Raw genomic sequence first — 40,408 nt, 5'->3', positions numbered from 1 at the left:
CGCAGCCGACAGCGCGACCGCGGCCCGCTGACCCTGCCGGAGGCGGCGGACATCCTCGCACAGCTCGCCGACGCACTCGCCGCGGCACGGACGCGGAACCCGGCACCGACCGGGCGCACCCGCCGGCCCCGGACGACCGCGCACCGGGGCAGGGCCGCGGACCGCTGAAGGCGTGGCCCGGGCGCCGGGCGCTCCTGATCGCTGCCGCCGTGGCGGTGGGGCTGGGCGGCCTGCTCGTGTTCGGCCTGCGGCCCTCGCCCTCGCCTGCGCCGCCGACGGTTTCCGGGGCGCCCTCGGCCGGCACGACGCCGGGTCCGGGGGCGGTGACGTTCTCGGCGCTGTTCACCACGTCTCTTCCGGCGCCGGACGACACCTACGAGAGACTCACCCCGGCCGAGCAGTCGTTGGTGCCGTCCTCGCACTTCGACCACTGCCGCGCGATGCAGAGCGTGGAGAGGGACGCGGTCCCCGCCGCCGTGCACTGCTGGACGGACCACAGCGGACCGGGCGGCAGGCCGACCGTGGCCAACATCTACCGGTTCGCCCGCTCCGACACCCTGGACCACGTCATCGGTGCGCAGTCCGGCCGGGCCCGGAAGGGCCCCTGCACCGGCGCCGGGCCCGTGGCGCAGAACTGGCCGGCCGGCAGCACGGCCGCCTCCGGGACGCTGTACTGCTTCACCGGCCGGGACGGCCCCGTGGTGGCCTGGTCCGACGACCGTCCGGGGAAGGTCACCCTCAGCGTCGTCGGCGGATCCGGGATGCGGACGCTGTATCAGTGGTGGTCGGTCAACCACTGAGGGCCGGGCGCCACGGGCGCCGGGCGGCGGTCAGCTCGTCGTGATCGACAGCAGCGGTCCGCTGTCCGTGTCGACCTCGAAGCGGGCGACCGCGTCCATGCTCTTAGAGATCGCGCCGGGGATCGGGACGGTGTCGTCGCCGTTGCCCGCGAGCCAGGTGGCGGCGGTCTCGTGGCCGCCCTCCAGTCCGACGGCGACCAGGGTGCAGTGCGTTCCGGAGGGGATCCCGGACACGTCGAGCCGCACTTCACTGCCCCAGGGAGTGGGGGCGGTGGTCACCGTGGCGCTCATGCCCGAGGCCTGGTCGGACGCCTTGAAGGTCCGGGTGCCCGGCCCGCCGATCCGGGAGGTGGTGCCGGGGGACGACACCCGTGACGCCACCACCCAGGTGAGTGCGGCGACGACCACCACCACGGCGAGCACGGCGGCACGCCGGGCCCACTCGCGGCGCCGCTGGTCACCGGAGCGGTGATGCGTCTCGTCGCGCGTGGTCACGCCGGTTCGGGCCGGGGCGGCCTCCCCGGGCCCGGGCTCCCCGGCGCCGCCGCTCCCGACCCGCACGGTCTCGGCCGGTGCAGTTTCGGCCGGCGGGGTTTCGGGCGGTGCGGTTTCGGCCGGCACGGTCGCGGCCGGCACGGTCTCGACCGGTACGGTGCCCTCAGGCCCGGCCGCGGCAGGCACGGCGCGCCCCGGGATCACATCGGCCTCGCCGAGGGTCTCGAGCAGCGGGACCAGGGTGGCCAGCGCGTCCCGCTCCGCCCGGCAGTCGGCGCAGGTGGCGAGGTGGGCGGCCATCACCTGTGCCTCGTCCGGCGCGAGCCCCCCGAGCACGTAGGCACCCAGCGAGAGCCGGGCGGGGTCGAAGCCCGAGGTACGGGTGCGCCGCTCGTCGGCCCGGTCGCTGTCGGCCGGGGCGACGGAGCCCGGAGCCGCTCCCGCGCGCCCCGCCGCCACGGCGTCCCCGGCCCCGGGGCCGGTACCCCGGCCCCGCTCGGACAGCTCGGCGCGGAGCTGCGTCAGCGCGTGATAGAGACGGGACTTCACCGTGCCGACGGGAACGCCGAGCGCCTCGGCGGTCTCCTCCATGCTCCTGCCGCGGTAGAAGGCCTCCACCAGCGCGGTGCGATGGGCGGGGACGAGGGCACGCACGGCCTCGGCCACCCGCAGGGTCCGCGCGGACCGGTGACGCCCACGCTCCACGGCGTCCTCTTCGGCGACCTCTTCGGTGGCCTCTTCGGCGGCCGGCGGGGCGGGCCCCACCGGCCCGGCCGCCGAGCCGGCCTCCGCGGCCAGGCCACGCAGGACCGAGCGCAGCCACTCCCGGGTCGATCCCCGTCCCGGGTCGAACGCGTCGGGCCGGCGCCACGCCCGCAGGAGCGCCTCCCGCACCAGTGCCTGCGCCCGCCGCCGATCCCCCGAGGTGAGATCCAGGGCGTCGTCGAGCAGCGGCTCGCCGTGCTCGGCGTACAGGGCCAGCAGCACCTCCTCGTCGGGGCCGGAACCACTGCGCTCACCGTTCACGATGGCCGATCACTCCCCAATGCGGTGACTTACGACAGTATGTGCGTATCACATATGACTCTACGCAATAGATAAGTCACTGTCCGTAACTCGGGAGGCAGTGTGAAGAAACCGCTCCACGCCGTCCTGGCGTTCGCGGCCGTGGCCTCGACCGCTGCGCCCGGCGCCGCCGTCGCCCAACCCGGTGACGTCCGGCGCTACCAGGCCGTCCTCGGCCCCGTCCCCACCAACCGGGTCAACGGATCGGGTCTGGCCAACCTGCAGCTCAACGGCACCCAGGCGCAGGTCACGATCGAGACCGCCGGCCTGGTCAACAGCTGGCACGCCCTGCACATCCACATCCACGGCCAAGGCAGATGTCCCGATGCCTCGATGGCGAAACAGCACAACCACCACACGGCGATCAGCGCCACCGACGGCGCCCCCGCCTACGGCGAGATCATGACATCGCTGACGGTGAGCGGTGACACCGGCCCGAGCCGGGCGTTCGCCGCGGACCGCTTCCCTACGGGAGGCAGTCTCGTCTACGGGCGAACGGTGACACTCGACCACGACACCGCCGAGCAACTGGAGTACGGCAAGGCGGTCCTCGTCGTCCACGGCATCGACTACGACGGCGGCGGCCGCTACGACGACACCCTCGGCACCAGCGAGGACGACACCACGCTGACGCAGGACGCCACCGCCCCGGCGCTGTGCGGAACCTTCAGAGCGCTCGGCGCCTCCGCACCCGGTTCGGCCGCACCCAGCACCGGACCCACCGGCTCCGCGCCCGGCCAGTACGCACAGACGCAGACGCGGACGGGTACCGGCACGGGCACGGTCGACATCGTCGCGCTCATCGTGGCGTCGGCGGCCTTCGTCTGGGCCCTCATCGCGGCGTTCTACAGCCGAGCCGTCCTCAAACGCCTCGAACGCTGAATCCCCGGTCCCCGGCGGCTACTGCCTGCCCCGGCCCGGCAGGAACTCCTGCATCTTCGCCTTCAGCCCCTGCCTGACCATCGAACCGCGGTCCGCATCACCCTTCAGGATCGACGCGGCCGTCGCCTCCATCTGCTCCCAGGTGGCATGCGGCGGGATCGGCGGCACCGCGGGGTCCGTGAGGAACTCGACCACCGCGGGCCCGTCGGCCTCCAGAGCCGCCCGCCAGGCCGCCTCCACCTCCTCCGGCTTCTCCACCCGGATGCCGGTCAGACCCAGCGAACGGGCGAACGCCGCGTACTGCACGTCCGGGATCGACTGCGACGGCAGGAACGACGGGGCGCCCTCCATCGCGCGCATCTCCCAGGTGACCTGGTTCAGGTCCTGGTTGTTCCACACCCCCACCACCAGCCGCGGATCCGACCAGCGGTCCCGGTACTTCGCCGCCGTGATCATCTCCGCCAGGCCGTTCATCTGCATCGCACCATCACCGACCAGCGCGAACACCGGCCGGTCCGGATGCGCGAACTTCGCACCGATCGCGTACGGCACCCCCGGCCCCATCGTCGCCAGCGTCCCCGACAGCGAACCCCGCATCCCCGGCCGCATCGTGATGTGCCGCGCGTACCAGTTGGCGACCGAACCGGAGTCCGAGGTCAGGATCGCGTTGTCCGGCAGCAGCGGATCCAGCGCCCGCGCCACGTACTCCGGGTTGATCGGGTCGGCCGACAGGTGGGCCCGCCGGTCCATCGTCTCGTGCCAGCGCTTCACGTTCGCGCACACCGTGTCGTACCACTCGCGCCCGCCCCGGTCGCTGTTCAGCAACGGGATCAGCCGCCGCAGCGTCGCCTTCGCGTCACCGACGAGATTCACCTCGTACGGGAAACGCATACCGATCATGTGCGGATCGATGTCGATCTGCACGCCGCGGGCCTTGCCGAAGTCCGGCATGAACTGCGTGTACGGGAACGACGACCCGATCGTCAGCAGCGTGTCGCAGTCCCGCATCAGCTCGTACGACGGCCGGCTGCCCAGCAAACCGATCGGCCCGGTCACGTACGGCAGCTCGTCACTGAGCACGTCCTTGCCGAGCAACGCCTTCGCGACCCCCGCGCCGAGCAGCTCGGCGACCTCCTGCACCTCCGCGACCGCCCCCGCGGCCCCCTGCCCGACCAGGACGGCGACCTTGTCGCCCTCGTTCAGCACGTCGGCCGCGCGGCGCAGCGCCTCGTCCGTGGGGGTCGCCGTGTAGTCGCTCATGCCCAGGCTGGAGGGCACCATCTTGAACTCGTGCGTCGGCGGCGCGTAGTCCAGCTCCTGCACGTCCCCCGGGATGATCAGAGCCGTCGGGCAGCGCCGCGCGTACGCGGTGCGGATCGCCCGGTCCAGCACGTTCGGCAGCTGCTCGGGCACCGTCACCGTCTCCACGAAGTCCGAGGCGACGTCCTTGTACAGCGTGTGCAGGTCGACTTCCTGCTGGTAGGAACCGCCCATCGCGGTCCGGTTGGTCTGGCCGACGATCGCCAGCACCGGCACGTGGTCCAGCTTGGCGTCGTACAGCCCGTTGAGCAGATGGATCGCGCCCGGCCCCGACGTCGCCGCGCACACACCGACACGGCCGCTGAACTTCGCGAACCCGACCGCCTCGAACGCGGACATCTCCTCGTGCCGGGACTGGATGAACCGCGGCCGGTCCTCGGCCCGGCCCCACGCGGCGAGCAGCCCGTTGATGCCGTCGCCCGGATAGCCGAAGACCTGTTCCACGCCCCAAGCGCGCAGGCGCTCGAGGATGTGGTCGGAGACCTTGGTGCTCATGGAGGAACCTCCCGGTGAGGTGCGAAGCGGACGATCCGGTCAGCAGATACCGAGTCACCTGCGCAGGGAACGGAAAACCTCGCAAACGCCGCCGCGGCACCGGCGGGAAACCGGCGGCCGGTGTGTGTCACCCGGCCGGCCGCCCTTGTCCCGCGAATGGGGGCCGGCCGCGCGCGCCGCGGCGCCGCGGGGGCTGTGATGGCAGCGGGGGCACGCCCCGTGCCCCGTACCCGCGACACCGCCGGGCAGTGCTCCCGGCACTGCCGGTACCCGTGCCCGGGACGTCGTCCCACCGGCGTCCGGCACCGGCACCGGCCCGGCACTGGCACCGGCCCGGCACTGGCACCGGCCCGGCACTGGCACCGGCCCGGGACCGGCGCCGGGCGTACCGCCGTACCGGCGCCGGAAGCACTGCCGTACCGGTGTCCGGCGTACCACGACCACCGCCGACCGCCCGCCGTGCCCGCCGAGGAGTCCGCCCCATGCGCCGCACCGCCCGTGCCCTGTCCATCGCCTGCATAGCCGGTGCCGCGTTCGCCCTGGCCGGGCCCGCCGCGCCCGCCGCCGAGACCGGACCCGGCAGCGTGTCCCCGACCCACGCCACCGGCCCCCTGTCCCCACCGCCCCCCTCCACCGGCCCCGTGGCCCCGGCCCCCTCCACCGGCCCCGTGGCTCCGCCCGGCACCACCGGCCCCGCGTCCCCGCCCCGCACCGCCGTCGGCGGCACCGACACCGGCTCCTGTGCCGCGCCGCAGCAGTGCGGCGCGTCCCACGCCTGCGCGGAGGACACCGCACCCTGCGACGACGGCGCCACGCAGTGCCGGGACGGCGAGCCCTGCGAGCAGGACGACAACGGCTGCCGCAGCCCGCAGTCCTGCCCCGGTTCGAAGGGCACGGGTTCGAACGGCACGGAGTGCAGGGCAGGGCAGGACTGCCAGGGCGGCGGTGCGGGATGCAAGGCGGGGGAGGACTGCCGGCACGGCGGGGGCGGTACGGAGTGCAGGGCGGGGGAGGACTGCCAGGGTGGAGGTGCCGGGTGCAAGGCGGGGCAGGACTGCCAAGGCGGAGGTGCCGGGTGCCGGGCGGGGGACGATTGCCAGGGCGGTGCGGGCTGCGAGTCCGGGGACGCGTGCTCCGGCGGCGACGCGTGCCGTGAGGGCGGCCAGTGTCACGACGACGGTGACGAGTGCACCGGCGCCGGAGACTGCCCCGACGACGGCCACAGCTGCGGCAGCCCCGGCGACCGGCAGGGCCACGACACCGACGGATGCGACCCGGCCACCGTGCAGCACGGAGCCGACGCCGGCCAGGGAGGCGCCCTCACCGACTCGGTCCCGGCCCTCGCCGGCGGCGCCGCCTTCATCGCCGCGGCCTGCGGCGGAGCCGGCTACCGGCTGTACGGCCGCCGGCGCGCCCCCGGAGACCGGCCCACGGACGTGTGACCTGGACAACGCCGGCCACTCCCATGGACGGCCGCCCGGCGGGTACACACCCTCACAAGAACACCCGCGAACGGCCCCCACCCCAACCGACACCCCAAGCCACGAAAACCCGGCCACGGACACACACCACCCCACGGGCCCACACCACACAGCAGACCACGACGACACAGCCCGCCCCGGCCACACGGCACCCGCCCGGGCGGCACACGGCACCCGGACTGCGCGGAGGCGGACATGCGGCGGACGGACCCCGAAGGGCACGGCCCCGTCCGCTACGGCCCGCCCCTGCCCGGCGACGGACTGCCCGTCCTGCCCGAACTCACCGCCGTACTCGCCGCCGCGGCGAGCCGCACCGACGCCCAGCCCGTCGGCGGCGCCCCCGCCCTCCTCGAAGCGGCCTGCGGCTACTGGACCCGGCGCGGCCTGCCCACCGTCCCCGACCAGGCGGCCGCCGGCCCCGGAGCCCCCGCGCTGCTCCTCGCCCTCACCGCCGCACTCGCCGGAGACGGCGCCGACGTCCTCGTCCCCCGCCCCTGCGCCGCCTGGTGGGCCCCCTACGCCCGCGTCCTCGGCCGGCCCGCCTACCACGTGCCCACCCCCGCCGAGAGCGGCGGCGTCCCCGACCCCTACGCCCTGCTGGAGACCGTCCGCCGGGTGCGCGCCGAGGGCGGCGATCCCCGGCTGCTCGTGCTGTCCGTCGCCGACGACCCCACCGCCACCGTCGCCCCGCCCGAACTCCTCCACGAGACCGTCGAGGCCGCCACCGCCGAAGGACTCCACCTGGTCAGCGACGAGACCTGGCGCGACACCCTCCACCACCCCCACGACACCGTCCTGCTCAGCCCCGCCGAGATGCGGCCCGACCTGGTCACCGTTGTCACCGACCTCGCCGGATCGCTGCTGCCGCCCGGCTGGCCCGCCGCCGTCGCCCGTTTCCCGGCCACCGAACGCGGACGGCACCTCCACGCGCGCGTGCTCGACATCCTCACCGCCCTCGGCGCCCGCATCGCCGCACCGGTCGCCGCGGCCGCCGGCTACGCCCTCGACGAACCCCCACCCGTCACCGAACGCCGCGAGGCCGTCGTGCGCCTGCACGCGCGCGTGGCCGCCGCCGCGCACGCCGCCGTCGTCGCCTCCGGCGCGCTCGCCCGCCCCCCGCAGGCCGGCCGACACCTGTACGCCGACCTCGGCCCGCTGCGCGAACCCCTCGCCGCACAAGGCGTCGGCGACGCACAGGAACTGGAGGACCTCCTCACCACCCGCCTCGGCATGCCCGCCCCCGGCGGCCACCGCTTCGGCGACGACCTCGGGGCGCTGCGCGTACGACTCGCCACAGGCCCCCTGCTGGGCGGCACGGACGAGGAACGCACGGAATGCCTCACCGCACCCGCGCCGTTGGAACTGCCACAGGTGCAACGCGCGTTGGCCTCCTTGACGTCGGTCCTCGACGATCTCCGCGAAGACGCTCAGCGAGGGGAGTCTCGATGACGCAGCAGACGCACGAGACCGGGACGCACGAGACCGAGACGCCCGAGCCCAGGGCGACTGAGTGCGGGACGACCGAGCCCGCGACGTACGAACCGGAGACGCACGAGCCCGGATCCGCCGCGACGACCACGACGGCGGCGAACGCGACGACGGCCACGACGGTGACGCCGGTGGCGAACGCGACGACGGCGGCGAATCCGAGGACGGTGACGCATCCGACGACCGCACGGACCCACGAAGCCACCGAAACCCTGACACCGGCCCCCCTGGCGCCCCCCTTCCCCCCGCTGGCCGAGCCCCGCCCCCTCGCCGAACACCGCGTGTGGCCCCGCACCTTCCACGACCGGCTCACCGCCCCCCTGCCCGGCCTCAAGGCCCTCGCCCGCTTCGCCCGCGAAGGCGCCGTACGCCCCGGCCCCGAAGGCCTCGCCGACATCGCCCGGCTGCCCCGCGAACCCGCCCCCCTGCCCCGCGTCGACGCCCGCACCCTCGCCGTCACCTGGGCCGGACACGCCAGCTGGATCGTCCGGATCGGCGGCCTGACCGTCCTCACCGACCCCGTCTGGTCCCGCCGCATCCTCGGCACCCCCGCCCGCATCACCCCCGTCGGCGTCCCCTGGGAGACCCTGCCGCGCATCGACGCCGTCGTCATCAGCCACAACCACTACGACCACCTCGACGCCCCCACCCTGCGGCAACTGCCGCGAACCACCCCGGTGTTCGTACCAGCCGGCCTCGGCCGCTGGTTCCGCCGCCGCCGCTTCACCCACGTCACCGAACTCGACTGGTGGGAAGGCGCCGAACTGGCCGGCGTCCGCTTCGACTTCGTCCCCGCCCACCACTGGTCCAAGCGCACCCTCACCGACACCTGCCGCAGCCTGTGGGGAGGCTGGGTCCTCACCGACACCGACGGACAGCGCCTCTACTTCGCCGGCGACACCGGCTACGGCCACTGGTTCTCCCGCATCGGCCGCCGCTACCCCGGCATCGACCTCGCCCTCATGCCCATCGGCGCCTACGACCCCCGCTGGTGGCTCAGAGACGTCCACTGCGACCCCGAGGAAGCCGTCCAGGCCACCCTCGACACCGGCGCCCGCCGCATGGCCCCCATGCACTGGGGCACCTTCGTCCTCTCGGCCGAGCCGGTCCTGGAACCGCTCACCAGGGTGAGGGCGGCGTGGCACAAGGCGGGACTGGAAAGGGAGAACCTGTGGGACCTCCCGGTCGGCGCCTCACGAGTGCTGGAGCGGACCTCGCCGGGGACGCGGGGAACCACGCGAACCACCACGACGCACCCGCAACCCCGGGCGAACCGAAACCCCCACGGCCCTACCGAAACCGCCGCACCGCACTCGGCGCCGCACCGACCAGCACCGTCAGCGCAACCGCCACCACAACCCCCTGCCACGGCTCCCTGAACAACGAACCCCCCAGGACACCGATCACCTGATACGTGACCGCCCACGCAAGACAAGCCGGCACGTTCCCCCGCGCGAACCTCCGCAACGGCCAGTCCGCCATCAGACAGGCCAACATCACCGGTATCCGCCCCGCGGGGACCAGCCGGGAGAGCACCAGCACCGCAACCCGGTGCTCCGCCAGCTTCCCCCGCGCCCGTACCAGCCGTTCCTCCGGCGCACGCGACCGGATCGCCTCCAGCCACCGTGACCCGTTCCTCGACCCCATCCCGCGCCGCCCCAGCCCGTACAGGACCATGTCCCCGAGGAACGCGGCGAACGAGGCCGTCACGAACACCAACACCCAAGCCAGCGGCGCCGTCTGATGGAACGCCACCACCGCCGCCGAACTCACCAGCGCCCCCGTCGGCACCACCGGCACCAACGCCCCGACGAACACCAGCAGAAACAGCGTCGGATACCCGATCGCCTGCTGCGCGGACCCGGCCGTCACAGGTGCCGACGCACCCGCGAGCCACGTCACCGCGCGACCTCCAGCCGCACACTCTCCCCGTGCCCCAGCTTGTGCACCGCCACCCCCGGCGCCGCCACGGCCGCCAGCCGCACGAACTCGTCACCCGGCGCATGGAACTCGTGTGGCCGCACCCCGTCCAACCCGATCGGCCAGTACGTCCCGTAGTGCACCGGCACCGCGGCCCGCGGCGCCAGCCGCGCCAGCGCCCGCGCCGCCCGCCCCGCGTCCAGATGCCCCGCACCGAGATACGGCCCCCACCCACCCACCGGCAGCAACGCCACGTCCACCGGACCCACCCACTCCGCCATCGCGTCGAACAGCCCGGTGTCCCCGGCGAAATACGTCCGCGCCTCACCCTCCACCACATAACCCAGCGCCGGCGAACGCCGCGGACCCACCGGCAGCCGCCGCCCGTCGTGCAACGCCGGCACCACCCGCACCGACACCTCACCGACCCGCACCACGTCCCCCGGCACCACCTCCGTCACCCGCAGCCCCCGCAGCCGGCGCAAACCGGGCACCGCCCGTGGTGCGCCCCGGGGCACGACCAGGCGCGTGCCCGCGCCGAGCTCCGCAAGCGAGGCCAGATGGAGATGATCGGCGTGCAGATGCGAGACGAGCACCACGTCCGCGTCCCGGGCCCCGGCCGGCGGCAGCGCACCCCGGCGCCGCCGCAGATGCGCCAGCCGCCCGGCGAACACAGGATCGGTGAGCACCCGTATGTCCGCGTCCCGGACCGTGCAGGTGGCGTGACCCCACCAGGTGATCTCCACCGGCACCCCCTTCGCCTCCTTCACGCGACTCCCCGAAGCCTACGGGCAGGAGTAGGGTCGGCGGCGAAACCGGAGGTGAGGGGGACGCCATGGGACAACTGCGGGGTACCCCCGACACGCCCGCACCGGTGCGGGTCATCGCCATCGCCAGCCTGACCCCCCTGGAAGAACTGGAAGCGGACCCCTTCCTCGTCGACTCCCGCAGCCAGCACGCCATGTGCGCCCGCTGGGCCGCCGAACGCGGATACGTCATCGCCCGGGAACTCCTCGTCGGCGGACTGCGCTTCGACCACTGCGCCCTGTGGGACGGCATCCGGCCCGGCGTGGACGTCTTCGTCACACCCAGCCTGCGCGTCCTGCGGCGCGCCGTGTCCTCGGTCGAGGCGTTCACCGCCGAGTGCGCCCGACGCGGCGTGCGCGTGGAGACCGTCGGCCGGGCCGAACCGTCGTACGACGCGCAGATGAAAGCCCGCGTGCACCGCCGCCTGTCCATGCCGACGGCCGGCTACGACGGCCGCTAGCGTTACGGGACAGGAGATCGCTGACACCTGGAAGTCCGCGGAACGCCCGGACGTTGCCACCAGGTATGAAGATCAGCGAAGCGTCCAGGGCCAGCGGGGCGAGTGCGAGGTCGTTGCGGTACTACGAGGACGAGGGCTTGATAGTCCCGGGTCGTTTCAGCAACGGGTACCGCGACTACTGTGGGTCGACCATCGACCGAGTCCTCGTCATCCGCTCGCTGCTGGCGTCCGGACTGCCCGTGCGGTTGATCAAGGAGGTCCTGCCTCGCCTCACGGACGGCCCCGGTGACGTCGGCACGGACGCGGTGTGCGCCCGGTTCCTTCACGAGGTGCAGAGCTATCGCGACCGGCTCGCTGCCCGCATCGCCGATCTCAGTGCCCAGCAGACGGCACTCGACACCTACCTGCGACAGGCCCGTCCCACGCACACGTGATCGCCGCTTGACCTTGACGCCCGTGTCAAGCTTCTACGTTCCCGGGCATGGAGATCAACGAGCAGCACCACAGCGCCAAGCACACGATGCGGGCCCTGATCCAGCACTCGCACCGCGGGCCGAAGGACCAGAGCCTCACGACGGACCATCGCCGCCCCACCCCGGACCCGGGCGGATATCTGATCCGAGTCGGTGCCGCCGGGGTCAACTTCGCGGACGTCATGCAGACCCGTGGAACCTACGCAGGAGGACCACAGGCGCCCTACGTGGCGGGCTTCGAAGCGGCCGGCGAGATCATCGCCGTCGGTCCGGAGGTCACCAACCCACTGGAGGTCGGCACCCACGTCGTCGGAGCCGGACCAGGCGCCTTCGCCCAGTACATGACGATGCCGGCCGCGGAGGTACTCGCCGTCCCCTCCGGCTGGACGGACGCCGAAGCCCTCGGCCTGGTGTTGAACTGGGCGACCGCGCTGGCGGCACTGAAGCCCCTGGGCCAGGTCGAGAAAGGTGACGCGGTGCTCATTCACGCAGCGGCCGGCGGTGTGGGCCAGGCCGCCGTCCGCCTCGCCCACCACTACGGCGCACGCGTCATCGCCACGGCGTCACCCGCCAAACACGGCACCGTCGAAGCGCTCGGCGCCGACACGGTCCTGGACAGCGCCCGCCCCGACCTGGCCGCGGAGATCACCCGCCTGACCGGCGGCGTGGACCTGGTCCTGGAGTCCGTAGGACAAGCCACGTTCCAGGTCAGCCTGGCCGTCACCACACCCTTCACCGGACGCATCGTCGTGTTCGGTGCCGCCTCCGGCAACGCCGGCCTGACCACACACGACCTGGTCTTCACCCATCCCGTACAAGTCAAGGGCCTGCACATCGGCGCGCTGGCGACCGCGGCCCCCTCCCTCTACGGCGAACTGCTCGCCGAGCTCAACACACTCATCGCCGCCGGTGTGTACATGCCCGGCACCCCCCACGTCCACCCCCTGGCGGAGGGACCGGCCGTGCTGCAGGAACTCGAAGCGGGCCGGACCCAGGGCAAACACGCTCTCGATCCGTGGCGCTAGTGCCGCATCAGGCAACGTTCGCCCTGCCGACGACGGCGCGTAGGCGCCGGTCGTCGGCAGGGCGGTTGCGCCAGATGATGTAGCGGCGGATCATGCCGCCCTGTTCCCTGTGGTCGGCACGGCCGGTGCCGTCGAGGGTGAAGTAGCGCAGGGCGGTGAACTGGACCTCGATCCGGTTGAGCCAGGAGCTGTTGGTCGGGGCGCAGGCGATTTCGACGTTGTTCGCCGGCCCACATGCCGCAAGGTGCGTCATCAAGCGTGACTCCAGACCGGTGGGCCCCCGTGCCGGTATCGCCGCAGCATCCTGGACTCATCCATGGCATACACATCAGCATCCCGGCCCTGCGCGATCAACTCCATGCGGTGCAGTCTGCATTGATGGCCCAGCCCTCGCCAACAGGGCGAACCTCGCCTGATTCGGCACTAGTGCTGCTCCGCAGAAATTCGTGGAGGGCTGTTGATCAGGTGGTGACAGCGGCCAGTTGAGGTTCCCACCGGTAGCCAGTCGGCGGAACGATTGCTGGCCGCCATCGGTCGCCGGGTGTTTAGCGGATGCGGGTAAGGTCCATCGTCCAGTTCGTCCGCCAGGTGGAGCCATCGTCGTAGGAGAACGCCTGCTCCCAGCGGGCGGTCTCCGGGCTCGGAGTCGTCCATTCGAATCGGACCCTCACCGCGTGGCCGCCCAGGACGTCGTCGCAGAAGAACTGACCGCGGCCATCGCTGAAGAATCCTTCGACGGGCGGGTCCAGGTGCCCTGGCCTGGCGCTGGAGGCCCACCAGATTCGCCAGACTCCGGCTTCAGGGTCGAACTGGCGGAGGGTAAAGCCTTCGAAGGTGTCGGTCCAGATCCGGTCGACGTGTCCCAGGCCGCCGAGGATCGGTTCGGCCTCGGCCGTCGCGTCGAACTCGATCCACTCCTGGCACGCCGGGTCGGTGACGTCAACCAGCTTGCGGTTGTGCACGCGCCAGCGGCCGAAGATGAAGTCGAAGTCAGAGCGCCCGTCGGTAGGCATGGAAGTACTCATGTCCCGTCCTCGGTAAGCAGTCGCCCGCGATCACTCGCCGGCAAACGGACAATGGGTGGGCGCACACCGTACGGCCTGGGACTGACAGCTAGAAGATCTTCGGGGATTCGAGCCGGCCGCTCCGCCCTCACCCGCCGGGTCCTGCGGCACGGCGACTTCGCCAGTCGCAATGACCTGATCGAGAAGCTGGAGGCCTACGTCATCGGGCACAACGAGACCATCAAGCCCTACCGATGGACCCATGAGGGCACTCCACTCAAGGCCGCCTGATCAACACCCCTCCACGAATGTCTGCGGAGCAGCACTAGGCCGCGGAGACGGGGATCTCCCGCTCGGGCGACCCGCACCAACCGGAATCCACGGAAGATCACAGCCCACCGCCCAGGCCCCATGGTCCACATCGAGGTGAAGAAGGCCGGCCGGATCCCACAGGGCGGTGGACGGCGAGCCCACGGACGGGGAAGCAGCCGGCCAAGGCCGTCGAGCGCCGCAAGAAGAAGGGGGAACGCGGCGGCTGCCTCCGCCTTCACTCCGCCGCCGAAGGATTCAGCGCCTCGCCTGCACCCAGGCGCTGCCCGGATCCCGCCGCCGGCGCATCACGCCGCCCTGCACCCTCGCCACAACGGCAAGGCCGAGCGCTGCAACCGGATCATCGCCGAAGACATCCTCTACAGCCCTACCTGGACACCCGAAGACGAACGGCGGGAAGCCCCAGCGCCGGGAACGTCCACTACAACCACCACCGTCCCCACGGCGGAGCAGGACGCCAACCGCCGGCACGGCGACCACGCGACGACGCGACGAACGTCCTGCCCTCATGCAGCCAGGGCACAGGACGCCGGTCCGCACCCGGTTGCCGCGTGCACCCCACCCCGTATGACAAGGTGGAGCGAGGCCCGGGCGTCCAGCGGGCCGGGACGCGGGGGGTACGGGGCGTGCGAGACGCGGGGTGGCGACGAGTCGCCAGTCAGATCGGACGGAGCGTCGTCGTCTGGGCGGCCTCCACCCTCACCATGCTGGCCCTCGCCGCGCTCCTGCCCGACTTCCAACTCCAGTCCCCCGACGGCGACAGCGCCACCCGGATCGCCGTCACCGCCGCCTGCGGCGCCGGCGCCTTCGGTGTGCTGTCGGCCGTGGTCTGGCCGCTCCTGGTCCGCCTCCTGCTACTCGTCCCCGCCCTCGTCCTCGGCCTGCTGGTCTTCTTCCTCAACGGCTCCCTGCTGCTGCTCGCCCTGCGCATCAACCCCTCCGGCCGCGGCGAGGCCGCCCCCGATACCGCCGTCATCGTGGCGGCGGTGATGTCCGCCGTCGCCTCGGCCACCGGCGCCGCCCTCGCCGTCCGCGACGACGAGACCTACCGGCGCCGCCTGCACCGCCTCGCCGCACGCCGCCGCAGATCCGACCCGCCCTGCCCCACCACACCCGGCCTGGTCTTCGTCCAGCTCGACGGCGTCGGCCACGACGTCCTCACGGACGCGGTCGGCAAGGGACTGATGCCCACGGTCGCGCGCTGGCTGGCGACGGTCGACGGCATACAGCCGACGGATGCCGCACAGCGGGCAGTCGACCGCATAGAGCCGACCGGTACCGTGCAGACGGTCGACCGCATACAGCCGACCACGGATGGCATACGGCCGGACGCATACGGCAAGCTGTCGACCGCGGACGGTATACAGCCGACCGGCGACAGTCGACGGCCGACCCACCGCCTCACCCCCTGGCGCACCGACTGGTCCAGCCAGACCGGAGCCAGCCAGCTCGGCATCCTCCACGGCAGCACCTTCGATGTGCCGGCCTTCCGCTGGTACGAGAAGGACCGCGGGGAAGTGATGGTGTGCAACCGGCCGACGAGCGCTGCCGAACTGCAGCGCCGCGCCATGCTGTACACCGGCGACGGCGGACTGCTCACCGTCGACGGTGCCAGCCGCGGCAACCTCTTCAGCGGAGGGGCCGGCGAACAGGCCCTCGTCCTGTCCATCGCGGCCCGCCGCCGCAGCCGGGAGAACCGTTCCCGCGCCGGGTACTTCGCCTACTTCTCCGACCCCGCCAACGCCGTCCGCACCGCCCTGTCCTTCGTCGCCGAGGTGGGCCGCGAGATCGGCCAGTCCACCCGGGCCCGGATGCGCAGGCAGCGCCCCCGGGTGAGCCGCGGCGGTCTGTATCCGCTCGTCCGGGCCTTCGCCACCGTCGTCGAACGGGACGTCGTCGTCGCCGCGGTGATGGGGGACATGCTCGCCGGCCGCACCGCCGTCTACGCCGACCTCGTCGCCTACGACGAGGTCGCCCACCACTCCGGCCCGTGCGGCGGGGACGCCGAGAAGGTCCTGCAGCGCCTCGACCGGTCCCTCGCCCTGCTGCAGCGGGTCGCCGAGCACGCCCCCCGCCCCTACCACCTCGTCGTCCTCTCCGACCACGGCCAGAGCCCCGGTGAGACCTTCCGCTCCCGCTACGGCCTCACCCTCGGCGATCTCGTCCGGGCCGGCTGCGGACTGCACGTGCCGCGCCGCGCCGAACGCACCCACAGCGGTGCCGAGGCCCGCGCCGCCGTCCGTGCCGCACTGCGCCGGCCCGTGGAGGCAAGGAGCGAGCAGCACCGCCCGGCCCCCCGCTCCGAGCCGATGGTGCTGGCATCCGGCAACCTCGGCCTCGTCTCCTTCCCGGACGTGCACCACCGCATGACCAAGCAGGAGATCGACGCCCGTCACCCCGCCCTGCTGACCACCCTCGCCAACCATCCCGGCATCGGCTTCCTGCTGGTGCGCAGCGAGGAACACGACGGTGTGGTGCTGGGTGCCCACGGCGCCGAGATCCCGCTCGACAGGCTCGACGACGAGCCCGGACCGCTGGCCCGCTTCGGTCCGGGCGCGGCCGACGCGGTCCGCCGGACCCACCGCTTCCCGCACACCGCCGACATCATGGTGAACTCCGCCCTCGACCCGGCCGACGGCGAGGTCCTCGCCTTCGAGGAGCAGATCGGCTCCCACGGCGGCCTCGGCGGCGCCCAGTCCCACCCGTTCCTGCTCTCCCCGCTCCAGCTGTCCGCCCCGGTCGGCGACGAGGAGGAACTGACCGGCGCCGAGCACGTCCACCGGGTACTGCGCCGCTGGCTGGACGAGCTGAACGGCCCCCAGATCCCCCTCAGCGACGCCACCGAGGACGAGCGGGCCGCCTGAACCCGGCTGCACGGACGGCAGGGAGGTCACCTCCCGTTCACCCGGCGTGGGCCGGTCTTCAGCGTGTGACGAGCCCGGATGTGATCGGATAGGGGTACGGAAAACCCCCGTGACGGGATCCGACGGAAAGGAATCATCGTGGCCACCACGCGCACCGCGCACACGGTCTGGGAAGGCAACCTTCTCGAGGGCGACGGCGTCGTCACCTTCGACTCCTCCGGCATCGGCGAGCAGCCGGTCACCTGGGCCTCGCGTTCCCAGGACGCGAACGGGAAGACCAGCCCCGAGGAGCTGATCGCCGGTGCTCACTCCAGCTGCTTCTCCATGGCCCTCTCGCACGCCCTGGCCGGTGCCGGCACCCCGCCCACCCGGCTGGAGACCAAGGCCGACGTGACCTTCCAGCCGGGCGAGGGCATCACCGGCATCCACCTCACCGTGCGCGGCGAGGTCCCGGGCCTGGACGCCGAGGGCTTCGCCTCGGCCGCCGAGGACGCCAAGAAGAACTGCCCGGTCAGCCAGGCCCTGACCGGCACGTCCATCACCCTGACGGCCGAGCTGGCCTGAGGGCTCGTACGACCCCCGATGCCGCGTCCCGTTCCAGGGGCGCGGCATCGCCGTTCCCGGGGAACCCGGGCATTGACAGCGCCGCAGGCACGTCATGTGCTGGGAGAGCGGCAGGCGCCCGGGCGGAAGGGGACGGACCATGGCACGTGCGGTCGGGATCGATCTCGGGACGACGAACTCGGTGGTGGCCGTCCTGGAGGGCGGCGAGCCCACCGTCGTCACCAACGCGGAGGGTGCGCGGACCACGCCGTCGGTGGTGGCGTTCGCGAAGAACGGGGAGGTGCTGGTCGGCGAGGTCGCCAAACGGCAGGCCGTGACCAATGTGGAGCGCACCGCCCGCTCGGTGAAGCGGCACATGGGAGACGCTTCCTGGCGTTTCCCGGAGCAGGGCTCGGTCGACGGCACCCGCCTGCGCGCGCAGGAGCTGTCCGCGCGGGTGCTGCAGAAACTGAAGCGGGACGCGGAGGCCTACCTCGGCGAGGACGTCACGGACGCGGTGATCACCGTACCCGCGTACTTCGACGACACCCAGCGGCAGGCCACCAAGGAGGCCGGGGAGATCGCGGGCCTGAAGGTGCTGCGGATCATCAACGAGCCGACCGCCGCCGCCCTCGCCTACGGCCTGGACCGCGGCGAGGAGCAGACGGTGCTGGTCTTCGACCTCGGCGGCGGCACCTTCGACGTGTCGCTGCTGGAGATCGGTGACGGCGTCATCGAGGTGAAGGCCACCAACGGCGACACCCACCTCGGCGGTGACGACTGGGACCAGCGGATCGTCGACCACCTGGTGAAGCGGTTCAAGGGCAGTTACGGCATCGATCTCGCCGCCGACAAGATGGCGGTGCAGCGGCTGCGCGAGGCCGCCGAGAAAGCCAAGATCGAACTGTCCTCGTCCTCGGAGACCTCGGTCAACCTGCCCTACATCACCGCCTCCGCCGAGGGCCCCCTGCACCTGGACGAGAAGCTGACCCGGGCCCAGTTCCAGGAGCTGACCGCCGACCTGCTCGACCGGTGCAAGAAGCCCTTCCACCAGGCCGTGCAGGACGCCGGGATCGAGCTGTCCGCGATCGACCACGTCATCCTCGTCGGCGGCTCCACCCGGATGCCCGCCGTCACCGAACTGGTCCGCGACCTCACCGGCAAGGACCCGCACAAGGGCGTCAACCCCGACGAGGTCGTCGCCGTCGGCGCCGCCCTGCAGGCCGGCGTCCTGCGCGGCGACGTCAAGGACGTACTCCTCCTCGACGTCACCCCGCTGTCCCTCGGCATCGAGACCAAGGGCGGCATCATGACCAAACTCATCGAACGCAACACCACGATCCCCACCCGCCGTTCGGAGATCTTCACCACCGCCACCGACAACCAGCCCTCGGTCGGTATCCAGGTCTACCAGGGCGAACGCGAGATCGCCGCCTACAACAAGAAGCTCGGCGTCTTCGACCTCACCGGGCTGCCACCCGCCCCGCGCGGAGTCCCGCAGATCGAGGTGGCCTTCGACATCGACGCCAACGGGATCATGCACGTCTCCGCCAAGGACCTCGCCACGGGCCGCGAGCAGAAGATGACCGTCACCGGCGGCTCCGCCCTGCCCAAGGACGACATCGACCGCATGATGCGGGAGGCGGAACAGTACGCCGAGGAGGACCGCAAACGCCGCGAGGCCGCCGAGACCCGCAACCAGGCCGAGCAACTCGTCTACCAGACCGAGAAGTTCCTCCGCGACAACGAGGACCGCGTCCCCGCCGACACCAGGACCGAGGTCCAGCAGGCGGCCACGGAACTGAAGGGACTCCTGGACCGCAACGCCGACACCGGCGAACTCCGCGCCGGCGTCGAGAAACTCGCCGCCGTCAGCCAGAAGGTGGGCCAGGCGATGTACGCCCAGGCCGGTCAGACCCCGCCCGCCGACGACACCGGCCGGCACACCGCACCGCAGGACGACGAGGGCGTGGTCGACGCCGAGATCGTGGACGAGGACCGGGACGCGAAGGGAGGCGCGGCCTGACGCTCCCTGCCTTCCCCGCCCCTTCGGGCCCCGCCGCCCGGGCAGTTCGAGGCAACACGAGCGGCACGCCCGGAACACGGGGACAGCGCACCGGGGTGCGGGAGCAGGGGTACCAGGAGGACGCCGCTCCGACCGGGCAGCCCCGCGGCTCGTACTCTCCGGCCGGTGCGGGCCGGTGCGGGCCGGTGCGGGCCGGTGCGGGCCGGTGCGGGCCGGTGCGGGCCGGTGCGGTCGGGGGCGGTCCGGGAGGGGACGTCACAGGCTTCTGCGGAACTCCCGCAGCAGGGTCCGCGTCCGCTGCGCCGACGCCGCCCGCGCCGTCATGTGGTCCAGGACCTCCAGATGCGCGGCGACCTCACGGCGGGAGTCCAGGTAGAGGGCGCCGGTCAGGTACTCGGTGAACACCATGTCCGGCAGCTCCGGCTCGGCGAACCGGAACAGTGTGAACGGCGCGTACGTCCCCGGATGCGGGCCCGCCGCGAACTCGGCGAGCTGCAGCGTGACCCGGTCCCGGTCGGCGTACTCCAGCAGCCGGTCCAGCTGCGCGCGCATCACCGCGCCGCGCGTGCTCACCGGGCGCCTGAGGACCGTCTCGTCCATGATCACCCACAGGTGGGGCGGATCGTCCCGCTCCAGCAGCCGCTGCCGTTCCATGCGCAGGGACACATGCCGTTCCACGGTCTGCGGCGTGGTCTGCCCGATCGTCCCGGCCTGGAGCACCGCCCGCGCGTAGTCCTCGGTCTGCAGCAGACCGGGGATGAAGTGCGGCTCGTAGGAGCGGATGATCCGGGCGGCACCCTCCAGACTGACGTACAGGCTGAACCAGTCCGGCAGGACGTCGTGGAACCGCTGCCACCAGCCCGGCTGGTTCGCCTCCTCGGCCAGCCGCACGAACGCGGCCGACTCCTCCTCGGCCACCCCGTAGGTGTCCAGCAGCACCTGCACGTAAGGGATCTTCAGCGCGACCTCGGCCATCTCCATCCGCCGTACGGTCGCGGGCGCCACCCGGAGCACCCGGGCGGCCTCCTCGCGGCCCAGGCCCGCCGCCTCCCGCAGCTCCTGCAGCCGTTTGCCGAGCACCACCTGGCCCACGGTCGGCGCAGCCCGCCGCTCACTCACGCCACGCCCTCCCCTTACGCGCCGACGTACCCGGGCAGTCTGCCACGCGATCCCCTCTCGCACACCGGTCCGAGAAGGATCCGGACACCGGGCAGAGAGGTCAACCGGCCAGGGTGTGCAGGTACTCGACGGTCGCCGGGTCCGCCGGCAGGAACGTCTCGATGGCGAGTTCGGCGACCGTGACGTCCATCGGCGTGTTGAACGTCGAGATCGACGACACGAACGACAGGATCCGGCCGTCGACTTCGATGCGCAGCGGCAGCGCGAAGTACGCGACGGGCTCGTCCGGTTCGCCGGCCGGCGCGTCGTCCTGCGCCACCGGGTAGGCCGCCACCTCCTCGTACAGGGCGCGCAGCCGCTCCGAACGCTCCAGGGCGATCTGCCGCTCCATCTGCGCCAGCAGATGCCCGCGCCACTCGCGCAGGTTGCGGATGCGCGGCGCCATCCCCTCCGGGTGCAGGGCCAGCCGCATCGCGTTCGGCGCCGGGCTCAGCAGCTTGTCCGACACGCCGTCCAGCAGCATCATGATGCCCCGGTTCGCGGCGACGACCGTGTAGCCGGCGTCGACCACCAGCGCCGGGTAGGGCTCGTAACCCTGGATGAGGCGCTCCATGCCGTCGCGCAGCGCGCCGAGGGCCGGGGCGTCCAGCGGGGTCTCCGGATAGCGCGGGGCGTAACCGGCCGCCAGCAGCAGGGAGTTGCGCTCGCGCACCGGCACGTCGAGATGTTCGGCGAGCCGCAGCACCATCTCCTCGCTCGGCCGCGACCGGCCGGTCTCGATGAAACTGATGTGCCGGGCCGAGGAGTCGGCGCGCAGCGCCAGCTCCAGCTGGGAGATCCGGCGCCGCTCCCGCCAGGCCCGCAGCAGCGGGCCGACGCCCTTGTCGGAGGCGGCGGAAGCGGCGGGGCCGACGAGGCCGGTGGCGGACGGGGCGGGGCCGGAAGCGACAATGGTCATACGTCCGACCGTAGTCGAGGAGCAGGGGTTGCTTCAGGGGCGCAGGACTGAGCCGTGGCCGAAGCCGTGGCGGACCTCGTCCCCTCGCGCGTCCCTTCAGGCCGCGGCCGTGTACCGGGCCAGGGTCCGAGGCTGTCTCCTCGGCGACGCCCTCGGCTACCCCGTGGAGTTCGCCTCCCTGGACCGCATCCGCGCCTCGCACGGCCGGCACGGCGTCACCGGTCTCGTACCCGGTGCACCGGGTACGGTCGGCCTGATCAGCGACGACACCCAGATGACCCTGTTCACCGGCGAGGCCCTCATCCAGGCGCGCGCCCGCGAACGCGAGAAGGGCATCGGCGGCGCCTGGCCGCTGCTGCTGCGCCAGGCGTACGAGCGCTGGCTGGAAACCCAGTCCGAGCCGGGCCCGGCGCAGCAGCCGGGCACGCCACCGCCGGGCGTGCCGCAGCCCGCGCCGTCGCAGCCGGGCGTGCCGCAGCCCGGCCCGGGGCAGCCGGCACCGCCGCATCCCGGCGCCCCGGCCGGCGGCCCGGTCACCGAGGCCTGGCTGTACTCCCCCAGAGGGGGCACCCCCAGCCGCGCCCCCCGGCAACGCCTGCCTGTCCGGCGTGGCCCAGAGGTACGCGCCCGACCCGGCGCTGCCGCTCGACGGCACACCGGGCGAGGTCCACCCCGACTCCAAGGGCTGCGGCACGGTCATGCCCTCCGCCCCCTTCGGCCTGGTCACCTCCGCCGACGCGGCCTTCGCCATGGCCGCGCGCGGCGCGCAGATCACCCACGGCCACCCCACCGGCTACTACGCGGCGGGCGGCCTCGCCGCGATCGTGGCCCACCTGGTCGCCGGGGACTTTCTGGAGGGCGCGGTCCTGCGCACGCTGCGGCTGCTGGAACGGCACCGCGGTCACACCGAGACGACGGCCGCCCTGCGCGCCGCCCCCGGCCTCGCCGACGACGGGGTACCGACGGCCGAGAAGGTGCCGTCCCTCGGCGCGGGATGGGTCGCCGAGGAGGCCCTCGCCATCGGTGTGTACTGCGCGCTCGCCGAGCCCGACACCCGCCGCGCCCTGCTGCCGGCCGTCAACCACTCGGGCGACAGCGACTCCACCGGCTCGGTCTGCGGCAGTCTGCTGGGCGCCCTGCACGGCGACACCGGCCCGCCGCACACCTGGGTGGCACAGGTGGGGGGCCGGGCCCGGATCGCCGCGCTCGCCGACGACCTCGCGGCGGAGTGCGCGCACGGCTGACGCACAGGAGCGCGCGGGCATCCGGCGGGCGGAGTACGCGCACGGCCGACGTGGCAGGCTCATGGGGTACCCCTCCTTCCCGCCCCCTCGAAGGGAGACCCGGCCATGGCCGTCGAACCGCTGTCGCAGAAGGAGATCGAGGACCGGCTCGCCGAGCTGCCCGGCTGGTCGGTGGAGTCCGGCCGGCTCACCCGTTCCTACCGCCTCGGCTCGCACGTCGCGGCGGCGGCGCTGGTCATGCACATCGCCGCCGTCCAGGACGAACTGGACCACCACTCCGACCTCGGCCTCGGCTACAACACCGTCTCCGTCAGCGTGCACACCCACAGCGCGGGCGGCGCCCTCACTGCGAAGGACTTCGGTCTCGCCCGCAGGGTGGAGGACATCGCCCCAGGTCACGCCGCACACTGAGGGGCATGCTCGACTACGAGGAAGAAGCGGACGCCTACGACGCGTCCCGGGGCGGCGAGGCCCGCGCCGCGGCGGCCACCGAGGCGACCCTCGGCCTGATCCCCGACCGCCCGGGCCGTCTCCTCGACGTCGCCTGCGGCACCGGCATCGTCACCCGCCGGCTGGCCGCCGGCCGTCCCGCGCTGCGGGTGACCGGCGCGGACCTCACCCCCGCCATGGTCCGCAGGGCGGAGGCGCGGCTGCCGGGTGCGGTCGTACGGGCCGACAGCCGCCGCCTGCCCTTCCGCACCGGCGCCTTCGACGCGGTCACCAGCATCTGGCTGCTGCACCTGCTGGAGGACGCCGACGACGTCCGCGCCGTCGTCGCCGAGTGCGCCCGCGTGCTGCGCCCCGGCGGGGTGTACGTCACGACCGTCGACAAGGCCGCGGCGCACGACGTCGGCAGCGACATCGACACCGTCCTCGCCTCCCGCCCGCACCGCCCCGCCCGGGACGCCGCCGCCACCGTCACCGCCCACGCCGTCCGGTGCGGGCTGCGGCCCGCCGGCGACACCACGTTCCCCGGCATCGGCCAGGGCCGCAGCCCCCGCACCACCATCGCCGACCTGCGCCGCGGCTGGTTCACCCAACTGCCCCCGGGCGAGCCGCGCACGGAGGAGTACGCCACCCGCCTCTCGCGCCTGCCGGACCAGGACCGCCCCCGCCCCGACCCGGTGTTCGCGGTGCGTGCGTACCGCAAGCCCGGGGAGCGTTGACACCGAGCGGCCCTTCCCCGGACGGCGGAGGCCGCCGTAACACCGCCTCGCTGATCGTCGCGGCGGCGGCCGGCCGCCGTGCCGTTGACGGTGAAGGAGGTGGGGGCGGTGTTGGTGCCGTGGTCGGGCGGTACGGTCACCGTCAACAACGCGACCACTAGCGGCCCAGGCCCCGGCGGATCGCCTGCTCCACCGGCGAGTACGCCCCGTCGGGCCGGTCCAGCTCGTAGGGAACGGCCAAGGACAGCGGCGGCTGCGCCATGAAGCGGGGCCGGGTGCCGTGGTGGGGCTGGGCCGCGTGCACCAGGAAGGGATGACAGAGGTAGACGTCGCCGGGGCGGCCGGTGGCGTACGCGAGCGGGCGGTGCGCCGAGGCCTCCACCAGCCGCGGCGCGATCTGCAGACCCGACACCCCGGCCTCGCCGTACGGCTCCAGCAGCGGCGGCACGTCCAGGTGTGAGCCGACCCGGATCCGGGTCGGGGCGTCGGCCTCGGTGACCTCGCTGAACAGGAACAGCATCAGCAGCGCGCGGTCCCTGGAGCGCAGGTTGGCGAAGTACCCCTGCTCGCCCGCGGGGAGATAGCTGCCTTCGATGTGCCAGCCCGCGTCGTCCGGCTCGACCGGGTGCGGGAACCGCAGCGGAAAGGTCCCCAGCGAATACCGCGGCTCCCACCGGCCCTCGCCGACGAGCAGGTCGAACGCCCGGTGCAGCGCGGGGGAGTTGGCGGCTGCCGCGAAGGGCCCCTGCGCCATGCCGCTCACCCGGACCACCGGCTCCCTCCACGTGCCGGGGTCGTCCGGGTCGTACCCCGTCTCCCGCCACAGCAGACGGGTGCAGTCTGCGGCGACGCGCGGAGGGAAGGCGCCCTCGATCTTCACGAAGCCGTCGGTGAGGAAGGGGGTCGCGAGGTCGTCGTTCACAGGCCTCATGCTGGCCGCGCGGCCCGCTCCCGCGCATCCTTTTTTGCGGCACCGGCACGTTTTTTGCGGCACCGGCAACGAAACTGGCACCGCCGCCGTGCGCCGTCGCAGGCTGGCCGCATTCCGAGCGAGAGGCTGACCACCATGGCGTCACACGACCACCCCAACCCCCGCGGACAGCACGCCCACGCCCACTCCCACGGTCACGGCGGTGATACCGACTGGGCCGCCATGGCGGCGCTGATGGAGGCGGAGGCCGAGGTGTTCGGCCCGGCGTACGCGCGTGCCCTGGCCTGGCTGGGCAAGGAGGTGACCGAGCCCGGTCTGGTCGTGGACGCGGGCAGCGGGCCCGGGGTCATCGCCTGCCTGATCGCGGAGACGTTCCCCGGCGCGCGGGTGGTCGCGGCCGACGGCTCCGCGCCGTTGCTCGAACGCGCCCGCGCCCGCGCCGACCGCCAGGGCGTCGCCGACCGCTTCGACACCCTCGCCGGTGAACTCCCGGAAGCCCTCGCAGAGTTGGACTATCCGGCGGACCTGCTGTGGGCCAGCCGCAGCCTGCACCACCTCGGCGACCAGAAGGCCGCCCTCGCCGCGTTCGCCGCCCGGCTCGCCCCCGGCGGCACACTGGCCGTCCTGGAGGGCGGTCTGCCCGCCCGCTTTCTGCCCCGCGACATCGGCTTCGGCCGTCCCGGACTGCAGGCCCGCATCGACGCGGCCCAGGAGGACCGCTTCGCCCGGATGCGGGCCGAGCTGCCCGGCGCGGTCGCCGAGACCGAGGACTGGCCCGCCCTGCTGGGCGCGGCGGGACTGAAGCACACGGGCACCCGCAGCTTCCTCCTCGACGTGCCCGCCCCCGTCCCGGACCGGGCCCGCGCCTTCGTCGTCTCCGCCCTGGCCAGGGCCCGGGAGATCCACGCCGACGTCCTGGACGCCGGCGACCTCGCCACCCTCGACCGTCTCCTGGATCCCGCCGATCCCGGCAGTGCCCACCGGCGTCCCGACGTGTTCGTGCTGGCGGCCCACACGGTGCACCGCGCGGTTCGGCCCGTCTGACGACGGCACATGACGTCGAGCGCGATCCGGCAGCCGGCCGGGGCCGGCGTCGACCCCGTGGCCGTACGCCCGCCGGGTCGGCCCAACGGGCGTAACGCGGGAGGTCAGTTGGCGGCGAGGAACTGCTTGGCCAGCTGGTCCCCGAGCGAGACCGCGGCGCTGTGGCTCTCGATGGGGGAGGCCTTGGAGTTCTTGAACAGGATGTAGGTCACGCCCGAGTCGACGCCGCCGTTGGCCGGGTCGGGGTCGATGCCGAGTGCCTTGGCGGTGGCGTACGAGGCCTCGCCGATGATCTGCGTGGGGCCGGTGTCGCCGACGACGGCGTACTCCACCTTGTTGTTGTAGACGACCGCGACCACTCCGCCGCCCTTGATGCCGGCGCCGGCGTAGTTCCAGATGCTGCTGGAGCTGGGGACCACGACGTAGGGCAGCGACTCCGCCTTCAGCGGCTTGCCGTCGGACTGGTGGAAGGCGGTGTCGTCCTGGTACCAGGGGTCGCGGTCCTCGTTGCAGTCGGTGGTGCGCTGGCCGTCGCAGTCGATGTCCATGTCGGCCTTCCAGAACACCGCGCCGTTCTTGCCGCACACGGGGACCGTGGCCGATGTCTCGTCGTCCGTCCTGTACTTGCCGTTCGATATCTGCGCGCAGGACGTCACCTTGGCGAGCAGGTCGGCCGCGCTGACCGAGCCCTCCTGTGCGGAGTGCGGGGCGGACCCGGCGGCGGAGCCGGCGGAGGCGTGCGCCGGAAGGGCTCCGGCGGTGAGCAGCGCGGCTGTACAGGCCGCGGCGAGGGGCAGGGTTCGAAGGCGCACGGTGGGGGGACCCTTCTGTTAGGAAAGTTTCCTTACTGGGTGCCGTCCACCGTGGCCCCTATGCATGTCCTCGTCAAGTCCGCCATGGCGAACCGGTGAAACCCGCGCGTATTGCGGTGATTTATGACCATGGCAAGACTGGAGAAAGCGACCCATACGGATACTTCGGCCGCTGACAGCCGGCATGGTCACGGCTCCGGGAGGCGAGGCGCATGTTCGTACGCACGGTGTACGCGACCGGCGATCCGGCGCAGCTGGACACGGCCGTCCGGGCCCTGAACACCCGCGGGCACGACCTGCTGGAGGAGCGCCCCGGCTACCGGGGAGCGGGCGTCTTCGTCGACCGTGACCTCGGCAAACTGCTCACGGTCAGCTGGTGGGAGTCCGCGGACGCGCGTCGCGTCAGCGACGAGGTGATGAGCGCGCGGCGGCCGGAGCTGCTGCAGCCCTTCGCCGGGACCGTCGCGGTCGAGAACTACGAGGCCGCCGTCTTCCACGCCGGTCAACGGCCCCTGTCCGGCGGCGGACTGCGGCTCACCCGGCTCGAGTTCGAACCGGCGGACGCGGACCTCGCCGCCGACACCTTCCACGCCGGTGTGCTGCCCCGGCTGGAGGTGCTGCCGGGATTCGCCGGGGCGGCCCTCTTCCTGGACCGCGAGCGCGGCCGTGGCATGACCGGTGTCCTCTTCGCCGACCGCGCCCTGCTCGCCGCGGCCCGCGCCCGCCAGGCCGCGATCCGCCGCGAGGGCACGGCCAAGGCGCACGCCACGGTGATCGCCCTGGAGGAGTTCGAGGTCCTGCACGCGGATGTACGGGGCGACTGAACGGCGGGCACGCCGCGGACCGGGGCGGCCGGGCGCCGCGGAGCGGGCCTGTGCCCGGGCCTCAGGCCTCCAGTGACCGCGGGGGCCCGGCCCCCCAAAAACGCGGACGGCCGTTCGCCCCCTGTGCGGGTGGGGCGGACGGCCGTGGCGCGCGGGGGTGTCAGACCATGTCGAAGGTGGCCGGGTCGGGGCCCAGGCGCCGGTCCTCGTTGAGCGCGCTGATCGCCGCGAGGTCCTCGTCGTCCAGGCTGAAGTCGAAGACCTCGATGTTCTCCTTGATCCGGGACGGCGTCACCGACTTGGGGATCACGACATTGCCGAGCTGGATGTGCCAGCGCAGCACGACCTGTGCCGGCGTACGCCCGTGCTTCTGCGCGACGGCGACGACCGCCGGCACCTCCAGCAGGCCCTTGCCCTGCCCCAGCGGCGACCAGGCCTCGGTCGCGATGCCCTGCTCGGCGTGGAACTCGCGGGCGGCGTGCTGCTGCAGATGCGGATGCAGCTCGATCTGGTTGACCGCCGGGACGACCGAGGTCTCGGAGATCAGCCGCCGCAGGTGCTCGGGAAGGAAGTTGGACACGCCGATGGCGCGGACCCGGCCGTCGCCCAGCAGCTTCTCGAACGCCTTGTAGGTGTCGACGTAGGCACCGCGGGACGGCAGCGGCCAGTGGATCAGGTACAGGTCGACGTGGTCGAGACCCAGCTTCTCCAGCGACGTGTCGAAGGCGCGCAGTGTGGAGTCGTACCCCTGGTCGCTGTTCCAGACCTTGGTGGTGACGAAGATGTCCTCGCGGGGCAGGCCGGAGGCGGCGATGGCCTTGCCGGTGCCCTCTTCGTTGCCGTAGATCGCCGCGGTGTCGATGCTGCGGTACCCGGCCTCCAGTGCCGTGGCGACGGCCCGCTCGGCCTCGTCGTCCGGCACCTGCCAGACGCCATAGCCCAGCTGGGGCATCTCGACGCCGTTGTTGAGGGTGATCGGGGGGACCTTGCTGCTCACGAGCTTCTTGATCCTTCGCTTGGCGACAGGTGGTACTCCCATCGTCAACGATCAAGCGCCGCGATGCATTCCTGACCGCACACTCCGATACGACCGACCGGTCAGTCGGTCCCCGGGGCGCAGATCGTCCGGGCCGTGGTGCGCCGACGGCCGTCAGGTCCGGTAGAGGGCCTCGACCTCGTTGTCGTACGCCTTCTCGATCGCCTTCCGCTTCAGCTTCAGTGACGGGGTGAGCAGGCCGTGTTCCTCGGTGAACGGCTGCGCGAGGATGCGGAACGTGCGGATCGACTCGGCCTGGGAGACGAGGGTGTTGGCGGCGACCACCGCCCGGCGCACCTCCGTCTCCAGGTCCGGGTCGCGCACCAGCTCGGCCGCGGTCATCCTCGGCTTCCCGCGCATCTGCAGCCAGTGCTCGACGGCCTCCTGGTCCAGGGTGACCAGGGCGGCGATGTAGGGGCGGTCGTTGCCGACCACGATGCACTGGTTGACCAGCGGATGCTCGCGGACCCGCTCCTCCAGCACACCGGGGGAGACGCTCTTGCCGCCGGAGGTCACCAGGATCTCCTTCTTGCGGCCGGTGATGGTCAGATAGCCGTCCTCGTCGAGCGAGCCGAGGTCGCCCGTGGCCAGCCAGCCCTCGTGCAGGGTCTCGTCGGTGGCCTTCGGGTTGTTCAGATACCCCTGGAAGACGTTGCCGCCGTGCAGCCAGATCTCCCCGTCGTCGGCGATGTGCACGGTCACGCCGGGGATGGCCTGGCCGACGGTGCCGTAGCGGGTGCGCTCGGGCGGGTTGGCGGTCGCCGCGGCCGTCGACTCGGTCAGGCCGTAGCCCTCGTAGATCTGCACGCCGGCGCCCGCGAAGAACAGCCCGAGCCGGCGGTCCATCGCCGAACCACCGGACATCGCATTCCGTATACGACCGCCCATGGCCGCCCGGACCTTGGCGTAGACGAGCTTGTCGAACAGCTGGTGCTGCATCCGCAGCCCCGCCGACGGGCCGGGCCCGGTGCCCCACGCCTTGGCCTCCACGGCCTCCGCGTACTTCACCGCGATGTCGACGGCCTTCTCGAACGGCCCCGACTTGCCTTCCTTCTCCGCCTTCCGGCGGGCCGCGTTGAACACCTTCTCGAAGATGTACGGCACCGCGAGGATGAAGGTCGGCCTGAAGGCCTGCAGGTCGGGCAGCAGGGCGGCGGCGTTCAGCTGCGGCTGGTGCCCGAAGCGGACCCGGCCGCGGATCGCGGCGACCTCCACCATCCGCCCGAAGACGTGCGCGAGCGGCAGGAACAGCAGGGTGGAGGCCTCGTCGTCCTTCTTGGTGTGGAACACCGGCTGCCACCGCTGGATCATGGTGTCCGCCTCGTACATGAAGTTCGCGTGCGAGAGGACACACCCCTTGGGGCGCCCGGTGGTGCCGGAGGTGTAGATGACGGTGGCGACCGACTCCGGGGTGACCGCCTGCCGGTGCCGGTGGACCAGGTCGTCGTCCAGGTGCGCCCCGGCGTCGTACAGCTCCTGCACACAGCCCGAGTCCAGCTGCCACAGCTGGCGCAGCTGCGGGAGGCGGTCGATGACGGTCGCGATGGTCATCGCGTGGTCCTCGTGCTCCACGACCGCCGCGGACACCTCGGCGTCGTACAGCATCCAGAAGCACTGCTCGGCCGAGGACGTGGGATACACCGGCACCACCTGGGCGCCGATCGACCACAGGGCGAAGTCGAACAGGGTCCACTCGTAGCGGGTGCGGGACATGATCGCGACGCGGTCCCCGAAGCGGACGCCGCGCGCCAGCAGGCCCTTGGCGAGGGCCAGGACCTCGTCGCGGAACTCCGCGGAGGTCACCTCCCGCCACTGCCCGGAAGCGTCCTTGCGGCCGAGGGCGATGTGTGCGGGATCCGTCCGGGCATGCTCGAAGACCGCATCGGCCAGACCGCCCACCGGCGGCGCCGACGTGAGCGGCGGGTTGGTGAACTCGCGCAAACCTCGCTCCCCGATCCTCACTGCATGGTCACGCCCGTGATACGCGGCACAGCGCGGTGAAAGCTACCCCACGCCGTCACCCGGCGGGAGGGGGTCGGAAACCGAGCAAACCTCACGTTTCCCCCCGCCCGTGACCGGAAAATGCCCGCACATGGGGAAGGGCCGGACACAATACTGACGGGTCAGTAAGTTTCGGTCCCGTAATCTCCACCGAATCTGTACGCGGCGATTACGGCACATACCGTACCGATCCTCGCATAGCGGGTACGGCAGGGTCAGCCGCCCCGGCGGCGCAGCCGTTCCCCGCCCGCGAGGACCGCCGCCGCCAGCGCGTTCGCGGCTCCCTCGGCGGCGCCCCGCCGCCGGCCGTGGACGAGCACGAAGTCGACCTTGCCCAGGCCGGGCAGTCCGGACCGCTCCGGCAGGCGGAACAGACCGGGCGGAATCAGACGCCGGGAGTGGGCCATCACGCCGAGACCGGCGCGGGCCGCCGCGACCAGCCCGTTGAGGCTGCCGCTGGTGCACACGATCCGCCATGCGCGGCCCTCGCGCTCCAGCACCTCCAGGGCCCGGGCCCGGGTGATGCCCGGCGGCGGATACACGATCAACGGCACGGGCCGGTCGGCGTCCAGGCGCAGCCGCTCGGCGCCGATCCACACCAGGTCGTCGCGCCAGACCAGTTCGCCACGGGGATCCTCCGGGCGCCGCTTGGCCAGCACCAGGTCCAGCTTCCCGGCGGCCAGCTGCTCGTGCAGGGTGCCCGACAGCTCCACCGTCAGCTCCAGGTCGACCTCCGGATGGTCGTAGCGGAAGCCCTCCAGGATCTCCGGCAGCCGGGTGAGCACGAAGTCCTCCGACGCCCCGAACCGCAGCCGGCCCCGCACCCGGGTGCCGGTGAAGAACGCCGAGGCCTGCTCGTGCACCTGCAGGATCCGCCGGGCGAAGCCCAGCATCGCCTCGCCGTCCTCGGTCAGCTCCACCGAATGGGTGTCCCGGGTGAACAGCTGCCGCCCGGCCGCGTCCTCCAGCCGGCGTACGTGCTGGCTGACCGTGGACTGGCGCAGCCCCAGCCGGCGCGCGGCCTGCGTGAAGCTGAGGGTCTGGGCCACGGCGAGGAACGTGCGCAACTGCGCCGGGTCGTACACACCCCCACCCTACCGGCCATCGCATTTCATGATGACAGTCAGAGTGGTGTGCGGGATTCCCGATCGGCGAGGGAAGGGGGAGGATGAAGGGGGCCCCGCGCGCCCCAAAGAGCGACACCCCGCCCTGATCCCGTACAGCAATCGGAGCACTGTGAAACGCCTGCGCCGGCCGAGCCGGATGCCGATCGACCCGTACATCGTCCTGCTGCTCGGGACGGTGGGCCTCGCCGCGCTCCTGCCGGCCCGGGGCACCGCCTCCGACGTGGCCTCGGGCGCGTCCACGGCCGCGATCGCCTTCCTCTTCTTCCTCTACGGCGCCCGGCTCTCCACCCGGGAGGCACTGGACGGACTGCGCCACTGGCGCCTCCATGTCACCGTCCTGGCCTGCACGTTCATCCTCTTCCCGGTGTTCGGGCTGGCCGCGCGGGCGCTGGTGCCGGTCCTGCTGACCCAGCCGCTCTACCAGGGGCTGCTGTTCCTGACGCTGGTGCCGTCCACCATCCAGTCGTCCATCGCGTTCACCTCGATCGCCCGCGGAAACGTACCGGCGGCGATCTGCGCCGGGTCCTTCTCCTCGCTCATCGGCATAGTCGCCACCCCGCTCCTCGCCGCCGGACTGCTCGGCAACAGCGGCGGCGGGTTCTCCGCCGACTCGCTGGTCAAGATCGTGCTGCAGCTGCTGGTGCCGTTCCTGGCCGGGCAGGTGCTGCGGCGCTGGATCGGCGGGTTCGTCGCCCGGCACAAGAAGGTCCTCGGCCTGGTCGACCGCGGCTCGATCCTGCTGGTCGTCTACACCGCCTTCAGTGAGGGCATGACCCGGGGCATCTGGCACCAGGTCAGCCCGGCCCGGCTGGGCGCGCTGCTCGCCGTCGAGGCCGTCCTGCTCACCGTGATGCTCCTGCTGACCTGGTACGGCGCCCGGGCGCTCGGCTTCGGGCGCAACGACCGGATCGCCATCCAGTTCGCGGGGTCGAAGAAGTCCCTGGCCTCAGGGCTGCCCATGGCGAGCGTCCTGTTCGGCGCGCAGGCCTCCCTCGCGGTGCTGCCGCTGATGCTGTTCCACCAGATGCAGCTGATGGTGTGCGCGGTCATCGCCAAGCGGCGCGCCCGGGACCCGCAGGAGGCCCCGGGCACTCCCGGCGCGTCAGCCGCGCACACGGTCCAGGGGGAGCCACAGGACCGTGTCCTTCGGTGACCCGAGCACCTTCGGATCCGCGAGCTCCTCGTCGGTGAGCGCCCGGTCCCAGACGTGCACCTCGTCGATCGCGCCGGTGAAGAAGGCCCGGCTGTCCATACGCTGGCCCAGGTGCACACCGAAGGGGGAGTTACGGCTGACCGAGCCCGGTATGCCGTCGACGGACGACTGCATACCGTCGACGAACAACGACAGCCGCCCCCCGCCCCGGCGCAGCGCCAGGTGATGCCACCGGCCGTCGTTGTATGCGGTATCCGTGCGAACGTAGACAGTCTGCGGCGCGATCGCCCCGTCCCGCACCGTCATCAGGCCCTGGATCCGGTGGTTCGCCGGCTCGCCGCGCACCCACACCTGCGGCTGGGTGGTGCCGACCCCGCCCATCCACAGCAGCGGCTGCTCACCGGTCGTGGCCGTGTACCGGAACCACAGGGACGCCGTGAAGTCCTTGCCGCCCAGGGGCAGCCCGCTGCGGAACGGCAGGCGTACAGCGTCGTCGATGCCGTCGAACTCCAACCCCCCGCCGAACACCCCGTCCGTCTCCTCCGCGCCGCCGAGCACCGCGGCCGGGCGGGCGTGCGGAGCCCGGTCGGCGGTGACCGGGTCGGGGCCGCGGCGCGGGGCGAGCCAGTCCTCGGTGAAGCGGGCGAAGCGGATCTCGTCACGCGCGTCCACCGCACCGCCCTCGTAGACCAGACCTACCGTGTCCGCGTCCGCGCGGACCATGTCCGAGTAGCCGGACCAGTCGGCGGTGACGACCGTGCCGCGGTCCACGCTGTCCCAGGTCCGGCCCCCGTCGTAGGAGGAGCGGACCATCATCGTCCGCCGCCGGTCGGGGTCGGCGGGGCAGGCGAGCAGCATCCGGTCGCCCAGGCGCAGCAGGGAACCCTGGACCTGCGGGGCGTACAGGTCCGGCAGGTCGTGGAAGGGGGCGGTGAAGCTGCTCCCGCCGTCGCGGCTGACGGCCTGGGTGCGGTGGCCGAGGTCGGTGCCGTCCTGCTCCCGGCCGCTGACCAGGATCGAGCCGTCGCCGCGCTCGGCGAGGGCCAGTTCGGACGGCTTCTGCCGGAAGGTGCCGTCGTCGGCGATGGGCCAGGTGTCCGTGGCGCCGATCCGCCAGTGGCCGCCGTGGTCGTCGCTCACGATCAGCGCCGCGTGGTTGGCGGTGACCCGGCTGCCGTCCCAGGTCTCGGTGTTGACCCCGAAGACCAGCCGGCCCGCGTAACGGCCCCGGGTCAGCTGGATGCCGTGCACCGGCCCGGTCGCGTACCAGGAGTTCCAGTCGGCGGGCAGGATCTCCGGGCTCAGATCGCGCGGCACGGACCAGCTTCGGCCGTCGTCGTCGCTGTACTGCAGATGCGGGGTGCGGTCGCAGGGGATCGAGCAACTGGCGCTGTCGCTACGGCCCGTGTTGTAGGTCTCCGCGAGCCAGATCCGGCCCGTTTCGCGGTCGACGATCGGCGCCGGATTGCCGTGCGTGTCACCGGCGCCCTCGTTGACCACCCGCAGCGGGCCCCAGGTGCGGCCGCCGTCCGTGGAGCGCTTGAGCACGATGTCGATGTCGGCGGCGTCACCGCAGTTGAGGACCCGGCCCTCGGCGAACGCCAGCAGGGTGCCGTCGGTCGTCCGCACGATCGCCGGGATGCGGAAACAGGCGTAGCCGGGGTCCTGGGCGGCCTTGAAGAGGATCTGCTGCTCGAACTCGACGGATCCGGCGTCCGTTCGGGCGTGTGCCGTGGCTCCGGGAAGGAACGCTGCGAGGGCCGCCGCCGCGGTGACGGCGACAGCGCGTGCGGATCTGAGACGGGCGCGAAGACCTGACGGCATGCTGGGACCTGCCCTTCGTCGGCCGGGCATCTGGACATCCGGACATCCCACGTCCAGCGTGCCCCAACGAAGGTAGTGGGGGGCAGGTGGCCCCACAAGAAGCGTGCAGCACAAGGAGCGCGCGAAGGGACTAAGGGCGCAGCACGACCTTGCCGAGGTTGGCCCGCCGCTCGATCACCTCGTGCGCCTTCGCCGCCTCCTCCAGCGTGAACTCGGCGTGCACGGCGGGCTTCAGGGCGCCCTCGGCGAACAGCCGCCACAACTCCTTGCGCCACTGCTCATACAGGTCCGGTCGGCCGCGGGCGATCAGGGCCATCTGGAATCCGATCACCGACTTGGCGCCCACCAACAGGTCGTACGCCCGCAGGGTGCCGCCGCCGGAGCTGTAGGCGACGAGGCGGCCGTGCGGGGCCAGGGCGGCGAGAGCGGGGGTGAGCAGGTCACCGCCGACGGCATCCAGGACACAGTCGACGGGATCCCCCCAACTGTCGTCGCCATACTGTATGCAGTCGTCCGCGCCGAGCGAGCGGACGAAGTGCGCCTTGTCCGGGTCGGACACCGCACCCACCACCCGTCCCGCGCCCCGCGCCCGTGCCAGCTGCACCGCGAGGTGTCCGACGCCGCTAGCCGCCGCCGTGACGAGCACCGCCTCGCCCGGCACCGGGCGCGCCGCCTCCAGTGCCCCGAACGCCACCAGGCCGCTGCGCACCAGTGCGATCGCGTCCACGGCGTCCGCGCCGTCCGGGACGGGAGAGGCCATGGCCTCGTGCAGCAGCGCGAAGTCGGCGTATCCGTGCCCGAAGCACAGCCCGGTCACCCGGTCGCCCGGCCTGTATCGGGTCACGCCCTCGCCGGCCGCCACCACCTCGCCGGCGATCTCTCCGCCGAGCGCGATCGGCTCGGCGGCCTCGGTGACCTTGCGCACCACGGGCAGGGTGACACCGACGGCCGCGCAGCGCACCAGCAGCTCGCCGGGCCCGGGTTCGGGAACGGGGGCCTCCTCGAGGAACAGCGGGCCGCCGGTGGACTCGTATCGGACGCGACGCATCGCACACACCTCCAAGGCCGGGAACCGGCGCATTGATCGTTGGGAACACCCACGAATTCGTTGGGAGCCCCCACGATAGCGTCGGTTCGTGGGGACGTCCAACGATTCACGGGATACGCTGCCCGCATGGCCGAAGCACCCTTGCCCGCGATCCGCTCCCTGCCCAGCTGGCTCCTCGGCCGCGCCGCCGGCCGGGGGCGCGCCCTGGTCGCCGACGCCCTCGCGGCCGAGGGCCAGAAGATGTGGCACCACGTGGTCCTCTCCGCCGTCCGCGACCTCCAGCCGGTCGCCCAGGCCGACCTCGGCCGCAGCGTGGGCCTGGACCCCAAGGACCTGGTCGGCGTGCTCAACGACCTGCAGTCCGCCGGCCACGTCGTCCGTGCCCCCGACCCCAGGGACCGGCGCAAGAACGCCGTGTCCCTCACCGACGGCGGCGCCCGTCTCCTCGCCCGCTGCGAGAAGGCGGCCCGCGCGGCCAACGACGAGCTGCTCGCCCCGCTGTCGGCCACCGAACGCGAGCAGTTCACGAGCCTGTTGATCCGGATTTCCGGCACGGACGGCTGACCGCGGCTAACGTTCCGTCATGCCCGCAGTCCACGTGCTCGACCCGCAGCGCACCGCCCTGGTCCTCGTCGACCTGATGGAACGCATCGTCGCGCTGCCCTTGGAACCCCGCAAAGGCACCGAAGTGCTTGCCGCCGCCGAGGAGTTGGCGCATACCTTCCGCGCCGCCGGGGCACCCGTCGTCCTCGTCCGCGTCGAACGCCCCTCGGTCACCGAACAGCCGCCCGGCAGCGACCTGGTCCCCGGCCTCGCGGCGGACGGCGACCTGGAGGTGGTCAAGCGGACCATCGGCGCCTTCCACGGCACCGATCTGGACGAGCGCCTGCGCGAACGCGGCGTCACCACCCTGGTGTTCGGCGGCATCGCCACCAACCTCGGCGTCGAGTCCACCGCCCGCGCCGCCGCCGACCTCGGCTACGACCTCGTCTTCGCCGCGGACGCCATGGCCGCCTTCACCGCCGCCGAGCACGAAGCGTCCGTCCGGCTCGACTTCCCCCGGCTGGGCACGGTCGTGGCCGCCGCCGACGTACGCCTCAGGCCCGCCTGACCGCGAGGCCGCGCGGGCACGGGCATCACCCTCGTCCCGCGCTCCGCCACCGAGCAGCACCCCGCCCCGCGGGGCGCGGGGGCGCTCCCCGCCGGGCGGGGCCCGCCGCCGTGCCGTGGGGAGGTCAGCCCTGGGCAGTCGCCTCCCGGAGGGCGACGCGGTCCTCGCCCGCGTACACGTTCATCGAGCTGCCCCGCAGGAAACCCACCAGGGTCAGTCCCGCCTCGGCGGCCAGGTCCACCGCCAGCGACGACGGAGCCGACACCGCCGCCAGCACGGGGATGCCCGCCATCACCGCCTTCTGCGCCAGCTCGAACGAGGCCCGCCCGGAGACGAGCAGGATCGTCCGCGACAGCGGCAGGTCGCCGTTCTGCAGCGCCCGCCCGACCAGCTTGTCCACCGCGTTGTGGCGGCCCACGTCCTCGCGTATGTCCAGCAGCTCCCCGTCCTCGGTGAACAGGGCCGCCGCGTGCAGGCCTCCGGTCCGGTCGAACACCCGCTGGGCCGCCCGCAGCCGCTCCGGAAGACTCGCCAGCAGCTCCGGGGTGACCCGCACCGGGGGAGTGTCGGCGATCGGGAAGCGCGCGGTCGTACGGACGGCGTCCAGGCTGGCCTTGCCGCACAGGCCGCACGAGGAGGACGTGTAGACGTTCCGCTCCAGGGTGAAGTCCGGCAGGGCGACGCCCGGCGCGGTCCTCACATCGACGACGTTGTAGGTGTTCGAACCGTCTGCGGTCGCGCCCGCACAGTAGACGATGTTCTGCAGATCGTATGCAGTCGCCAGTACGCCCTCGCTCACCAGGAACCCCGCCGCCAGCGCGAAGTCGTCACCCGGTGTGCGCATGGTGATCGCGAGCGGCTTGCCGTTCAGCCGGATCTCCAGGGGTTCCTCGGCGACGAGCGTGTCCGGCCGCGTGGAGACGGCCCCGTCCCGGATGCGGAGGACCTTGCGTCGTTCCGTGACTCGTCCCATGTCCTGATCAGCCCCGGTTCTGTACGTGCTGGTAGCCGAAACGGCCCTTGATGCGGAGATTGCCGTGGGTCACCTGGTTGTCCTGCGGCGAGGGGACCCTCAGATCTCATTGTCCTGCACATGGACCGTGAGGCTGGCGCCCGCTCCGACAGCACCCCCTCGGGAGAAACCCGAGGCAGTTCCCGCCGCTCATGCTCTTTGATCCACACGGCCACCTTCGGGCCGTCGACACGTCTGCCGGGGAGACGAACAGCTCCAGGAAGATCGCCTGGCCGTGTCGGGCGCGCTCGGGGTCGGTACGGACCTCCATCCCTGGCTCCACCGTGCGTGCGCGGGCCGGCACCGGCATGCCCGAGCCCACGGCCTCTCCCGCACCCGGCAGCGACTGTATGGCGTCGACCGCAGCACGGTTCGGGTGTCGACCGTTGACCGCATTCCGCCTACCGTTCACCGCATACGGTCGACGCCGCGCCTTCTCAACTCCCGTGCCCCGCCGTACCGTCCGGCCTCATGAGCAGCCCCCCTGTCGCACCTCCGGGCTGGAGCCGCTGGCTCGTCCCGCCCGCCGCCCTCTCCGTCCACCTGTCCATCGGCCAGGCCTACGCCTGGAGCGTGTTCAAGCCACCGCTCGAATCCGCCCTGCACCTCGACGGCACCCGGAGCGCGCTCCCCTTCCAGCTGGCGATCGTGATGCTCGGGCTGTCGGCGGCGTTCGGCGGCACGCTCGTCGAGCGCAACGGTCCGCGCTGGGCGATGACCGTCGCCCTGGTCTGCTTCTCCTCCGGCTTCCTGCTCTCCGCCCTCGGCGCCGAGACCAAGCAGTACTGGCTGATCGTCCTCGGCTACGGCTTCGTCGGCGGGATCGGCCTCGGCATCGGCTACATCTCACCCGTCTCCACCCTGATCAAGTGGTTCCCGGACCGGCCCGGCACGGCCACCGGCCTGGCCATCATGGGCTTCGGCGGCGGCGCGCTGATCGCCTCGCCCTGGTCCGCGCAGATGCTCGCGTCCTTCGGCGGTGACAACGATGGCATCGCACTCGCCTTCCTGGTGCACGGCCTGTCGTACGCCGTGTTCATGACGCTCGGCGTCCTCCTGGTCCGTGTGCCGCGCACCCAGAGGCCGGCCGTGAGTGGACCGAGCGCTGTCGAGGGGGTGCAGGTCTCGGCCCGCAGTGCGGTGCGCACCCCGCAGTTCTGGTGCCTGTGGATCGTGCTGTGCATGAACGTGACCGCCGGTATCGGCATCCTGGAGAAGGCCGCACCGATGATCACGGACTTCTTCGCCGACAGCTCCGCCCCGGTGTCGGCCTCCGCGGCCGCCGGTTTCGTCGCCCTGCTGTCCGCCGCCAACATGGCCGGCCGCATCGGCTGGTCGTCCACCTCCGACCTCATCGGCCGCAAGAACATCTACCGCCTCTACCTGGGCGTCGGTGCGCTGATGTACCTGCTCATCGCCTTGTTCGGTGACTCGTCCAAGCCGCTGTTCGTCCTGTGCGCGCTGGTGATCCTCTCCTTCTACGGCGGCGGCTTCGCGACCGTTCCCGCCTATCTGAAGGACCTGTTCGGCACCTACCAGGTCGGCGCCATCCACGGACGGCTGCTCACCGCCTGGTCCACGGCCGGAGTACTCGGGCCGCTGATCGTCAACTGGATCGCCGACCGGCAGAAGGAGGCCGGCAAGCACGGCTCGTCGCTGTACGGGCTGTCGTTCGGCATCATGATCGGCCTGCTCGTCGTCGGCTTCGTCGCCAACGAACTCGTCCGGCCCGTCCACGTCCGCCATCACGTCCCCGCGCCGAGGGAGGCCGCAGATGCCCAGCGACAGCAGCCTGCCTAGCCGGCGGGGCCTGATCACCCTCGCCTGGCTGTGGGTCGGAGCACCCCTCGCATACGGGGTCTACGAACTCGTACACAAGGCGACCCAGCTGTTCACGCGATGAGTGCGCGGGCGTCCGGGGTGCTGAGCGAAGGCGACAACCCGGGCGCCCGATTCCTGTGGCTTCACCTGCCGTCGTACTCACGAGTCACTGATCAGACTGGTGCATCCCGCTACGACGGAAACGAGGGACCCTCGCCATGAACGGCTCGCGCATCGCCGCCATCGGTCACTATCAGCCCGCCCGGGTGCTCACCAACGAGGACCTGGCGGGCCTGGTCGACACGAGCGACGAGTGGATCCGCAGCCGGGTCGGCATCAGGACCCGGCACATCGCCGGTCCCGACGAGCCGGTGGACGAGCTGGCGGCGCACGCCGCGGCCAAGGCCCTCGCCGCCGCCGGTCTGGCCCCCGGCGACATCGACCTGGTCCTGGTCGCCACGTCCACGGCGATCGACCGTTCCCCGAACACCGCCGCCCGGGTCGCGGCCCGGCTCGGTATCCCGCAGCCGGCCGCGATGGACGTCAACGTGGTGTGCGCCGGGTTCACGCATGCCCTGGCCACGGCGGATCACACCGTCCGGGCCGGCGCGGCCCGCCGGGCGCTGGTCATCGGCGCCGACAAGATGTCCGACGTCACCGACTGGAGCGACCGCAGCACCTGTGTCCTCGTCGGCGACG

At 72.4% G+C, this 40,408-nt stretch carries 36 protein-coding genes and 2 pseudogenes (1 of these 38 cut by a window edge); 22 read left to right on the top strand and 16 right to left on the bottom strand.

Translation table 11 applies throughout. The annotated features are described in order from the left end of the window. Positions 1–209: 209 nt before the first annotated feature. Positions 210–800 (top strand): hypothetical protein, encoded by a 591-nt coding sequence (locus tag ACWC94_RS09915; protein ID WP_450795976.1) that lies wholly within the window; start codon positions 210–212, stop codon positions 798–800. 30 nt (positions 801–830) lie between these two features. Here the strand turns inward: ACWC94_RS09915 and ACWC94_RS09910 are convergent, their stop codons facing one another. Continuing rightward, complete coding sequence (locus tag ACWC94_RS09910; protein ID WP_450795975.1) at positions 831–2,321, bottom strand: sigma-70 family RNA polymerase sigma factor; 1,491 nt, start codon at positions 2,319–2,321, stop codon at positions 831–833. Positions 2,322–2,423: 102 nt separating this feature from the next. On the opposite strand from ACWC94_RS09910, the gene ACWC94_RS09905 reads away from it, so the two are divergent. Continuing rightward, positions 2,424–3,242, top strand: coding sequence for a hypothetical protein (locus ACWC94_RS09905; protein ID WP_450795974.1), 819 nt, complete (start codon positions 2,424–2,426; stop codon positions 3,240–3,242). A gap of 18 nt (positions 3,243–3,260) precedes the next feature. Here the strand turns inward: ACWC94_RS09905 and ACWC94_RS09900 are convergent, their stop codons facing one another. Continuing rightward, entirely contained in the window at positions 3,261–5,057 is a 1,797-nt protein-coding gene (locus ACWC94_RS09900; RefSeq protein WP_450795973.1) for a thiamine pyrophosphate-requiring protein, read from the bottom strand. 482 nt (positions 5,058–5,539) lie between these two features. On the opposite strand from ACWC94_RS09900, the gene ACWC94_RS09895 reads away from it, so the two are divergent. The 3 genes from ACWC94_RS09895 (at position 5,540) to ACWC94_RS09885 (ending at position 9,405) form a co-directional block, all read left to right on the top strand. Next, positions 5,540–6,499, top strand: coding sequence for a hypothetical protein (locus ACWC94_RS09895; RefSeq protein ID WP_450795972.1), 960 nt, complete (start codon positions 5,540–5,542; stop codon positions 6,497–6,499). A 234-nt stretch (positions 6,500–6,733) separates the two neighbouring features. Further along, positions 6,734–7,987 (top strand): aminotransferase class I/II-fold pyridoxal phosphate-dependent enzyme, encoded by a 1,254-nt coding sequence (locus ACWC94_RS09890; RefSeq protein WP_450795970.1) that lies wholly within the window; start codon positions 6,734–6,736, stop codon positions 7,985–7,987. Next, positions 7,984–9,405, top strand: coding sequence for an MBL fold metallo-hydrolase (locus ACWC94_RS09885; RefSeq protein WP_450795969.1), 1,422 nt, complete (start codon positions 7,984–7,986; stop codon positions 9,403–9,405). Before ACWC94_RS09890 ends, ACWC94_RS09885 begins: the two co-directional genes overlap by 4 nt. Here the strand turns inward: ACWC94_RS09885 and ACWC94_RS09880 are convergent. Together ACWC94_RS09880 and ACWC94_RS09875 are read right to left on the bottom strand one after the other, a co-directional pair. Continuing rightward, positions 9,317–9,928, bottom strand: coding sequence for a DedA family protein (locus ACWC94_RS09880; protein WP_450795968.1), 612 nt, complete (start codon positions 9,926–9,928; stop codon positions 9,317–9,319). The two genes, ACWC94_RS09885 and ACWC94_RS09880, sit on opposite strands and share 89 nt — an antisense overlap. Further along, positions 9,925–10,698 carry an MBL fold metallo-hydrolase gene (locus ACWC94_RS09875; protein WP_450795992.1) on the bottom strand — a complete coding sequence of 258 codons (774 nt, stop codon included), beginning with the start codon at positions 10,696–10,698 and terminating at the stop codon, positions 9,925–9,927. The genes ACWC94_RS09880 and ACWC94_RS09875 overlap by 4 nt, the downstream gene beginning before the upstream one ends. Before the next feature lie 83 nt (positions 10,699–10,781). Between ACWC94_RS09875 and ACWC94_RS09870 the strand changes: the two genes are divergently transcribed. The 3 genes from ACWC94_RS09870 (at position 10,782) to ACWC94_RS09860 (ending at position 12,711) form a co-directional block, all read left to right on the top strand. Further along, positions 10,782–11,213 (top strand): hypothetical protein, encoded by a 432-nt coding sequence (locus ACWC94_RS09870; RefSeq protein ID WP_450795967.1) that lies wholly within the window; start codon positions 10,782–10,784, stop codon positions 11,211–11,213. A 65-nt stretch (positions 11,214–11,278) separates the two neighbouring features. Beyond that, positions 11,279–11,647 carry a MerR family transcriptional regulator gene (locus ACWC94_RS09865; RefSeq protein WP_450795966.1) on the top strand — a complete coding sequence of 123 codons (369 nt, stop codon included), beginning with the start codon at positions 11,279–11,281 and terminating at the stop codon, positions 11,645–11,647. Positions 11,648–11,694: 47 nt separating this feature from the next. Beyond that, positions 11,695–12,711: a zinc-binding dehydrogenase gene (locus ACWC94_RS09860; RefSeq protein ID WP_450795964.1), complete on the top strand. Its 1,017-nt coding sequence runs from the start codon at positions 11,695–11,697 to the stop codon at positions 12,709–12,711. Positions 12,712–12,718: 7 nt separating this feature from the next. Here the strand turns inward: ACWC94_RS09860 and ACWC94_RS09855 are convergent. Next, a pseudogene (locus tag ACWC94_RS09855) lies at positions 12,719–12,937 on the bottom strand (IS630 family transposase); the annotation flags it as partial. 319 nt (positions 12,938–13,256) lie between these two features. Then, positions 13,257–13,736, bottom strand: a complete 480-nt coding sequence (locus ACWC94_RS09850) for a hypothetical protein (RefSeq protein ID WP_450795963.1) — start codon at positions 13,734–13,736, stop codon at positions 13,257–13,259. A 935-nt stretch (positions 13,737–14,671) separates the two neighbouring features. On the opposite strand from ACWC94_RS09850, the gene ACWC94_RS09845 reads away from it, so the two are divergent. The 3 genes from ACWC94_RS09845 (at position 14,672) to dnaK (ending at position 19,478) form a co-directional block, all read left to right on the top strand. Continuing rightward, a complete protein-coding gene (locus ACWC94_RS09845; protein ID WP_450795962.1) occupies positions 14,672–16,909 on the top strand; it encodes a phage holin family protein in 2,238 nt (745 codons plus the stop codon). Positions 16,910–17,047: 138 nt separating this feature from the next. Continuing rightward, entirely contained in the window at positions 17,048–17,473 is a 426-nt protein-coding gene (locus ACWC94_RS09840; protein ID WP_450795961.1) for an OsmC family protein, read from the top strand. A 139-nt stretch (positions 17,474–17,612) separates the two neighbouring features. Then, positions 17,613–19,478 carry a molecular chaperone DnaK gene (gene dnaK, locus ACWC94_RS09835; RefSeq protein ID WP_450795960.1) on the top strand — a complete coding sequence of 622 codons (1,866 nt, stop codon included), beginning with the start codon at positions 17,613–17,615 and terminating at the stop codon, positions 19,476–19,478. Positions 19,479–19,733: 255 nt separating this feature from the next. Here the strand turns inward: dnaK and ACWC94_RS09830 are convergent, their stop codons facing one another. Further along, positions 19,734–20,597, bottom strand: a complete 864-nt coding sequence (locus tag ACWC94_RS09830) for a helix-turn-helix domain-containing protein (protein WP_450795959.1) — start codon at positions 20,595–20,597, stop codon at positions 19,734–19,736. A 100-nt stretch (positions 20,598–20,697) separates the two neighbouring features. After that, positions 20,698–21,555, bottom strand: a complete 858-nt coding sequence (locus tag ACWC94_RS09825; protein WP_450795958.1) for a helix-turn-helix domain-containing protein — start codon at positions 21,553–21,555, stop codon at positions 20,698–20,700. A 109-nt stretch (positions 21,556–21,664) separates the two neighbouring features. On the opposite strand from ACWC94_RS09825, the pseudogene ACWC94_RS09820 reads away from it, so the two are divergent. The 3 genes and pseudogenes from ACWC94_RS09820 to ACWC94_RS09810 all read left to right on the top strand — a co-directional run bounded on the left by ACWC94_RS09820 (position 21,665) and on the right by ACWC94_RS09810 (position 23,965). Next, a pseudogene (locus tag ACWC94_RS09820) lies at positions 21,665–22,799 on the top strand (ADP-ribosylglycohydrolase family protein). Positions 22,800–22,904: 105 nt separating this feature from the next. Beyond that, positions 22,905–23,210: a 4a-hydroxytetrahydrobiopterin dehydratase gene (locus ACWC94_RS09815; protein WP_450795957.1), complete on the top strand. Its 306-nt coding sequence runs from the start codon at positions 22,905–22,907 to the stop codon at positions 23,208–23,210. 5 nt (positions 23,211–23,215) lie between these two features. Further along, positions 23,216–23,965 (top strand): class I SAM-dependent methyltransferase, encoded by a 750-nt coding sequence (locus ACWC94_RS09810; RefSeq protein WP_450795956.1) that lies wholly within the window; start codon positions 23,216–23,218, stop codon positions 23,963–23,965. Positions 23,966–24,122: 157 nt separating this feature from the next. Here ACWC94_RS09810 and ACWC94_RS09805 read toward each other — a convergent pair whose 3' ends face one another. Further along, complete coding sequence (locus ACWC94_RS09805) at positions 24,123–24,896, bottom strand: phytanoyl-CoA dioxygenase family protein (protein WP_450795954.1); 774 nt, start codon at positions 24,894–24,896, stop codon at positions 24,123–24,125. A gap of 135 nt (positions 24,897–25,031) precedes the next feature. On the opposite strand from ACWC94_RS09805, the gene ACWC94_RS09800 reads away from it, so the two are divergent. Continuing rightward, on the top strand, positions 25,032–25,940 hold the full coding sequence (locus ACWC94_RS09800) for a class I SAM-dependent methyltransferase (RefSeq protein WP_450795953.1): 909 nt from the start codon (positions 25,032–25,034) through the stop codon (positions 25,938–25,940). 104 nt (positions 25,941–26,044) lie between these two features. On the opposite strand, the gene ACWC94_RS09795 is transcribed toward ACWC94_RS09800, so the two are convergent. Beyond that, positions 26,045–26,752, bottom strand: coding sequence for a glycoside hydrolase family 75 protein (locus tag ACWC94_RS09795; protein ID WP_450795952.1), 708 nt, complete (start codon positions 26,750–26,752; stop codon positions 26,045–26,047). Positions 26,753–26,964: 212 nt separating this feature from the next. On the opposite strand from ACWC94_RS09795, the gene ACWC94_RS09790 reads away from it, so the two are divergent. Then, positions 26,965–27,576 (top strand): hypothetical protein, encoded by a 612-nt coding sequence (locus ACWC94_RS09790; RefSeq protein WP_450795951.1) that lies wholly within the window; start codon positions 26,965–26,967, stop codon positions 27,574–27,576. A gap of 160 nt (positions 27,577–27,736) precedes the next feature. Here the strand turns inward: ACWC94_RS09790 and ACWC94_RS09785 are convergent, their stop codons facing one another. The 3 genes from ACWC94_RS09785 to ACWC94_RS09775 form a co-directional block, all read right to left on the bottom strand. Further along, the gene (locus ACWC94_RS09785; RefSeq protein ID WP_450795950.1) at positions 27,737–28,573 is read right to left on the bottom strand and encodes an aldo/keto reductase; all 837 of its coding nucleotides are present in this window, start codon (positions 28,571–28,573) and stop codon (positions 27,737–27,739) included. A gap of 153 nt (positions 28,574–28,726) precedes the next feature. Then, the gene (locus tag ACWC94_RS09780; protein WP_450795949.1) at positions 28,727–30,553 is read right to left on the bottom strand and encodes an AMP-dependent synthetase/ligase; all 1,827 of its coding nucleotides are present in this window, start codon (positions 30,551–30,553) and stop codon (positions 28,727–28,729) included. A 275-nt stretch (positions 30,554–30,828) separates the two neighbouring features. After that, positions 30,829–31,698 (bottom strand): LysR substrate-binding domain-containing protein, encoded by an 870-nt coding sequence (locus tag ACWC94_RS09775; RefSeq protein ID WP_450795948.1) that lies wholly within the window; start codon positions 31,696–31,698, stop codon positions 30,829–30,831. Positions 31,699–31,876: 178 nt separating this feature from the next. Here ACWC94_RS09775 and ACWC94_RS09770 point away from each other — a divergent pair, with 178 nt between their 5' ends. Then, complete coding sequence (locus tag ACWC94_RS09770) at positions 31,877–32,893, top strand: bile acid:sodium symporter family protein (RefSeq protein WP_450795991.1); 1,017 nt, start codon at positions 31,877–31,879, stop codon at positions 32,891–32,893. Here ACWC94_RS09770 and ACWC94_RS09765 read toward each other — a convergent pair. Both ACWC94_RS09765 and ACWC94_RS09760 read right to left on the bottom strand, forming a co-directional pair. Next, positions 32,843–34,717 (bottom strand): exo-alpha-sialidase, encoded by a 1,875-nt coding sequence (locus tag ACWC94_RS09765; protein ID WP_450795946.1) that lies wholly within the window; start codon positions 34,715–34,717, stop codon positions 32,843–32,845. The genes ACWC94_RS09770 and ACWC94_RS09765 overlap by 51 nt on opposite strands. Before the next feature lie 130 nt (positions 34,718–34,847). Continuing rightward, the gene (locus tag ACWC94_RS09760; protein ID WP_450795945.1) at positions 34,848–35,765 is read right to left on the bottom strand and encodes a quinone oxidoreductase family protein; all 918 of its coding nucleotides are present in this window, start codon (positions 35,763–35,765) and stop codon (positions 34,848–34,850) included. 126 nt (positions 35,766–35,891) lie between these two features. On the opposite strand from ACWC94_RS09760, the gene ACWC94_RS09755 reads away from it, so the two are divergent. Together ACWC94_RS09755 and ACWC94_RS09750 are read left to right on the top strand one after the other, a co-directional pair. After that, entirely contained in the window at positions 35,892–36,329 is a 438-nt protein-coding gene (locus tag ACWC94_RS09755; protein WP_450795944.1) for a MarR family winged helix-turn-helix transcriptional regulator, read from the top strand. A 19-nt stretch (positions 36,330–36,348) separates the two neighbouring features. Next, positions 36,349–36,876: an isochorismatase family protein gene (locus ACWC94_RS09750; RefSeq protein ID WP_450795943.1), complete on the top strand. Its 528-nt coding sequence runs from the start codon at positions 36,349–36,351 to the stop codon at positions 36,874–36,876. A gap of 124 nt (positions 36,877–37,000) precedes the next feature. Here ACWC94_RS09750 and fdhD read toward each other — a convergent pair whose 3' ends face one another. Continuing rightward, positions 37,001–37,849: a formate dehydrogenase accessory sulfurtransferase FdhD gene (gene fdhD, locus ACWC94_RS09745; protein ID WP_450795942.1), complete on the bottom strand. Its 849-nt coding sequence runs from the start codon at positions 37,847–37,849 to the stop codon at positions 37,001–37,003. 510 nt (positions 37,850–38,359) lie between these two features. Between fdhD and ACWC94_RS09740 the strand changes: the two genes are divergently transcribed. The 3 genes from ACWC94_RS09740 to ACWC94_RS09730 form a co-directional block, all read left to right on the top strand. Beyond that, positions 38,360–39,688, top strand: coding sequence for an OFA family MFS transporter (locus ACWC94_RS09740; RefSeq protein WP_450795941.1), 1,329 nt, complete (start codon positions 38,360–38,362; stop codon positions 39,686–39,688). Next, complete coding sequence (locus ACWC94_RS09735; protein WP_450795940.1) at positions 39,663–39,791, top strand: MFS transporter small subunit; 129 nt, start codon at positions 39,663–39,665, stop codon at positions 39,789–39,791. The genes ACWC94_RS09740 and ACWC94_RS09735 overlap by 26 nt, the downstream gene beginning before the upstream one ends. Before the next feature lie 136 nt (positions 39,792–39,927). Next, positions 39,928–40,408, top strand: partial view of a beta-ketoacyl-ACP synthase III gene (locus tag ACWC94_RS09730; RefSeq protein WP_450795938.1) — the 5' portion only. It continues 467 nt past the right edge of the window; the window shows 481 of its 948 coding nt (coding positions 1–481); the start codon lies at positions 39,928–39,930; its stop codon lies off the right edge, out of view.

Source organism: Streptomyces sp. NPDC001135 (genome assembly GCF_053598395.1).
The sequence above is the reverse complement of the archived record's forward strand: the minus strand, read 5'-3'. Positions and strand labels throughout refer to the sequence as shown.

Excerpts from the sequence above, each read along its gene's own strand:
- fdhD (WP_450795942.1), bottom strand. The coding sequence starts at position 37,849 with ATGGGACGAGTCACGGAACGACGCAAGGTCCTCCGCATCCGGGACGGG.
- ACWC94_RS09810 (WP_450795956.1), top strand. The coding sequence starts at position 23,216 with ATGCTCGACTACGAGGAAGAAGCGGACGCCTACGACGCGTCCCGGGGC.
- ACWC94_RS09735 (WP_450795940.1), top strand. The coding sequence starts at position 39,663 with ATGCCCAGCGACAGCAGCCTGCCTAGCCGGCGGGGCCTGATCACCCTC.
- ACWC94_RS09800 (WP_450795953.1), top strand. The coding sequence starts at position 25,032 with ATGGCGTCACACGACCACCCCAACCCCCGCGGACAGCACGCCCACGCC.
- ACWC94_RS09900 (WP_450795973.1), bottom strand. The coding sequence starts at position 5,057 with ATGAGCACCAAGGTCTCCGACCACATCCTCGAGCGCCTGCGCGCTTGG.
- ACWC94_RS09885 (WP_450795969.1), top strand. The coding sequence starts at position 7,984 with ATGACGCAGCAGACGCACGAGACCGGGACGCACGAGACCGAGACGCCC.
- ACWC94_RS09860 (WP_450795964.1), top strand. The coding sequence starts at position 11,695 with ATGGAGATCAACGAGCAGCACCACAGCGCCAAGCACACGATGCGGGCC.
- ACWC94_RS09790 (WP_450795951.1), top strand. The coding sequence starts at position 26,965 with ATGTTCGTACGCACGGTGTACGCGACCGGCGATCCGGCGCAGCTGGAC.
- ACWC94_RS09760 (WP_450795945.1), bottom strand. The coding sequence starts at position 35,765 with ATGCGTCGCGTCCGATACGAGTCCACCGGCGGCCCGCTGTTCCTCGAG.
- ACWC94_RS09805 (WP_450795954.1), bottom strand. The coding sequence starts at position 24,896 with ATGAGGCCTGTGAACGACGACCTCGCGACCCCCTTCCTCACCGACGGC.
- ACWC94_RS09865 (WP_450795966.1), top strand. The coding sequence starts at position 11,279 with ATGAAGATCAGCGAAGCGTCCAGGGCCAGCGGGGCGAGTGCGAGGTCG.
- ACWC94_RS09770 (WP_450795991.1), top strand. The coding sequence starts at position 31,877 with ATGCCGATCGACCCGTACATCGTCCTGCTGCTCGGGACGGTGGGCCTC.
- ACWC94_RS09870 (WP_450795967.1), top strand. The coding sequence starts at position 10,782 with ATGGGACAACTGCGGGGTACCCCCGACACGCCCGCACCGGTGCGGGTC.
- ACWC94_RS09740 (WP_450795941.1), top strand. The coding sequence starts at position 38,360 with ATGAGCAGCCCCCCTGTCGCACCTCCGGGCTGGAGCCGCTGGCTCGTC.
- ACWC94_RS09765 (WP_450795946.1), bottom strand. The coding sequence starts at position 34,717 with ATGCCGTCAGGTCTTCGCGCCCGTCTCAGATCCGCACGCGCTGTCGCC.
- ACWC94_RS09750 (WP_450795943.1), top strand. The coding sequence starts at position 36,349 with ATGCCCGCAGTCCACGTGCTCGACCCGCAGCGCACCGCCCTGGTCCTC.
- dnaK (WP_450795960.1), top strand. The coding sequence starts at position 17,613 with ATGGCACGTGCGGTCGGGATCGATCTCGGGACGACGAACTCGGTGGTG.
- ACWC94_RS09755 (WP_450795944.1), top strand. The coding sequence starts at position 35,892 with ATGGCCGAAGCACCCTTGCCCGCGATCCGCTCCCTGCCCAGCTGGCTC.
- ACWC94_RS09895 (WP_450795972.1), top strand. The coding sequence starts at position 5,540 with ATGCGCCGCACCGCCCGTGCCCTGTCCATCGCCTGCATAGCCGGTGCC.
- ACWC94_RS09890 (WP_450795970.1), top strand. The coding sequence starts at position 6,734 with ATGCGGCGGACGGACCCCGAAGGGCACGGCCCCGTCCGCTACGGCCCG.
- ACWC94_RS09815 (WP_450795957.1), top strand. The coding sequence starts at position 22,905 with ATGGCCGTCGAACCGCTGTCGCAGAAGGAGATCGAGGACCGGCTCGCC.
- ACWC94_RS09850 (WP_450795963.1), bottom strand. The coding sequence starts at position 13,736 with ATGAGTACTTCCATGCCTACCGACGGGCGCTCTGACTTCGACTTCATC.
- ACWC94_RS09825 (WP_450795958.1), bottom strand. The coding sequence starts at position 21,555 with ATGACCATTGTCGCTTCCGGCCCCGCCCCGTCCGCCACCGGCCTCGTC.